The sequence below is a fragment of the Streptomyces sp. NPDC031466 genome (genome assembly GCF_055581265.1).
This window is the reverse complement of the sequence record NZ_JBVIJT010000004.1, coordinates 633961-691631: the sequence shown is the minus strand read 5'-3', so window position 1 is coordinate 691631 and position 57671 is coordinate 633961. Positions and strand designations below refer to the sequence as shown.

The 57671-nt window shown below is 71.5% G+C and carries 47 protein-coding genes and 1 pseudogene (2 of these 48 only partly in view); 27 read left to right on the top strand and 21 right to left on the bottom strand.

Annotation, left to right across the window (positions count from 1 at the left end):
- Window positions 1-611 carry the 5' portion of a TauD/TfdA family dioxygenase gene (locus ACZ5GP_RS11900; protein WP_468750711.1) on the bottom strand. Its footprint begins 370 nt before the window's first position, so the window shows 611 of its 981 coding nt (coding positions 1-611); the start codon lies at window positions 609-611; its stop codon lies off the left edge, out of view.
- A gap of 183 nt (window positions 612-794) precedes the next feature.
- On the opposite strand from ACZ5GP_RS11900, the gene ACZ5GP_RS11895 reads away from it, so the two are divergent.
- The 5 genes from ACZ5GP_RS11895 (at window position 795) to ACZ5GP_RS11875 (ending at window position 6816) form a co-directional block, all read left to right on the top strand.
- On the top strand, window positions 795-1643 hold the full coding sequence (locus tag ACZ5GP_RS11895; protein WP_468750710.1) for an alpha/beta fold hydrolase: 849 nt from the start codon (window positions 795-797) through the stop codon (window positions 1641-1643).
- On the top strand, window positions 1640-2350 hold the full coding sequence (locus tag ACZ5GP_RS11890; protein WP_468750709.1) for a tryptophan 2,3-dioxygenase family protein: 711 nt from the start codon (window positions 1640-1642) through the stop codon (window positions 2348-2350). The genes ACZ5GP_RS11895 and ACZ5GP_RS11890 overlap by 4 nt, the downstream gene beginning before the upstream one ends.
- A gap of 289 nt (window positions 2351-2639) precedes the next feature.
- On the top strand, window positions 2640-4232 hold the full coding sequence (locus ACZ5GP_RS11885) for a tryptophan halogenase family protein (RefSeq protein WP_468750708.1): 1593 nt from the start codon (window positions 2640-2642) through the stop codon (window positions 4230-4232).
- Between the two features lie 19 nt (window positions 4233-4251).
- The gene (locus ACZ5GP_RS11880; protein WP_468750707.1) at window positions 4252-5574 is read left to right on the top strand and encodes a cation:proton antiporter; all 1323 of its coding nucleotides are present in this window, start codon (window positions 4252-4254) and stop codon (window positions 5572-5574) included.
- 6 nt (window positions 5575-5580) lie between these two features.
- On the top strand, window positions 5581-6816 hold the full coding sequence (locus ACZ5GP_RS11875; RefSeq protein WP_468750706.1) for a type III PLP-dependent enzyme domain-containing protein: 1236 nt from the start codon (window positions 5581-5583) through the stop codon (window positions 6814-6816).
- Window positions 6817-6846: 30 nt separating this feature from the next.
- On the opposite strand, the gene ACZ5GP_RS11870 is transcribed toward ACZ5GP_RS11875, so the two are convergent.
- The 7 genes from ACZ5GP_RS11870 to ACZ5GP_RS11840 are packed head-to-tail and all read right to left on the bottom strand — an operon-like array spanning window position 6847 to window position 13671.
- Entirely contained in the window at window positions 6847-7308 is a 462-nt protein-coding gene (locus ACZ5GP_RS11870) for an NUDIX hydrolase (protein WP_468750705.1), read from the bottom strand.
- A 46-nt stretch (window positions 7309-7354) separates the two neighbouring features.
- Window positions 7355-8878: a class I adenylate-forming enzyme family protein gene (locus ACZ5GP_RS11865; protein WP_468750704.1), complete on the bottom strand. Its 1524-nt coding sequence runs from the start codon at window positions 8876-8878 to the stop codon at window positions 7355-7357.
- Between the two features lie 12 nt (window positions 8879-8890).
- On the bottom strand, window positions 8891-9943 hold the full coding sequence (locus ACZ5GP_RS11860) for an aminoglycoside phosphotransferase family protein (protein ID WP_468750703.1): 1053 nt from the start codon (window positions 9941-9943) through the stop codon (window positions 8891-8893).
- Entirely contained in the window at window positions 9940-11133 is a 1194-nt protein-coding gene (locus tag ACZ5GP_RS11855; protein WP_468750702.1) for a hypothetical protein, read from the bottom strand. Before ACZ5GP_RS11855 ends, ACZ5GP_RS11860 begins: the two co-directional genes overlap by 4 nt.
- Before the next feature lie 48 nt (window positions 11134-11181).
- The gene (locus ACZ5GP_RS11850; protein ID WP_468750701.1) at window positions 11182-11823 is read right to left on the bottom strand and encodes a hypothetical protein; all 642 of its coding nucleotides are present in this window, start codon (window positions 11821-11823) and stop codon (window positions 11182-11184) included.
- A 25-nt stretch (window positions 11824-11848) separates the two neighbouring features.
- Window positions 11849-12646 (bottom strand): class I SAM-dependent methyltransferase, encoded by a 798-nt coding sequence (locus tag ACZ5GP_RS11845; RefSeq protein ID WP_468750700.1) that lies wholly within the window; start codon window positions 12644-12646, stop codon window positions 11849-11851.
- A complete protein-coding gene (locus ACZ5GP_RS11840; protein ID WP_468750699.1) occupies window positions 12643-13671 on the bottom strand; it encodes a hypothetical protein in 1029 nt (342 codons plus the stop codon). Before ACZ5GP_RS11840 ends, ACZ5GP_RS11845 begins: the two co-directional genes overlap by 4 nt.
- 368 nt (window positions 13672-14039) lie before the next feature.
- On the opposite strand from ACZ5GP_RS11840, the gene ACZ5GP_RS11835 reads away from it, so the two are divergent.
- The 9 genes from ACZ5GP_RS11835 to ACZ5GP_RS11795 all read left to right on the top strand — a co-directional run bounded on the left by ACZ5GP_RS11835 (window position 14040) and on the right by ACZ5GP_RS11795 (window position 22427).
- Window positions 14040-15026, top strand: a complete 987-nt coding sequence (locus tag ACZ5GP_RS11835) for an aldo/keto reductase (protein ID WP_468750698.1) — start codon at window positions 14040-14042, stop codon at window positions 15024-15026.
- Between the two features lie 72 nt (window positions 15027-15098).
- The gene (locus tag ACZ5GP_RS11830) at window positions 15099-15869 is read left to right on the top strand and encodes an SDR family NAD(P)-dependent oxidoreductase (protein WP_468750697.1); all 771 of its coding nucleotides are present in this window, start codon (window positions 15099-15101) and stop codon (window positions 15867-15869) included.
- A 112-nt stretch (window positions 15870-15981) separates the two neighbouring features.
- Window positions 15982-17004, top strand: a complete 1023-nt coding sequence (locus ACZ5GP_RS11825) for an inositol-3-phosphate synthase (RefSeq protein ID WP_468750696.1) — start codon at window positions 15982-15984, stop codon at window positions 17002-17004.
- Between the two features lie 6 nt (window positions 17005-17010).
- The gene (locus tag ACZ5GP_RS11820) at window positions 17011-17814 is read left to right on the top strand and encodes a histidinol-phosphatase (protein ID WP_468750695.1); all 804 of its coding nucleotides are present in this window, start codon (window positions 17011-17013) and stop codon (window positions 17812-17814) included.
- Window positions 17815-17855: 41 nt separating this feature from the next.
- Window positions 17856-19073 (top strand): methionine adenosyltransferase, encoded by a 1218-nt coding sequence (locus tag ACZ5GP_RS11815; RefSeq protein WP_468750694.1) that lies wholly within the window; start codon window positions 17856-17858, stop codon window positions 19071-19073.
- The gene (locus tag ACZ5GP_RS11810) at window positions 19070-20089 is read left to right on the top strand and encodes a hypothetical protein (RefSeq protein WP_468750693.1); all 1020 of its coding nucleotides are present in this window, start codon (window positions 19070-19072) and stop codon (window positions 20087-20089) included. Before ACZ5GP_RS11815 ends, ACZ5GP_RS11810 begins: the two co-directional genes overlap by 4 nt.
- Complete coding sequence (locus ACZ5GP_RS11805) at window positions 20086-20652, top strand: AAA family ATPase (protein ID WP_468750692.1); 567 nt, start codon at window positions 20086-20088, stop codon at window positions 20650-20652. Before ACZ5GP_RS11810 ends, ACZ5GP_RS11805 begins: the two co-directional genes overlap by 4 nt.
- Window positions 20645-21922: a DegT/DnrJ/EryC1/StrS family aminotransferase gene (locus tag ACZ5GP_RS11800; protein WP_468750691.1), complete on the top strand. Its 1278-nt coding sequence runs from the start codon at window positions 20645-20647 to the stop codon at window positions 21920-21922. Before ACZ5GP_RS11805 ends, ACZ5GP_RS11800 begins: the two co-directional genes overlap by 8 nt.
- A 13-nt stretch (window positions 21923-21935) precedes the next feature.
- A complete protein-coding gene (locus ACZ5GP_RS11795) occupies window positions 21936-22427 on the top strand; it encodes an NUDIX hydrolase (RefSeq protein WP_468750690.1) in 492 nt (163 codons plus the stop codon).
- Between the two features lie 28 nt (window positions 22428-22455).
- On the opposite strand, the gene ACZ5GP_RS11790 is transcribed toward ACZ5GP_RS11795, so the two are convergent.
- Complete coding sequence (locus ACZ5GP_RS11790; protein ID WP_468750689.1) at window positions 22456-23187, bottom strand: class I SAM-dependent methyltransferase; 732 nt, start codon at window positions 23185-23187, stop codon at window positions 22456-22458.
- Window positions 23188-23426: 239 nt separating this feature from the next.
- On the opposite strand from ACZ5GP_RS11790, the gene ACZ5GP_RS11785 reads away from it, so the two are divergent.
- Complete coding sequence (locus ACZ5GP_RS11785) at window positions 23427-23672, top strand: acyl carrier protein (protein ID WP_468750688.1); 246 nt, start codon at window positions 23427-23429, stop codon at window positions 23670-23672.
- On the top strand, window positions 23576-24547 hold the full coding sequence (locus ACZ5GP_RS11780; protein ID WP_468750734.1) for an HAD family hydrolase: 972 nt from the start codon (window positions 23576-23578) through the stop codon (window positions 24545-24547). Before ACZ5GP_RS11785 ends, ACZ5GP_RS11780 begins: the two co-directional genes overlap by 97 nt.
- Here the strand turns inward: ACZ5GP_RS11780 and galE are convergent.
- Window positions 24483-25505: a UDP-glucose 4-epimerase GalE gene (gene galE / locus ACZ5GP_RS11775; protein WP_468750687.1), complete on the bottom strand. Its 1023-nt coding sequence runs from the start codon at window positions 25503-25505 to the stop codon at window positions 24483-24485. The two genes, ACZ5GP_RS11780 and galE, sit on opposite strands and share 65 nt — an antisense overlap.
- Before the next feature lie 240 nt (window positions 25506-25745).
- Here galE and ACZ5GP_RS11770 point away from each other — a divergent pair, with 240 nt between their 5' ends.
- The 7 genes from ACZ5GP_RS11770 (at window position 25746) to ACZ5GP_RS11740 (ending at window position 35807) form a co-directional block, all read left to right on the top strand.
- Complete coding sequence (locus tag ACZ5GP_RS11770) at window positions 25746-26657, top strand: phytanoyl-CoA dioxygenase family protein (protein ID WP_468750686.1); 912 nt, start codon at window positions 25746-25748, stop codon at window positions 26655-26657.
- Window positions 26657-27790, top strand: coding sequence for a nucleotidyltransferase family protein (locus ACZ5GP_RS11765; protein WP_468750685.1), 1134 nt, complete (start codon window positions 26657-26659; stop codon window positions 27788-27790). Before ACZ5GP_RS11770 ends, ACZ5GP_RS11765 begins: the two co-directional genes overlap by 1 nt.
- Window positions 27791-28039: 249 nt before the next feature.
- Window positions 28040-31669, top strand: a complete 3630-nt coding sequence (locus ACZ5GP_RS11760) for a nitrate reductase subunit alpha (protein WP_468750733.1) — start codon at window positions 28040-28042, stop codon at window positions 31667-31669.
- Between the two features lies 1 nt (window position 31670).
- Entirely contained in the window at window positions 31671-33320 is a 1650-nt protein-coding gene (narH, locus tag ACZ5GP_RS11755; protein ID WP_468750684.1) for a nitrate reductase subunit beta, read from the top strand.
- Window positions 33317-33943: a nitrate reductase molybdenum cofactor assembly chaperone gene (gene narJ, locus ACZ5GP_RS11750; RefSeq protein ID WP_468750683.1), complete on the top strand. Its 627-nt coding sequence runs from the start codon at window positions 33317-33319 to the stop codon at window positions 33941-33943. Before narH ends, narJ begins: the two co-directional genes overlap by 4 nt.
- Window positions 33940-34698: a respiratory nitrate reductase subunit gamma gene (gene narI / locus ACZ5GP_RS11745; protein ID WP_468750682.1), complete on the top strand. Its 759-nt coding sequence runs from the start codon at window positions 33940-33942 to the stop codon at window positions 34696-34698. The genes narJ and narI overlap by 4 nt, the downstream gene beginning before the upstream one ends.
- Window positions 34698-35807: a tellurite resistance/C4-dicarboxylate transporter family protein gene (locus tag ACZ5GP_RS11740; RefSeq protein WP_468750681.1), complete on the top strand. Its 1110-nt coding sequence runs from the start codon at window positions 34698-34700 to the stop codon at window positions 35805-35807. Before narI ends, ACZ5GP_RS11740 begins: the two co-directional genes overlap by 1 nt.
- Window positions 35808-35855: 48 nt before the next feature.
- On the opposite strand, the gene ACZ5GP_RS11735 is transcribed toward ACZ5GP_RS11740, so the two are convergent.
- The gene (locus ACZ5GP_RS11735; RefSeq protein WP_468750680.1) at window positions 35856-36119 is read right to left on the bottom strand and encodes a DUF6199 family natural product biosynthesis protein; all 264 of its coding nucleotides are present in this window, start codon (window positions 36117-36119) and stop codon (window positions 35856-35858) included.
- A gap of 439 nt (window positions 36120-36558) precedes the next feature.
- Between ACZ5GP_RS11735 and ACZ5GP_RS11730 the strand changes: the two genes are divergently transcribed.
- From ACZ5GP_RS11730 to htpG, 3 genes are all read left to right on the top strand, one after another.
- Entirely contained in the window at window positions 36559-36888 is a 330-nt protein-coding gene (locus ACZ5GP_RS11730) for a MerR family transcriptional regulator (RefSeq protein WP_468750679.1), read from the top strand.
- Window positions 36889-37018: 130 nt separating this feature from the next.
- Window positions 37019-37768, top strand: a complete 750-nt coding sequence (locus ACZ5GP_RS11725; protein WP_468750678.1) for an endonuclease/exonuclease/phosphatase family protein — start codon at window positions 37019-37021, stop codon at window positions 37766-37768.
- A 134-nt stretch (window positions 37769-37902) separates the two neighbouring features.
- Window positions 37903-39741, top strand: coding sequence for a molecular chaperone HtpG (gene htpG, locus ACZ5GP_RS11720; protein WP_468750677.1), 1839 nt, complete (start codon window positions 37903-37905; stop codon window positions 39739-39741).
- Between the two features lie 279 nt (window positions 39742-40020).
- Here htpG and recA read toward each other — a convergent pair whose 3' ends face one another.
- On the bottom strand, window positions 40021-41097 hold the full coding sequence (recA, locus tag ACZ5GP_RS11715; RefSeq protein ID WP_468750676.1) for a recombinase RecA: 1077 nt from the start codon (window positions 41095-41097) through the stop codon (window positions 40021-40023).
- Between the two features lie 204 nt (window positions 41098-41301).
- Window positions 41302-42579: an erythromycin esterase family protein gene (locus ACZ5GP_RS11710; protein ID WP_468750675.1), complete on the bottom strand. Its 1278-nt coding sequence runs from the start codon at window positions 42577-42579 to the stop codon at window positions 41302-41304.
- A gap of 336 nt (window positions 42580-42915) precedes the next feature.
- Here ACZ5GP_RS11710 and ACZ5GP_RS11705 point away from each other — a divergent pair, with 336 nt between their 5' ends.
- Window positions 42916-44139 (top strand): MFS transporter, encoded by a 1224-nt coding sequence (locus ACZ5GP_RS11705; protein WP_468750674.1) that lies wholly within the window; start codon window positions 42916-42918, stop codon window positions 44137-44139.
- 50 nt (window positions 44140-44189) lie between these two features.
- On the opposite strand, the gene ACZ5GP_RS11700 is transcribed toward ACZ5GP_RS11705, so the two are convergent.
- From ACZ5GP_RS11700 to ACZ5GP_RS11665, 8 genes and pseudogenes are all read right to left on the bottom strand, one after another.
- The gene (locus ACZ5GP_RS11700) at window positions 44190-45164 is read right to left on the bottom strand and encodes an aldo/keto reductase (protein ID WP_468750673.1); all 975 of its coding nucleotides are present in this window, start codon (window positions 45162-45164) and stop codon (window positions 44190-44192) included.
- A gap of 68 nt (window positions 45165-45232) precedes the next feature.
- A pseudogene (locus tag ACZ5GP_RS11695) lies at window positions 45233-51454 on the bottom strand (amino acid adenylation domain-containing protein); the annotation flags it as partial.
- Window positions 51455-51639: 185 nt separating this feature from the next.
- The gene (locus tag ACZ5GP_RS11690) at window positions 51640-52623 is read right to left on the bottom strand and encodes an amidohydrolase family protein (protein WP_468750672.1); all 984 of its coding nucleotides are present in this window, start codon (window positions 52621-52623) and stop codon (window positions 51640-51642) included.
- On the bottom strand, window positions 52620-52868 hold the full coding sequence (locus tag ACZ5GP_RS11685) for a phosphopantetheine-binding protein (RefSeq protein WP_468750671.1): 249 nt from the start codon (window positions 52866-52868) through the stop codon (window positions 52620-52622). Before ACZ5GP_RS11685 ends, ACZ5GP_RS11690 begins: the two co-directional genes overlap by 4 nt.
- Window positions 52865-53944: an amidohydrolase family protein gene (locus tag ACZ5GP_RS11680; RefSeq protein ID WP_468750670.1), complete on the bottom strand. Its 1080-nt coding sequence runs from the start codon at window positions 53942-53944 to the stop codon at window positions 52865-52867. Before ACZ5GP_RS11680 ends, ACZ5GP_RS11685 begins: the two co-directional genes overlap by 4 nt.
- The gene (locus ACZ5GP_RS11675) at window positions 53941-55455 is read right to left on the bottom strand and encodes an AMP-binding protein (RefSeq protein WP_468750732.1); all 1515 of its coding nucleotides are present in this window, start codon (window positions 55453-55455) and stop codon (window positions 53941-53943) included. The genes ACZ5GP_RS11680 and ACZ5GP_RS11675 overlap by 4 nt, the downstream gene beginning before the upstream one ends.
- Before the next feature lie 98 nt (window positions 55456-55553).
- Window positions 55554-57263, bottom strand: a complete 1710-nt coding sequence (locus tag ACZ5GP_RS11670) for an aspartate aminotransferase family protein (protein WP_468750669.1) — start codon at window positions 57261-57263, stop codon at window positions 55554-55556.
- Window positions 57235-57671: the 3' portion of a GNAT family N-acetyltransferase gene (locus ACZ5GP_RS11665; RefSeq protein WP_468750668.1), read on the bottom strand. Its footprint extends 229 nt past the window's final position; the window shows 437 of its 666 coding nt (coding positions 230-666); its start codon lies off the right edge, out of view; its stop codon occupies window positions 57235-57237. The genes ACZ5GP_RS11670 and ACZ5GP_RS11665 overlap by 29 nt, the downstream gene beginning before the upstream one ends.

Genomic DNA, 57671 nt, shown 5'->3' with positions numbered 1-57671 from the left:
CCGCCGGTGGCCGTCCACTCGTGGGCGATGTCGTGGGCCGCGCAGTACGCGCTCACGGCCGCCCGGTCATCCGTGCCGAAGGCATCGGCCAGCGCGACCCCGAGCAACGGATTGTAGTTGCGTACGAGTTGCCAGCCGTCGCGTTCGAACGGAGCCAGGAGGTCGGCCGGCAGGGCGGCGAGGACCGCGCGCGCGTCGGCGACGGACACCGTGCCGCCGTTGCCGCCCGTGGCGAGGCAGGACAGGACGAGCCACCTCGGGTAGCGGGCCGCGCTCGTCAACTCGTGGTGCATGCACATGGGTTGGTCCGGCGGCCACAGCGAGGAGGAGTACACCCCGCCCGGCAGCGCCGTGCGCGGGGCGAAGCCCTCCAGCTCCGTCATCAGCTCCGAGGTGAGGGCCCGGCTCGCCCCGGCCGCGTCGGCCGGCTCGCGCAGCCCCAGCCCCCGCACCAGGACCGCGCCCCGCTCGACCGCGACGGACCGCAGCGCGGCGGCGTGCGCGCGCAGCCACTCCGGGCCGTCCCCGGCCGCCGCCTCGACGACCGGCACCGCGTCCTCGGAAACACGTATCGACCCGTCGGCGAATCGGTCGACATCGCTGTACGGCATTCATTCGCCCTTTCGGTTTCGCGGGATCGGGAATGTGGCGAGGGCGCGCTCCCGCACCCCTTCGCAGCGCAAGGTAACAGCCACCGGGCGGAGGGGAAGTCTTTCAGTCTGGGGTAATGGTGGTTGCCCACCGGGCGGGGTTTCGGAAACTCTGCACGCAGCCCATCGGAAGCGAGGAGTGCCATGCCCGTGATCCCCGTCAACGGCATACGGCTCGCATATCGGGACGTCGGCCGCGGGTCTCCCGTACTGCTGATCATGGGGGCCGGTGCCACCGGCAGCGCCTGGCATCTGCACCAGGTCCCCGCCCTGGTCGCCGCGGGCCACCGGGTGATCACCTTCGACCACCGCGGGCTGCGGCCCGAGGACCCGGCCCCGCCGGGCTGCACCATGGCCGACCTGGTCGCCGACAGCGCCGGACTCGTCACCCGGCTGGATCTCGGGCCGTGCGCCGTGGTGGGCACCTCGCTGGGCGCGCGTGTCGCCGCCGAGCTCGCGCTCAGCCGCCCCGACCTGGTCGACACGCTCGTCCTGATGGCGGCCAGGGGCCGCAGCGACCCGCTGCACACCGCGCTCAGCCTCGCCGAGCGTGAACTGGATGACCGGGGCATCGAACTGCCGCCGCGCTACCGTGCCGTGGTCAAGGCGCTGACCGAGCTGTCCCCGCGCGGTTTCCGCGACGAACAGGCGATCACCGACTGGCTGGAGGTGTTCGAGCTGGCCCCGCCCCCCGGCCCCGCGGCGCGCGATCAGCGGCGCCTCTATCCGATGCCGGACCGCCTCGACGCCTACCGGCGCATCGACGCCCCCTGCCACGTCATCGCCTTCGCCGACGACGTCATGGCGCCGCCCGCCGCGGGCCGGGAGATCGCCGCCGCCGTGCCCGGCGCGACCTTCGAGGTCATCGAGGGCTGCGGCCACCTCGGCTACCTGGAACGGCCGGAGGCGGTCAACCAGACGCTGCTGGAATTCCTGCGGACGTCCGGGCGGACGAGGGCCGACCGATCCCTGAAGAAGGAGAACTGCCGATGAGCGGCCCCACCGCCTCCCTGCCCTACGGACAGGTGCTCAGGCTGGAAGAGCTGTTGCAGGCCGCGCGCGTGCACGACGACGACGTCGACCACGTCCTGTTCCTGGCCACGCATCAGTCGTGCGAGATCTACTTCGCCGTGATCCTGCGGCACTTGGAGGCCGTACGCGGCGCCCTCGACTCCGGTGACGGGGTGCTGGCGGTGCGCCGCGCCGCGCCGCTGCCCGTACTGGTCGCCACCCTCGTGCGTCAGTTCGACGGCTTGGCGACGCTCACCCCGGAGGCGTTCCACGCCATTCGGGACGCCCTCGGCGACGCCAGCGGCTTCCAGTCCGCCCAGTACCGCGAGATCGAATACCTGTGCGGGCTGCGGGACGCGCGCTTCCTGAACACCGCCGGCTTCACCGACGCCGATCGCAAGCGGCTGCGGGCACGCCTGGACGAGCGCTCCCTCCAAGAGGCCTACCGCGACTTCGCCGCGGACCGCCCGCGCCGGGAGCCCCTCGAACGCGTACGCGGCGCGCTGCTCGACTTCGACGAGGCCTTCGCCGTGTGGCGCTCCCGCCACGCCGCGCTCGCCGAACGGTTCCTCGGCGGTGGCACCGGGACCGCCGGGTCCGACGGCGCCTCGTACCTGTGGCGCGCCGCGCGCCGACGCCTCGTGCCCGAGGTATGGCCCGGCGAGCCGGGCGCGGTGAGCGAGACGTAGCCCGGCACGCGCCGGCGCGTGCCCGAAAGGGCTGTCCTTTTACCCGGGGAAAACCGGTGGAAGGCTCGTCCGTCAGCCGTGACTGAAATGCTTTCCGCCGCGGTGGCCGTCCCGCTAGCGTGGCCGAGGGCCCGATTTCCGAGTACGCCCGCTTTCTTCCGACGCGTCCGGTCTCCTTTACCGGACCGCGCGGCTTCTCATGGGCTCCTTCGGCGAGCCCGTGCACCGCGACACTTCTGCAGGCCGCGCGGTACCGCGGCGCAACCTCATCCCGGGGAGGGCATTTTCGATGGCGCAGCAGGGGCAGGGCGCAACCACAGGGCGAGTCGGCAAGGTCGTCGTCGTCGGCGGCGGTACCGCGGGGTGGATGACCGCCTCCTACCTCGTCGCCGCCTTCGGCGACCGCGTCGACGTCACGCTCGTCGAATCCGGGCGAGTGGGCACCATCGGCGTCGGCGAGGCGACGTTCAGCGACATCCGGCACTTCTTCGAGTTCCTCCAACTGGAGGAGAAGGACTGGATGCCGGCCTGCAACGCCACGTACAAGCTCGCGGTCCGGTTCGAGAACTGGCGGGAGCCCGGCCACCACTTCTACCACCCGTTCGAACAGCTGCGCTCCGTGGACGGCTTCCCCCTGACCGACTGGTGGCTGCGCCACCCCACCACCAACCGGTTCGACACGGACTGCTTCGTGATGGCCTCCCTGTGCGACGCCAACCGCAGCCCCCGCTACCTCGACGGCACACTGATCGACCAGGACTTCGTGGAGCGCGGCGACAAGCCGGCGGCCCGCTCCACCATCGCCGACTTCCAGGGCGCGCAGTTCCCCTACGCCTACCACTTCGAGGCCAGCCTGCTCGCCGACTACCTGCGCGGCTACGCCACCGAGCGCGGCGTGCGGCACATCGTCGACGACGTGGTCGACGTCGAGCGCGACCACCGCGGCTGGATCGAACGCCTGCGGACCCAGGAGCACGGACCCGTCGGGGGCGACCTGTTCGTGGACTGCACCGGCTTCAAGGGCCTGCTGATCAACAAAGCGCTCGGCGAGCCCTTCGAGTCCTACCAGGACTCCCTGCCCAACGACAGCGCGGTGGCGCTCCAGGTTCCCCTGGACATGGACCGTGCGCCCCTGCGCCCGTGCACCACCGCCACCGCGCAGGACGCCGGCTGGATCTGGACGATCCCGCTGCTCAGCCGCCTGGGCACCGGATACGTCTACGCCCGCGACTACCTGGACCCCGAGGAGGCCGAGCGCACGCTGCGTGAGTTCGTCGGCCCCGAGGCCGCGGACGTCCCCGCCAACCACATCCGGATGCGCATCGGCCGCACCCGGCGGTCATGGGTGAACAACTGCGTCGCCGTCGGCCTGTCCTCCGGCTTCGTGGAGCCACTGGAGTCGACCGGCATCTTCTTCATCCACCACGCCATCGAGCAGCTGGTCAAATTCTTCCCCGGCGGCGACTGGGACCCCTCCCTGCGCACGCTCTACAACAACTCGGTGGCCCACGTCATGGACGGCGTACGCGAGTTCCTCGTCCTGCACTACCGGGGCGCGAAGCGGGCGGACAACCAGTACTGGCGGGACACCAAGACCCGCGAGGTGCCCGAGGCGCTCGCCGAGCGGATGGAGCGGTGGCAGTCCAAGCTCCCCGACTCCGAGACGGTCTTCCCGTACTACCACGGGCTCCCGCCGTACTCGTACAACTGCATCCTGCTCGGCACCGGCGGCATCCCGGTGCGGCCCTCGCCCGCCCTCGACCTCGCCGACGAGAAGGCGGCGCTCCTGGAGTTCCAGGCGATCCGCGACAAGGCCCGCCGCCTGACCGCCGAACTCCCCACGCAGAACGAGTACTTCGCGGCCATGCGGACACAGGCATAGGGGAGTTGGCACCAGCGCCGTGTCCAGCAGCCGACTGACCGTCCTCTTCGTCGACCTCGCGCTGATCGTCGCCCTGGCCCAACTGGCCGGGGCCGTCGCCCGGCGCTTCGGTCAGCCGGCCGTCATCGGTGAGATCGTCGCCGGCATCCTGCTCGGGCCGACCGTACTGGACGGCCGGCTGTCCCAGCACGTCTTCCCGTTCGAGATCCGCAGCGAGCTGAGCGCCTTCGCCGACCTCGGGCTCGCCCTGTTCATGTTCAAGCTCGGCACCGAGTCCGACTGGGCCGCGGGGCGTTCGATGCGGCGGACCGCCGCGGGCATCGCGACGGCCGCGATGGTGTTCCCCTTCGCGGCGGGCACCGGGCTCGGCCTCTGGTGGAGTCCCGGCGGCCCCCCGGCGCAGGGCGTCGCACCCGTGCTGTTCATGGGGGTCGCCCTGTCGGTGACCGCGTTCCCGGTCCTGGCCCGGATCGTCGAGGACCGGGGTCTGGCCCGGGCGCCGCTCGGTCAGCTGGCCGTGGCCAGTGCCGCGCTCTGCGACGTCCTCGCCTGGGCCATGCTGGGCGTCGTCATGGTGCTGTGCGGCATCGACACCCCCTGGCGCCTGCTGTGGTTCGTCCCCTATCTGCTCGTGCTGGCCGTCGTGGCGCGGCCGGTGCTGCGCACACTCGCACGCTCCGGGCGCACCTCGCTCGACCTGTCCCTCACCTGCGTGGGCGTCCTCGCCTCCGCGGCCGCCACCGAGTGGATGGGGCTGCACTTCATCGTCGGGGCCTTCGTCTTCGGCGTCGTACGCACGCACGCCCTGCGCGGGCTGGACCACAAGCTGCGCGGGCCGGACGGCGAGCGGGAGAGGGCGCCGGGGGCACGGGCCGACGCCGACCTGCGACGAGGCCTCGGCTCCCTCGACAACCGGGTCCTGATGCCGGTGTTCTTCGTCGTTGCCGGCTGGCAGGTGGACCTGTCGCAACTGGATCCGGCCCAGCTGGTCGACCTCGTGATCCTGCTGGTCGCGGCCAGCGGCAGCAAGTTCCTCGCCGTCGCGGGCGCCGCCCGCCTGTCGGGGCTGACGCCGCGCGACTCCGCGGCGCTGGGCGCCTTGATGAACACCCGCGGGCTCACCGAACTCATCGTGCTCACCGCGGGCCGGGAGCTGGGGCTCCTCGACGACGTCGGCTACACGCTCCTGGTGACCATGGCGGTGCTGACCACGATGTCCACCGGGCCGATCCTGCGGCGCCTCCTCAAGGACGGGCCCCCGACCGGCCCCGGACCCGCGAAAGCCCCCTCTCCCGACCACCCGTCCGACCTCGCCCCTGACCGGAGCGGCACCGGAGGCTGAACACCAGTGAACTCCCCGAGCCAACTCGCGGAACGCTTCGGCACACCGCTGTACGTCTACCGGCTGGACCGCGTGCGCCGCGCCGCGCTGGACCTGCTCGACGCCCTGCCGACCGGCGCCCGCCTCTACTACTCGCTCAAGGCCAATCCCCATCCGGCCCTCGTGCGCGAGCTGAGCGGACTGGGGCTGCACCTGGAGATCAGCTCGCCCGGCGAGCTGGCCGCCGCGGAGCACGCCCGCCACCCGGCGGAGCACTGCCTCTACACCGGCCCCGGCAAGACCGCCGCCGAGGTCCGCGAGGCACTGAAGGCGGGGGTGCGCCTGTTCTCCGTGGAGTCGCCGACGGACCTGCGCCGCCTCACGGAACTGAGCGCCGAGGCCCGGACACCCGTCGACCACCTCGTCCGCCTCAACGCACAGGCCGCGGCGGTCGGCACCGGACTGCGCATGACGGGGCGCTCCTCGCAGTTCGGCACCGACCCCGACGACGCCCTCGCGGCCGGCATGTTCGACTCCCCGCCCGGGGTACGCGCCGTCGGCGCGCACCTGTTCTCCGCCACCAACATCGCCGACGAGCAGGCCCTGGTCGAGGAGTTCCGGTCGGTCCTGCGCACGGCGCTGAGCACGTTCGGGGCAGCGGGAGTCACCCCGTCGCTGATCGACCTCGGCGGCGGCTTCGCCGCGCCGTTCGCCGCCCCCGGCGAGCGCCCCGCGTACACCGGGTTGCGCGCGGTCCTGGAGGAGCTGCTCGACGGGACGCTGCCCCGCTGGCGCGCGAAAGACCCCGAGATCGCCTTCGAGTCGGGCCGCTACCTCACCGCCGACTGCGGCTCGCTGCTGACCACGGTGCTGGACGTCAAGCACAGCCGGGGCACCACCTACGTGGTCCTCGACGCGGGCGTCAACGTACTCGGCGGCATGTCCGGCATGGGACGGCTCCTGACCCCCGCGATCCGGCCCACGGTCGACACCGGCGGCGCCGGCGGGGAAAGCGGCCTCGCCGAGGTGACGTTGGTCGGGCCCCTGTGCACACCGCTCGACGTCCTCGCCCGTGCCGCGAAGATGCCCCTGCCCCGCGTCGGCGACATCCTGCGCATCGACAACACGGGCGCGTACGGCCTGTCGGCGAGTCTGACGGGCTTCCTCAGCCGTCCCCGCGCCACCGAGGTGGTCCTCGGCGCCGACGGAGCCGTGGTCGACGTGCGGGCGGCCCGCGCCACGAGTGCCCCGGGCGGCCGGTGACCCCCATCCGGTCGCCCCTGGAGCGGGGGCTCAGTGCTGGACCAGGTCGCCGACCGGTACGGGAGGCACGTGACCGGTCGCCGGAAGGTCCTCGGCGAGAGCCAGGCCGACATCGACCAGCGAGGACCGGCGCAGGCCGGCGACTTCGGCGAGCGGCGTCCAGAGCGATTCGGAGGTGTCGCCGTTCGGCTCCGGCCGCAGCCGGCCGCCGGTGAGGCGCACCCGGTAGAAGATGCCGATGTTCTGATGCGGGCCGTCACCGGGACTGTTGCGCTCGGCCGCGGGGATGACCCGCGAGTCCACGCCCAGCAGACGCTCGACCACCGCGTCGCAGCCCGTCTCCTCGGCCACTTCGCGGACCACCGCGTCGAACGGATCCTCCGCGTGCTCGACCCTGCCGCCCGGCAGCGTCCAGTTCCCCGACACATGATGGGCGAGCAGCACCCGCCCGTCCTTGATGCACACGGCGTACGCCGCCAGCCGAAAACTCATCCCCGCACCCTATCCCCGCGGCCAAGTCCGGCCCCGGAACCCTGAGTTACCCATAGATGAAAGGCTCACCCCAGCCACCGTCGCCGGCGGCCGCGAGCACCGCTTTGTCGATCTTCCCGTTCGCCGTGAGCGGCATCCGCTCCACCGGGACACAGCGATCGGGAGCCTTGGCCGCGCCCAGCCGCGCGCCGATGCCGAGCAGCACCTCCTCCGGGGCGGCGGCCCCGGTCGTCCAGACGGTGAACGTCCCGTCCGGGCCCGGCGGTACGCAGGCGGCCTGCTCGACCCCGTCGACGTCCCTGGCGGCGTTCTCCACCTCCTGGCAGCTCACCCGCCAGCCGCGCCGCTTGAAGAGGTCGTCGCGCCGCCCGTGGAAGTAGAGCCGCCCGGCCTCGTCCACCCACCCGTAGTCGCCCGTGCGCAGAGCCCTGCCCCGACCGTCCGGGGCGGCGACGAAACGCTCGCGCTGCTGCCCGGCCGCCGCGGCGCCCCAGTACCCGTCCATCACGTGCGGACCGGCGACGACGATCTCGCCGATGCCGCCGCGCGGCACCGGCTCGCCGTCGGGGCCGAGGACGAAGAGCCGCGTCCCCCGCAGCGGCCGGCCGACCGTACCCGGGAAGGCCAGGTCCTCGTCCGGCGCTGCGATCGAGATCCGCTTGCACTCGCTCATGCCGTACATGCAGATCAGGGCGGCGTCCGGGAAGGTGGCCCGGACCCGCTCGGCGTCCCGGCCGGTCAAGGCGGCGCCCGTGTTGGTCAGCAGCCGCACCGAGGTCGGGCGCCGGTCGCGTTCGCCGAGCCGCGCCAGGAGAAGGGCGAGCGTGGGCACCACCGGGACCACGGTGGCCCCCGCGGCGCGGATCGCGACCAGCTCACGCGCGGACGCCGCCCCGTGCGGATACACGACCTCGGCCCCGGCGAGCACGGCGAGAAACAATTGGTACAGGCCGTAGTCGAAGGACACCGGCACCCGGCAGTACACGACATCGTCCGGCCGGTACCCGACGCGTTCGGCGACGGCACGGGTGGCCCAGACCACCGCCCGATGAGGGCACACGATCGCCTTGGGCCGGGCGGTCGTCCCGGACGTGTACATCAGCAGAGCGGGCTCGTCAGGTGCCCCCGCCGGCCCGGTCGCCGCCGCGGCCGGCGCGTCGGTGTACGCGGGGGCGAGGACCGGTACCGAGGTGAGTCCGGCGATCTCCGCGACCCGGTCCGCCGTGGTCACGACCGCGGCCGGTGCCGCGTCGGCCAGCAGGTGGCGCAGTTGGTACGCGGAGGCCTGCTCGGCCACCGGGACGAAGATGACGCCCCGGGCCACCGCGCCGAAGAGCAGCGCCGCGAAGTCGCGGCAGCCGGGAAGCACGCACAGCAGACGCGTCCCGCGCCGCAGTCCGAGACCGTCGAGCCAGTGGGCCGCGCGGCGTGCGTTCCCGTCGAGTTCCGCGTACGACCAGGCGCCGGCCCGGTCCCGGACGGCGGGGCGGTCCCGGTGCTTGGCGGCGGCGTGCGCGAGCAGGTCGTGGACGGACCCGGCGCAGGTGAGGGCCGGCACGTCGACGGTCATGGGATCTCCAGACTAGGGGTGGTCTTCCCGGAGCGGGCCGGTGCGTTCGAGGTGCTCCGCGAGCCGGGTCACGGCCGGCCGGACGTTGTCCCGCACCGTGCGCGCCCCCTCCGCCGTCCACCCCAGGTACCACGTGAGCGTCGCCGGGCCGGTCTTCGCCATCTGCCGCAGATAGTCGAGCGTGGGGACGCAGTACAGCTCGAGGACGGGGACGAGCGCGCGCAGTTCGTCGGACCGCAGCGGGTTGGCCGCCGTGGCGCGCAGCACGAGGTCGATGCCGAGGTCGTGGTGGATCCGGAAGCTTCCCCGGCCGGTGCGGGCCAGGAAGAGCAGCGCCCGGGCCAGGTCGTAGGCGCGCGGCCGGACGTCCACGCCGTCCCAGTCGAGCAGGGAGATCAGCCTGCCCCCGTCGTCGAAGACGAGGTTGGAGCCGGCGATCTCGCCATGGGTGAGCGTCCTGGGCAGCGACCGGTACGCCGGCAGGTCCAGTGCGGCCCGCGCCCGCCGATAGGCGGCCCGGTAGGTGTCGTGCACCTCGTCCCACAGCGCCGGGGAGGCGGCCGCGGACACCAGCTCGCCCAGCTCGTCGATGGCCGACTCGTCGGCGCCGAGCCAGAACTCCATGTCCTGGATCGGGTTCGCACCGCACGGCGGCAGACCGTCGAGCGGCACCGCGTGGACGGCGGCCACCGTGTCGGCGGCCGCGCGCAGGTCCGCGGCGTCACCGTCCCTGAAGGGCCGCCCCGGCACATAGTGGCGCAGCTGCCACCGGGCGCCGTTCGCGGCGGCGGTGGGGGAGCCGTCCACCGCGCGGATCAGCGGCTCGGTGGGTACACCGCACCGCGCGGCGCGCGCGATGGCAGCGTCCTGGAAGGCCAGCCAGCGGTCCTCGACGGGCCGGCCCAGCCGTTTCAGCGTGTACCTCCCGTCGGCCGTGGCGCACCGCCAGATCTGGTTGGGGCTGTCGCGCGTCAGCCGTTCGACCGACCGCGGCCGGATGCCGTACGACGTGTCGAGTACCTGGCGTGCCTCGCTCTCCACGTCCACCTGCCAGGCGACACTCATGGGCGGGCCATCCTCTCTACGCCCGGGAGGCCTTGCGCGGCGGCGTCGATCTCGGTCAGAAGATCGGGCAGGCGGGCGTCGCAGTGCAGTGACGGGTCCCAGCGGAGCCTGACCACGGTGTGGTCCCGGAGCAGTCGCGACAGGCCCGACAGCGCGTGCCCCGCCGACTCGGGCGCCGCCTCACGGGCCAGCCACCGGGAGTGGTAGTCGGGGTCGGGGGCCAGCAGGTGCGGGCGCAGCGCGGCCGCGGCGGCCCCGGCGTCCAGGCGCTCGACGACCGGCTCGGCACACGCCGCCCGCTCCAGCACGACGAGGGTGTCGAGGCGCGTGGCGGCGGTGAACGGCGAGCCGAGGATCTCCCTGACCTCGGCGTTGCTCAGCCAGATCTTGTCCATGGGGGTCCCCGGTTCCGGCCGTTGGGCCGGGACGGTGTCCGCGCCCGTCCGGAAGGGATTGATGGCGCGCACCGGCACGCGGTCGCGCACCGCGTCGAGGATGCCGAGCGCCGCCACCGACCCGGCGCCGAGCCGCGTCGAGACCGGCAGTCCGACGGCGAGCCATCCGGCCCCGGTGGGCGCCAGGAACGTCCGGTCGGTCCCCACCAGCCGGCCGCCCCACCGGCCCAGCCACACCGCCGAGGACGTCTTGCCCGAGGACGAGGCGCCGGCCAGGAAGACCCCGCGCCCATCCGGGCGCTGGGCCGCGGCGCCGTGGAACATCAGGGCGCCGTCGGCGACGGCCGCCTCCCGGACCAGTTCCCGGATGGTGCGGCCGGCCAGCAGTCCGAGACGGGCGGTCCCCTCGGCGAGCACCGCCCAGGACCGGAAGTCCGGTGTGACCAGCGCATGAGGGTGCTTGCCGGTGTCCTGCGACACGAGCACCGTCTCACCGTCGCGGCCGGTGTGCTCCGTGTACCACTCGCCCGTGAAGGCCTGGCGGCGGCCCGTCGGGGTGCCGAGGCGCAATCCGGCGAGCAGCTCCGGGGCCGCCACGACGTGGAGATCGGCCCTCGGGTGCGGGCCGGGAACCGGGTGGCTCGGCTCGACGAGCTGGTGCTGGCTCGCGATGTGCCGGTGCACGCCGGGGTCGTCGGCCCACACCCGCAGCCTCGTGCGGTACCAATGGATGGTGAGCGGCGCGCGGGTGCCGTTCCGCGCCGCCCGGGTGGTCAGTGCCTCGTACAGACCCATGGGGTGGCCGACTTCCTTCGTAGGCGTTCGCTCGGGCTCGGGGCGGGGTCAGCTGATGCCGGCGTCGACGAGCTGGGCGCGGATGGCCTCGAAGCGCTCGACCGTCATGCGCCGCCGCGCGACATCGGCCTCCGTCTGGTCCTTCCGGCCGAGGCCGAACCACAACTTGCCGGTGTTCGGGTCCATCCGGCGCGAGACGCTCTTCTGCGCCGGGCCGCGCACCAGCAGCGAGATGGTGTTCGCCTTCGTGGTCGTCGCGTGGACCGTGTCGTGGTGGATGGTGTACGAGTCCCCGGCCCGCTCGGTGGACTGGAACCGCGGCTCGAACGCCGGCGCCACCGAGGCGTCGGAGTCCTCGATGACGTGGTACAGCACATGGTCGTAGGACCCGGTCAACAGCCGGGTCGTGAACGACCAGCGGTGATCGTGGGGCGCGGCGACCTCCATGTTCGACCACACGTGCAGCCGGATCCGGAAGCCGCGGTCCGGGGCGTCGTGCAGTACGAGCTTGTCGAACAGGCGGTTGTGCTCGCACATGTCCCACAGGCCCGGGTCGGCGCGTACCCCGTCCACCAGCTCCCGCATGGCCTTCGTGTCGGTCGAAAGAGCGGTGAGGAACTCGGAGTTCTGCTGGTGGGCCTTGCCGAGGTCGGCCCAGTCGACGCGGTAGCGCGCGAGTTCGGACAGCATTTCTTGCCCTCCTTTTTGTGGCGGCTCAGGACGTGCGGCCCTCGCTGCCGAGCGAGCAGATGAGGATCTGGGTCGTGGAGTCGGCCGCCAGGGGGCCGCCGTCGAAGTCCCCGAAGGTGCGTGCCACCCTCAGGCCTGCCCGGGCCAGGAGGCCGACGAGGTCCTCGGCGGAGTACATGCGGCTCAAGCGGGTGGCGCGCTCGGTCCTGCCGTCCTCGGCGAACGTGTACTCCATGTCGTCCGTCAGCAGCCGGGACGCGCTGTCGTACGTACGTCGTCCGCGCACCGTCACCATCTCGCCGGTCACCGGGTGGGCATAGGCGAAGCGGCTCTTCCACAGGGCGTCGGCCCGTGCGGTCTCGTGCCGCGGGGTCGCGACGTCGATCGCGAGGACGGCGTCGGGCCGCATGTGCCGCACGGCACAGGTGAAGCAGCTCAACGCGTCCTCGTCGGACAGGAGATGGCAGACGCTGCTGCACGCGATCATCACCAGGCCGAACCGCCGGTCCAGCTCGAAGCGGCGCATGTCACCGACGAGGAACGCCGGCGCCGGGGACGGCCCGCGTTTGCGAAGGGCCCGTTCGACCATGCTCGGCGCGACGTCCAGGCCGACGACGTCGACGCCGAGTTCGGCGATGGGCAGGCTCAACCGGCCCGTGCCCGCGGCCAGTTCGAGGACAGGCCCGCCGTTGGCGCGCGCCGTGTCGCACCAGAACCGGATGTCGTGCGTGTATGACGCGTAGCGCTGGTCGTAGTGCAAGCCGTCGTAATAGACGTTGTCCACGTGGCGCAACGCGCTGTCCCCGGCCGGGTGCGGGCTCACCGCGCCGCCACCGCCTCGTCGAGGATCCGTGCGAGTCGCGCGCGGTTCGCCAGGTGGGTCAGGTTCTGTCGCAGGGTGAACGCGGGGACGGCCGCCGCGACTCGGCGTGCTCGCGCGCCCAGTTCCCGGATGTCCGCCGGCTTGAACCAGGAGGTGAGCTCGTCGTCCTTCACGGGCGGGGACAGGAGGTTGGCGAGGAGCCGGTCGGCCGCTTCGTCCGGGGCGAGGCGGCGCAGCGTGGCGCTGTCGTCCGCTGCGAACGAGGGGAAGACCACGGCGCGCAGGGGAGCTTGCCGCGTGAGCCGGCCGTCGAACATCGCGCCGATCTCGTGGGGCATCAGCAACCGTGCCGCGTCGCGGTGGGCATTGGCCGGGTGGGCCGTGCGGTCCGGCAACGCGAGTCCGAGCGGCTCCAGCGTGTCGAGGCGGATCGACACCGACCGCGGCCAGCCGACGCCGGTCGGTCCTTCCGGTCCCTCGTGCAGGGAGAGGTCGTCGTTGCTGACGAAGTGGGCGCCGGCCGCGGTGGCGGCGATCACCGTGGACGTCTTCCCGCTGCGTTTGTCGCCGACCAGCGCGACGCCGTGGCCCCGCCACGCGACCATGCCGGCGTGGAGGAACAGGGCGGACGGATCGTGCTCGGCCGTGTCGAGGCGGAGCAGCGTACGGACGACGCGGACCACGTGCACCGGCGCGTAGGCCGAGCCGGTGCGGGCGGTGAGCCGCACGGTGCGGTGGCCGCCGTCGACCTCCCGCCAGACGCCGGTGTCGTCGTAGTCGCCGTAGTGCGCGGCCGTTGCCCCACGCGGGTCGTCCGCTGTCCCACGCGGGTCGTCCGTCCACTCGGTGAGGGAGACCCGCCAGCACTCGTCTCCCGGGTCGGCCGGCTCGATCGTGACGAACCCGGACAGGTATGCCTCGACGACCGGCCAGACCTCGGCCGGCACCTCGACCTCGGCCGTTCGTCCGCCGGTGCCGGTGCCGGCTCCGGCGCGGCGGGCGACGACCTTCTCCCGCGAACTCACCCGCTCTCCCTCCGTATGAAACGAATCCCGAATGCGGCATGGCGCACGGCAGTTGCGGCGCCTTTTATGGAAGAGCGGCGACCGCCGAACAAAACAAAGAAAGGAATGGTCTGTTCCGGGCAGCGTAGGATCGGCCGCAAGGGCTGTCAACAACATTTAGCCACCGCTGGATGACCCTGGATTTCGTTGCCGCTTCTGTGAACCCGCTGCTACGATCCATGATCGACCGCATCGGAACTGCCGGGTGAGTGCCATGGCACGGCATGACCCGCCGAATCCGAATTGGAAATAACGCGCCGGATTTCCGGGCGGCATTCACCTTCGGGCGACACGCATATTGAGGGGCATTCATTGGCGGCTCGGACCTGATGGAACACACCCACCTCGGACGCACCGGACTCGTCGTCGGCCGGCTCGGCCTCGGAACCATGAACTTCGGCTCGCACACCAGCGAACCGGACAGTCACACGATCATGGACGCCGCGCTCGACCTCGGCGTCAACTTCTTCGACACGGCCGACATCTACGGCCGCAAGGCCGGGCCCGGCGGTACCGAGGCACTGATCGGACGGTGGCTGGCCCGGGGCGGCGGCCGACGCGACAAGGTGGTGCTCGCCACCAAGGTGTACGGCAAGACCGGCGACCGGCCCAACGACCGGGGCCTGTCCGCCCGGCACATCATCAAGGCCTGCGACGCCTCCCTCGGCCGGCTCGGCACCGACTGGATCGACGTCTACCAGATGCACCACGTCGACCGTGCGACCCCGTGGGACGAGATCTGGGAGGCGATGGGGGCGCTCGTGGCGCAGGGCAAGGTGCGCTACGTGGGCTCCTGCAACTTCGCCGGCTGGCACCTGGCCGCCGCCCAGGCCGTCGCGCGTGAGAGGCATCTCCTCGGCCTGGTCTCCGAGCAATGCCTGTACAACCTGTTCGCCCGCTACGTGGAACTCGAGGTCGTCCCGGCGGCCTCCGCCCTCGGACTCGGCGTGCTGCCCTGGTCGCCCCTGCACGGCGGTCTGCTCTCCGGAGTGCTGCGCCGCCGGGCCGCGCGGTCCACGGTCCGCTCCACCGGCGACCGCCTCGCCGAGGACCTGCGGCACGGGGCGCGCGCGATCGCCGAGTACGAGAAGCTCTGCGCGGACCTGGGCCAGGACCCTGCCGTGGTGGCGCTGGCCTGGCTGCTCGGCCGTCCCGGCGTCACCGCGCCCATCATCGGGCCCCGCACCGCCGAACAGCTGACGGCCTCCATGGCCGCGCTCACGCTCCGGCTCGACGACGCGGCCCTGGCCCGGCTCGACGAGCTTTTCCCCCCGCCCGGAAAGGGCGGACCGGCGCCCGAGGCGTGGGCCTGGTGACCCGCGGCGAGCCCACACCGGCAGCGTGAGCTGCCGCCCTCACTCGACACCTCGACACAAGGAGACTTCGCCATGCGGGGGTTGCACGGGAAGGCCGCCGTCGTCACCGGCGGCGCCCAGGGTATCGGCCGGGCCGTCGTCGACCGGCTGGTCCACGAGGGCGTCGCGGTGACGATCGTCGACGCGCATCCGGAGTTCGGGCCCGCGGCCGCGGCCGAGGTGACGGCCGCGGGCGGCAGCGCCTGGCACGCGCTCGCCGACGTGTCCGACGAGGACCAGGTCACCGCCGCCGTCGACGGCGCGGCCCGCCGCCACGGCCGGATCGACTTCCTCGTGAACTGCGCCGCCGTGTTCATCATGCGCGGCGTGAATGCCACCGTCGAGGAGTGGCGGCGCAGCAACGACGTCAACATCATGGGCCAGGCGCTGTGCGTCAAGCACGTGGTGCCGCACATGAGCGACCGGGGCGGCGCCATCGTCAACATCGCCTCGATCTCCGGGCACATCGCGCAACCGGACTACGTGGTGTACAACGCCGCGAAAGCGGCGGTCGCCAACATGACCCGCTGCATGGCGCTGGACCTGGCGGACCGGAAAATCCGGGTCAACGCCGTCAACCCCGGAACGGTGTGGAACGCGAACAACGAACGTTTCCATCGCGACGTACTGGGAATGACGCGTGAACACGCCGAAAAGGACCCCGAGATCGGTGGTCGGCACATGCTGAAACGGGTGGCGGACCCGGCGGAGATCGCGGGTCCGATCGCATTCCTTCTTTCCGATGACGCCAGTTTCATCACCGGGGAGAATTTGATGATCGACGGCGGTTACACCGCGATGTGATCCGGTGGGCCTTTCGGCGGGCCGGGCGTTCACCCCACTTATGCGGACGGAAGGACCCATGGGCGAAATCAGAGTTGCTCTCGCGGGCATAGGATCCTGTGCTTCGAGTCTCGTGCAGACGGCCGGCCTGACCCCGCCGGACACCGGACCGATGAACGGCATCATGTACGCGCGTATCGGCGGGTACCGGGTGAACGACATGCGGTTCGTCGCGGCGTTCGACGTCGATCGCCGCAAGGTGGGCCTCGACGTGGTGAAGGCGATCACCACACCGCCGGTGGCCGCCGCGCTCCACGTCGACGTCGAACCCACGGGCGTTCTCGTGGAGCCCGGCCCGCTGCTCGACGGCGTGGGCGGCAACCTGGAGGGCGTCATCGAGCCGCACCCGGCGAGCCGTGACGTGACGGTCGACGAGGTGGCCGACCGGCTGACCGCGGTCGCGGCGGACGTCCTCGTGTGCCTCCTGCCGACCGGTGCCACCGCCGCCGTACAGGCCTACGCCCGCGCCGCGGTGCAGGCGGGCGTCGCCTTCGTCAACGCGACCCCCGAACCGGTCGCCCACGACGCCGAGATCGCGGCGGCCTTCGTCGACCACCGGGTGCCGCTCCTCGGCGACGACCTGCGCAGCCACCTGGGCGCCACGACGTTGCACACCGCGCTGATCGAACTGCTGCGCTCACGCGGCCTCGCCGTCGTCAACACCTATCAACTCAACGTCGGCGGCAACACCGACTTCCTCAACCTGTCCGACCCCCGGCGCGCGGCCGGCAAGGTGCGGACGAAGCGCAACGCCCTGAGCGCGGCCGGCATCGACGCGAGCACCGTCTCGGCCGGTCCCAACGGGTTCGTGGAGTACCTGGGCGACGAGAAGACCTGCTTCATCCGCATCGAAGCGGCGTCGGTGCTGGACTCCGACCTCGTGCTCGACGTACGCATGCAGGTCGAGGACAGCCCCAACGCGGCCGGCGTCCTGGTGAACGCGGTACGCGTCGCGAAGGTCGCCGCCGAACACGGGCACGCCGGCTGCGTCGACGACGTGTGCGCCTTCCTCTTCAAGAACCCGCCGCGGGGCGCACCGGAGTCGGAGGGCATCCGCAGGTTCCGTGACTACGTCGACCGCGTCGCCCGGGACTGATCACAGATGTTCGACCTCCACACCCACCACGACCGGTGCGGCCACGCGCGGGGGACCATGCGTGACTACGTGCGCGCCGCCATCGACGCCGGACTCCACACGCTGGGCTTCTCCGACCACACCCCCTTCTTCGCCGAGCCCGAGGACCACCACCGCCCCTGGGTCGCCATGGCGAAGAGCGAGTTCCCCCGGTATGTCGCCGAAGCCGAGGAACTGCGCGAGGAGTACGCGGACCGGATCCGCGTCCTGGTGGGCGTCGAGTCGGACTTCTTCCCCGAGCACGTCGGCCTCTACCGCCGGACGCTGCGCCGCCACGACTTCGACTACGTCATCGGGTCGGTGCACGTCATGGACGGCGTCGACCTCTTCCGTCCGGAACGCTGGCAGGACGCCACCCCGGACGACCTGAAGCGGGCGAAGGAGAAGTACTGCGACCTGGTCGGCCAGTCGGCCCGCAGCGGCCTGTTCGACGTACTCGGCCACGTCGACGCGGTGAAGGCGGCGTGCCCCGCCATGTCGTCCATCGCCACCCCCGCGACGGAACGGATGGTGCGTACCTTCGCCGAAACCGACGTGGTGGTCGAGGTGAACACCTCGGGCAGTACCAAGGAGTGCGGCGGCTGGTACCCGGACCCCGCCATCCTGGAGATGGCCGCCCACTACGGCGTCAAGCTGACGTTCGGATCCGACGCGCACGACCCCGAGCGGGTCGGCGACGAACACGAGGAAGTGCGCCGGACGCTCCGAGAACTCGGCTACCGCCACTGGTACGTCTTCGAACGGCGTCGCCGGATCGAACTCCCCCTGTAGCAACCGCTCGCTCCCAACGGACCTACCCACGGAGGAACCCGGTGACCGGGACCTTTGTCTCCATCGCTTCCGTCCCCCCTGGTGGCGGGGCGGCTCCCGACTACGAACTCGTCGAACGAAAAGGGGTCGGCCACCCGGACACGATGTGCGACGCGATCGCCGAACGCGCCTCGCGCTACTACGCCCAGTACTGCGTCGAGCACTTCGGCCGGGTCGCGCACCACTGGTTCGACAAGGTCATGCTCTTCGGCGGCGAGGCCACCATCGACTTCGGCGAGGGCGAACTGACGAAGCCCTACACCGTGCTGTACGCGGGCAAGGGCGCCCACCGCTACGCCGACCGGCCGATACCGCTCGAGGACATCCTGTTCAGGGCGGCCGCGGACACACTTACCGAGGTGACCACCGGGTTCGACCCGAAGCGCCACCTCACCGTCCAGTGCGAGGTGGTGGACCACCAGGGGTCCGGGCGCGGACACTCCCGTTACCGCCCCCAGGTCATGGACGATCTGATCGAGATCGGAGACCCCGACCTCGTGTCGAACGACTGCAACCTGCTGCACGGCTACCACCCGCTGAGCACGCTCGAAGCGATGGTGCACGGCACGGAACAGCTGATCAACGGATCCGGGTTCAAGAAGAAGAACCCCGACACCGGCTGGGACGTGAAGGTCTTCGGCAGCCGACGCGGGGACCAGTACCGCTTGATCGTCAACATGCCCTTCCTCGCGCGGCACATCGATTCGATGGAGACCTACCTCCGGCGCAAGGCCGAGTGCCGGCAGCAGGTGGCGGACCACCTGCGCGAGACCTTCGGCCTGGTGCCCGACCTGCTGTTCAACCCCACCGACCGGAACAAGCGGCCCTACCTGACCGCGCTCGGCTCGGTCGCGGACACCGGGGACGTCGGTGTCGTCGGCCGCGGCAACCGGCTGAACGGCCTCATCACGCCGATGCGGTCGATGAGCATCGAGGCCCCCGCCGGCAAGAACCCGCTCGACCACACGGGCAAGCTGTACGGCGTCCTGGCGCACCAACTGGCCAGAGAGGTGAGCGAGGCCATCGACCTGCCGGTGGATACGCACATCTTCACGTCCAAGGAGGCGCGCCTGGACCAGCCCGACGAAGTGGTGGTGGAGGCCCACGGAGAGCTGAGCGAGGACCAGCGCTCGATCGCGACCGGGATCATCACGAAGCGGCTGGCCAACATGGGCGACGTGACCCGGGAGCTGGTGTTCGACGGGATCACGATGTGGTGAACGCGCTCGCCACCACGATCGCCGCCGCCGTCCGGCGGTGCGCCGCACGGCCGTCGGCGGCGACCGAGGCCTGGATCCGCCCCTACGCGCCGGGCGGCCACGTGGACCAGCACCAGTTCCTGGTGATGCTCAAACCCGAACTGGTGCTCCCGCGCGGCGGTGACGGCTCCAGGCCGCTCGCCCGCGTGCTGGACGTCCTGGCCGACCGCGGCGTGCAGATCGGCGCGGTCCGGGTGCTGTCGAGCACGTTCGTGGCCCGGCACGCCGTCGTCGAGTCGCACTACCCGGCGCTGAACCGCGTCGCCCGCACGGGCCCGGCGGGCATGTCACCGGCCGCCGTCGAGCGCCTGGACGACACCTACCCCGGGTTCCGCGCCGGGGGCGGCCGTGTCGTGGGGGCGTTCGAGCTGCTCGGCGAGGTCCCCGACATGACGCCCTTCGCCCTGGAGCTGCTGACCCGCAACACCGAGGTCGCCAAGCTGGGCACCGGCACCTACGCGATCCGGGCGTCCGTCGACGGCGAGGACCTGGTCATCCTGAATCCGTTCCACCCCCAGCAGGTCGCCCACTTCACCGCGCCGGGCGGGGCGGTGGCGCTGCTCGAATGCTGGTCGGAGCTGGCGCTGCCGACGATCCGGCGCGACCTCGTCGGCGCCACCGACCCGAGGGACGCGCGGCCGCACTCGATCAAGGGCATCCTGCTCAGGGAGGGCCGGTCGCTCGGCCTGGACCGGGTGTCGACCCGCCGCAACGGCGTCCACGTCTCCCCGGGAGCGCCCGAGGGAATGGCCACGATCGTCCGCTACTTCTCGGCCGGCGGTTCTCCGATCCGCCCGCAGGACACCGCGTTCGGGCGGCGTCTGACGGCGGCGGGCCTTTGCGCCGACGAGGTCGAGTGGGTGGCGGGCGACCCGTATGTCGAGAGCGGGGAACACACGGGTCCGCTGTTCGAACTGACCGAGGACATGGACTGGGCGGACGCCGTGAAGTTCGTGGCCGCGCTGGACCGGAGGTGAACGCTCGCGTGGGCGTCTGGGTGGTCGGTACGCCCGCCGCGGGCAAGTCGACCCTCGCCCGACGACTGGCGGCCGCGCTGGACCTGCGCCACGTCGAACTGGACGACGCTTTCTGGGCCGAGGACTGGGTGCCCGCCGAGGCCGACACCTTCCTGGACGCGGTGGGTGCCCGGATCGACGAACCGGGATGGGTGGTCGACGGCCAGTACGGCGCCGCGGTCGAGGCGTACGCCGCCCGGGCGCACACGGTCATCTGGGTCGACACCCCGTTGCGGGTCAGCCTGCCGCGCCTGGTCCACCGGACGGTGGCCCGCGCCCGGCGCCGGGAACCCATGTGGTCGGCCGGCAACGTCGAGACCTGGTGGCACGCGATCGGCCCCGACTCGATCCTCTGGTACGCCCTCCGCGTCCACCGCGAACAGCGCCGGGAGAACGCGAAGTTGTTCCGGCGCCTGGCCCCCCTCGGTGTCCGACTGATCCGGGTCAGCCGCCCCGACGCCGACACCCTGATCCACGAGCTGCGCACGGCGGCCACCCGCAAGAAGGAGCACACGCATGAGTGACCTGGCCATCCTCGGCGGCGAGCCGGCGGTGCGCGAACCGGTCGAGATGGCATGGCCCATCGTCAGTGACACCGATGTGACCCGCGTCGCCGACGCCGCCCGCCGGGGCGAGATCTCGTACGACGCCAGCGAGGGCATGGTCGCCGAGCTGGAGGGCGCCTTCGCGGCCAGACTCGGCCGCCCCCACACGCTGGCCACCAGCTCGGGTACCGCGGCCCTGCACTCGGCGTTCTTCGGGATCGGCCTGGCACCCGGCGACGAGGTGCTCGCCCCGTCGTACACCTATCTGGCCACCGTCATGCCGATCGTCGCCTGCAACGCGACACCGGTCCTCGTCGACGCCGAACCGGACACCGGCAACATCGATCTCGACGACGCGGAGCGGCACGTCACCGCACGCACCCGCGCGATGGTGGTGACCCACCTCTCCGGGCACCCGGTCGACATGGAGCGAGCCATGCGCTTCGCGCGCCGGCACGGCCTGAAGGTGGTGGAGGACTGCTCCCAGGCGCACGGCGCGGCGACGTCCGGGGCCGAGGTCGGCACCCGGGGCGACGTCGCGGCGTTCAGCCTCCAGGGCCGCAAGATGGTCGCCGCCGGCGAAGGCGGGATCCTCGCCACATCGGACACCACCGTCTACGAACGTGCGGTCATGCTCGGCCACTTCGCGGCACGGTCCGAAACGGAGGTGACCACACCAGGGCTGATGCCCTTCGCGAAACTCGGTTACGGCCTCAACTACCGCATGCACCCGCTCGGCGCGGCGCTCGCCATCGGCCAGCTGGAGCGGCTGGACCAGCACCTCGAATGGCGCGCCGCCAACTTCCGCGCCTACGACGACATTCTCCGCGGGACGCCCGGCCTCGCCCCGGCGCCCCGACAGGACCACGTCTCCCGGCACGGCTGCTACAGCTACCAGCCGTTGTACGACCCGGCGGCCTGGGGCGGCCTGCCCCGCTCGGTGTTCATCGACGCCCTGCGGGCCGAGGGCGTACCGGCCACCGTGCCGACGTCCTCGCCCTTGCACCGGGAACCGTTCTTCAGCCGTACGGAGACCGGCATCACGACATTCCACGTCGACCCGGACCGGCGGTTGTACCGGGCCGGCGACCTGCCGCGGAGCGAGGAATACGTGCGATCCGCCTGGCGTCTGCCCGCCTTTCCGCGGCCGTTGTCGGCACAGACGCTGACCGAGCTGGCCGAGGCGTTCCGTAAAATCGCCGCCGGTGCGGAGGAGCTCCGCCGCCATACGCATGCCGCAGCGGCATGAGAGGGGAACCACCATGCGCGTACGGCCCTCGGCACGAGGCCTGGTGCTCAACGAATCGGGCGAGGTGCTGCTGTTGCGCGCCGAGGACTCGGCACCGGTGGACCCGGCCAACCCGCGGCTGCTGCACTACTGGGTGACGCCCGGGGGCGGGGTCAAGGAGGGGGAGACGGCCGAGGCGGCGCTCACCCGCGAGCTGCGCGAGGAGACCGGCCTGGTCGACGTGGAGATCGGCGGGGAGCTGTGGCTGCGCGAACTCGATCTGGACCTGCCCAAGCACGGACGGGTGCGCAGCCATGAGCGCTACTTCCTCTGCCTCACCCGCGAGACCCGGACCACCGGCCAGTTCATGACCGACAGCGAGCGTGAGGTCATCAAGGAGATCCGGTGGTGGCCGCTGGACGAGCTGGCGGCGTCGTCGGAAGTGGTGCGCCCGCCCGGATTCGTGGATCTCGTGCGCGCGGTAGTGGCCGACGGGCCTCCCGCCACGCCCCTGCGCATCGCCTGACCGGCGCGGCCGCCGGCTCCCTCCGCGCTCATCGAGCGGTGAACACGAACTCGAACATGTCGTTCATGCCACGCCTGAGGAACTGAGCGCACTGCGCGTAGTGCGCCACCTGCTTGTCCACCTCGGCCTCGCCCGCGAGCGCGAGCGCCTGCTGCCTGTTCCGGCGGAGGTTCCCGACGAAGAGTTCGAGGGTCTTCGCGTAGTGCGCGCTCAAGGACTCCGAGACAGCGACCTCGAACCCGGCGCGTTCACCGTCCTCGATGACACGCCCTTTGGGGGCGACCCGGAAGATCGGCCGTTCCGCGGTCACCGCGAGCATGACCATGACGCCGCCGGGTGGCAGAAGAGCACGGCAGTGCGGCAGGAACGCGTCCTTGTTCTCGAAGGTCTCGAACGCGTTGACGCAGATGATGCGGTCCACGGGCTCGTCGAAATCCTCCCACCGCTGCAAGCGGAAATCGACGCGCTGGGACGTGGGCCTGCCGGTCTCCCGTGCCACGGCGTACGCGTGCTGCTCACTGCTCAGCGTTATGCCGATCACCTCGGCCCGGTACTCGTCGGCCGCGGCGCGCGCGGTCGCGCCCCAGCCGCAGCCGATGTCGAGCACACGCATCGACGGCCGTATGCGGCAACTGCGCAAAATCGCCTCGGTCTTGGCCTGCTGGGCGCTCTCCAGTGACATGTCGGCAGCTGTGAAATACCCCGAGCTGTGGTGCAACCGCGTATCCATGTACAGCCGGGCGTATTCAGTACGGATCATCACGGAGTGCTTACCTCTTTCTCACCCGGGAAGGGCCAGGCGCACCGACGGCACGCGAGCCGGTCGTGGAGCGTAACAGTGGGCACAAACCCAGGGCAATGAACCCCGGGGTCATCCAGCGGAGACTGAATGTTGTTGACAGCTTTTGGGGCCGATCCTAGGGTGACGGCAAAAGGCTGGCCAGGTGTCGGCGCAGACCGGCCGTGGCCGATAAAAGTCGCGAGGCTGTGAGGACTTCCTTGGAAAGAAGCGAGATCGCCCAGAAGGTCCGGAAACACGTCGGTGCTCTGCTGAAGTCGCCCGCCGATTTCCCCGAGACCGACCTGCTCTCCGCACATGGCCTCGATTCGCTGACCAGCGTTCAGCTGACTCTGTATCTGGAAGACGAATTCGGGATTCTCTTCGAGGACGACGAACTGGGCATAGAGAATTTCGCGACCGTCGAAAGCATCGTCGGCCTCCTCGACAAGAAGGTGGAGGAATAGACGCCGCACGGCCCGAGCACCGGGACGACGATCTGCGCTACGCCGCCTTCGACCTGGACGGCACGGTGCTCGACGCGGACGGCGCGACCTCGGCGACGGTGGTGGCCGGGATATCCCGGCTACGTGATCTGGGGCTCCTTCCGATCATCGTGACCGGACGCTCGCACCCCGGATTCCTGCGTCTGTCGCTCGATCCGCTGCTCGCCCTCTTTCACCCCGAGGTACTGCTGGAGGACGGCGACATCGTCCTGGACCGGGCGGGAGGGCGCTGCCGGACGGTGGCCTCGCTGCCGTCCTCGGCGGTGGTGGACGTGACACGGACCTGCGCGGACGTCGTCGCTTCATGCGGTGGGGGCCGACTGATCGCGTCCAGTCGGCGCGCGGCGGCCGCGTACGCCGTGGCGTACCGCATCCCGCGCCGGGACATCGAGGTCGCGGCACCGACCGGAGCGGCCAGCCGCCTTGTGGTGTTCGGCGACGCGCCGCCGGACGTCCCCGGTACACGGCGACGACCGCTCAACGCCTTCGGCGCCACGGTGTTCACGGTGGTCGGCCGGGGCAAGGCGAGGGGCCTCGCCGAGCTGCTCGCCGAGCGCTTCGGCGAGCCGGATCTGACGCGGGTGGTGGCCTTCGGTGACGGCGACAACGACGCCGACCTGCTCGCCGCCAGCCGCGTCGGCATCGCCGTGCCGGGTTGCTCCGCGGCGGCCGGCGCCGCGGCCCGCGTCTGCCTGGACCGCCCTCTCGGCGCGTACCTGGCGACAGTGGACCCCCGCGAACTGGTTCCGCCGGGCGCACGCCGGCCGGACCTCAGACGGAGTGACCCGCGGGGTTGCGCCGCTGGGCCCGCCAGGCGTCCCGGCACATCGCGGTGAGATCCCGGGTGGTGGTCCAGTTCCATGCCCGGGCGACCGCGGCCGGATCGGCGACGAGGACGGCCACGTCCCCGGGGCGGCGCGCCGTGACCCGGTAGGGGATGGCCCGCCCCGACACCCGCTCGAACTCGCGCACGAGCTGCAGGACCGACGTGCCCTGCCCCGTGCCGAGATTGAAGGTGCGCATGCCGCTCGCGTCGTCAATGCGCTCCACGGCGGCGCGGTGGGCCTCCGCGACGTCCATGACGTGGATGTAGTCGCGTACGCCGGTGCCGTCGGCGGTGGGGTAGTCGCCCCCGTACACGTCGAGCCGTGCCAGCCGGCCGACCGCGACGCGGGTCAGCAGCGGCATGATGTTGTTCAACGCGCCCCGGGGCTCCTCGTTCAGCAGGCCGCTGGGGTGGGCGCCGATCGGGTTGAAGTAGCGCAGGGCCAGCACCTTCCACTCCGGCAGGCGTCGGCAGAAGTCGGTCAGCACCTGCTCGCACATGAGCTTGGAGGCGGCGTACGGATTCGTGGGGGCGACCGGATCCAGTTCTCCCAGGGGCACCTTGTCCGCGTTTCCGTAGACCGAGCAGGACGACGAGAAGACCAGGCGCCGCACGCCGTGTTCCTGCATGACCGACAGCAGGGTGATGGTCCCGCCCACATTGGTGTCGTAGTACTCGGCGGGCATGGTGACGGATTCCCCGACCGCCTTTCTCGCAGCGAAGTGGATCACTGTGTCCGGGCGATGGCGGCTGAACACCCCGGCGAGGGCGTGCCGGTCCCGTATGTCCACCTGATGGAAGGCGTCTACCGCTTTTCCAGTCACCTGCTCCACCCGTGAAAGAGCCCGCAGGGAACTGTTGGAAAGATCGTCGACCACGACCACGGAATGGTTGTGCCGCAGGAGTTCGACGCAGGTGTGGCTGCCGATGAAACCGGCTCCACCGGTCACGAGCACCGTCGCTGGCATAAGGGAACCATTTCTCTGTGACTGCACTGGTCTGCGCTGTCGTTCGCCCCTGTCGGCGGAACGTGCTTTCCCCCTACCCGACCGGCCGGGCGTAGCATGCCCGACCCGGCCCGATTCTTCCTGCGGAGTGGGACTTTAACCAGCAACTTGAAGTCGGTGCCGGTCGCGGAAAGCGCTGCTAGCCTCGGCCCGCAAGGATACGAGTCCGAACCGTTTCGACGGGAAGGCGGCGGCTCAAGAATGAGTGTGGCACCGGCGGAAGAGACCCTGGAAGCCCATGTGGAACGGTTCGCCGTCCAGGGATACACGGTGGTCCGGAACGTGTTCACCCCCGAAGAGGTTTCCGGCATGCTCGCCGCGACGGAGCGGGTGGTCGCCAAGGTCCGGGCGGATCCCTCGGCTTTCGGCGCGCCGACCGTACCCCGGTACACCCACCGGGCCGAGGGCGCCGTCGACACCTGGGGCGTCGACAACATGTTCGCGCCGAATCTCTACGAACCCGAGCTCGGCGCGGTGTTCGGCCACCGCAAGTTCATGGAGTTCAGCCATGCCGTGCTCGGTCCGCACCTGCGCTTCTGGGCCGCCCATCTGCTGTGGTCACCGCAGTTCATGCCCTATGAGCTGAACTGGCACAAGGACAACCACGAGCACGAGCACTACGAACCGAACGGTAAACCGCGTCACGTGCAGTTCAACGTCTGCCTGACCGAGGACAAGTCGTTCCGGGCGATCCCCGGCTCCCACCGCCGGCCGCTCACCGACGTCGAGCGCGAGGCCGTCTACGCCCGGAGCACCGGACCGCTGGCCGGCGAGGTCCAGGTGGAGTGCGGCGCGGGGGACGTCATCTACATGAACTACCACATGCTGCACCGGGGTTCGTGCGCGCCGGACCAGTTCCGCAGGACACTGCACATGAACGTCCAGTCCATGGACGAACCGACCGGCGGTCAGACGTCGTATTCGTACATGCGCGATCCGGGATACCTGGAGAGCATCGACCCGGCGCTCGCCGCGCTGATGCGCAACTCCATCGCGTGGGACGACAACCACCCGATCGACCGCGCCGAGGCCCGGCGGCGCATGCGCGTCTCGCACGACCTGCGCCGGTCCACCGCCGGGCCGGTGGGGGAGCACCACGGATACGGCACCTGATGGCGTCGCGGCACCCCGAGGCCCCCCTCGACCCGCTCGGCGCCCAGGACACCGCTTGGGCGGTACTCGAACTGGTCGCCGAACACCAGGGCCTTGACGCCGAGCCGGACGGCCGCGCCGCGTACCTGAACCAGCCGGACTTCGACCACGGCGAGCTGATCCAGCAGGCGATGCGCCACAACCTGCTGCCCGCCCTGGCGGACTTCCTCAACCGCCACGGCCTCCGCAAGGCGCTGCCGCACCGGCTGCGCACCCCCGTGCTGAACCACCTGCGGCTGAGCGAGCACCGGAGCCGGCTGCTCACCCGGGAGGCGGTCCGCGTCTCCGCCGGCCTCGCCCGCGCGGGAGTGCGCGCCGCCTGGACGAAGGGCGTGACGCTCCAGTCGACCCTGTACGACGACACCGCCGTGCGCCCCTTCAACGACATCGACCTGATGATCGCTCCTGACGACCGCGAACGGACGAAGGCCGTACTGATCGACCTCGGTTACACACCGGACGCCGTCTTCGACCCCGAGACCGGGAAGCTGAAGGAGATGTCCCGGCTCGACCAGCGGATGTACCGGGTGTCCCCGGACCACCTTCCGCACTTCAGACTGCTCACCGAGGACATCTGCGTGCCGCACGTCTCGGTGGACGTCGCCAACAGCCTCACCTGGCACGGCAGTACCTGGCAGGTGCCGATGCGTCAGGTGATCGAGCGGACCGTGACCGTCCCTGTCCCCGACGGTCGCACTCTGCCCGCCCTCAGCACACCCCACGCCTTCCTCTTCCTGTGCCTGCACGTCTTCCGGGAGGGCTGGCTCCAGCGGACGATCGTGACGAAGGACCTGGCGTTGTCCCAGTTCGCCGACATCCTGCGGCAGTGGCGGCGCGCGGCGCCGGACACGCGCCGCGCCATCGGGGCCGCCGTCGCGCGGTTCGGCCTGGCCGAGCCGATGGCATGGGTCTGCGCCCACACCGACGCCCTCTTCGGGACCCGCATCCTGCAGGAGCTGGGCCTGGCCGAGCAGGCCGGCCCATCGTGGCGGGCCAGTGCCCAGGGCGCCGGCGGCCAGGAGCTGACCTGGCACGGCGACATGCGCCGGCGCCTGCGCGCGACGTCCCCGCCTGCCCTGTCACCGCTGTCTTGAGCCGCCTCCCACCCGTCCCACGGCCCCGGTCGGCACGGCTTCGAGCAAAAGGTCCAACCCTTGCAAAGGGCAAGAAAAATAAGTTCTAGATACACCAAACTGGCCGAAAAGAAGTCCCGCCGACGGGCCGGCCAGGAGGAGTCTGACCCTCGTTCGTCGACAGGCGCGCGTCCGGGGTGACTGCCCGGGCACGCCGATCCACGAGGGGAGCCCGAGGGCGTGGGACGTGGCAGGGCGAAGGTGGACCAGATGGCGGCCGACGCGGCCGAGCGGCTCTTCGCGGTGGGACAGATGTTGCGGCGGGCTCCGGCCACGCCCGACGACCGGGCCGTATTCACATCGGATCAACGGGTCAACGACCAACCGTACAGGGAGCGTTGGGCGCACGACAAAGTGGTGCGCTCCACGCACGGGGTGAACTGCACGGGGTCCTGCTCCTGGCAGGTGTACGTCAAGGACGGTCTGATCACCTGGGAGACACAGGCGACCGACTACCCCTCCGCGGGACCGGACAGGCCGGACTACGAACCGCGCGGCTGTCCGCGGGGCGCGTCGTTCTCCTGGTACACGTATTCGCCGACCCGGGTGAAGTACCCGCACGCCCGAGGCGTCCTGGTGGAGATGTTCAGGGATGCAAAGCGCCGCCTCGGCGGTGACCCGGTGGCGGCATGGGCCGAGATCACCGGCGACCCGGACCTGCGCCGCCGCTACCAGTCGGCCCGGGGCAAGGGCGGCCTGGTGCGCATCGGCTGGGACGAGGCACTGGAGATCGCGGCGGCCGCGCACGTGCACACCCTCAAGGAGTTCGGGCCGGACCGGATCGCGGGCTTCTCCCCGATCCCCGCGATGTCGATGGCCTCGCACGCGGCCGGCGCCCGTTTCCACGCGCTGATCGGCGCGCCGATGCTGTCGTTCTACGACTGGTACGCCGATCTGCCGATCGCCTCGCCGCAGGTCTTCGGCGACCAGACGGACGTACCCGAGTCCGGGGACTGGTGGGACGCCGCCTATCTGATGCTCTGGGGCTCCAACGTGCCGGTCACCCGCACCCCGGACGCGCACTGGATGGCCGAGGCCCGCTACCGGGGGCAGAAGGTCGTGGTGGTCTCCCCGGACTACGCCGACGCGACGAAGTTCGCCGACGAGTGGCTGCACCCCCACCCGGGCACCGACGGGGCGCTGGCCATGGCCATGGGGCACGTCATCCTGCGGGAGTGCTTCGTCGAACGGCAGGTGCCGTACTTCACCGACTACGTCAAGCGCTTCACCGACCTGCCCTTCCTCGTGACCCTGGACGAGCGCGGGACGGACGCGCACACGCCCGGCGCGTTCGTCACCGCCCGCGACCTGGACCTGGCGCAGGACGCCGAGGCCGGCTCGCGGCGCTGGATGCCCGTCCTGTTCGACGCGGCCACCGGCCGGCCCCACGTCCCGAACGGCACCCTGGGGGACCGCTGGGCCAAGGAGAGCGAGGGCCGCTGGAACCTCGACCTCGGTGACATCGATCCGCTGCTCAGCTTCCACGGCCGCCCCGGCGCGACGCGGGCCACCGTCGTCCTGCCGCGCTTCGACACCCCGGGCGCCACACTGCGGCGCGCGGTGCCGGCCCTGCGCGTCGGCGGGCGGCTGGTCACCACCGTCTTCGACCTGATGCTGGCCCAGTACGGCGTGGGCCGCGAGGGCCTGCCCGGGCAGTGGCCCACCTCGTACGAGGACGCGTCCTGCCCCTGCACACCCGCCTGGCAGGAGGCGATCACCTCCGTGTCCGCGAGCGCCGTGGTGCGGGCGGCGCGCGAGTTCGCCCGCACCGCCGAGCGGACCAGGGGCCGCTGCATGATCGTGATGGGGGCGGGCACCAACCACTGGTTCCACTCCGACACGATCTACCGCTCGTTCCTGTCGCTGCTGCTGCTCACCGGCTGCCAGGGCGTGAACGGCGGCGGCTGGGCGCACTACGTGGGCCAGGAGAAGGTGCGCCCGTACGCGGGCTGGCAGCAGCTGGCCACGGCCGCCGACTGGACCCGCCCCGCACGGCAGATGGCCGGCACCCCGTACTGGTATCTGCACACCGACCAGTGGCGCTACGAGAAGTTCACCGCGGACGCCCTCGCCTCGCCCACCGCCCCCGGTGACCTCACGGGCCTGCACACCGCGGACCTCGTCGCCCACGCCACCCGCCACGGCTGGATGCCCTCGTACCCCACCTTCGGCGCCAACCCCCTGGAGCTGGGCGAGCGCATCCGCGCGGCCGACGCGGACCCGGCACGGTGGGTGGCCGCCGAACGCGACGCGGGGCGGCTGTCCTACGCGTGCGAGGACCCCGACGACCCCGCCAACTGGCCGCGCGTGCTCACCGTGTGGCGGGCCAACCTGATCGGTTCGTCGGCCAAGGGCAACGAGTTCTTCCTGCGCCATCTGCTCGGCGCGAGTGACAACGCGAGTGCCGCGCAGGCCCCGCCCGGGGCCCGGCCCCGCGACGTGGCCTGGCGGGACGAGGCGCCGTGCGGCAAGCTCGATCTGCTGCTCGCCCTCGACTTCCGGATGACGTCCACCACCCTCTTCGCCGACCTCGTGCTGCCCGCGGCGACCTGGTACGAGAAGCACGACCTGTCGAGCACCGACATGCACCCCTACGTGCACGCGTTCTCACCCGCGATCAACCCGCCGTGGCAGGCGCGCACCGACTTCGAGATCTTCCACGGCCTCGCCGCGGAGGTGTCCCGGCTCGCCCGGGGCCGCCTCGACACCGCCCACGACCTCGTCGCCACCGCCCTGCAGCACGACACCCCCGGCGAGGCCCCGCCGGAAGGGCCGACCGGGCCGCACTTCACCGTCGTCGAACGGGACTACACCACCCTCGGCGACCGGATCGCCGCCCTGGGGCCGCTCGCCGAGGAACAGGGCATGACGGTCAAGGGAGTCACCGTGCGCCCCGGCCCCGAGGCCCGGTGGCTGGCCGCCCGGTGCGGTACGGCCGGCCACGGCCCGGTGCGGGGGCGGCCCCTCCTCGACACCGACGTCAAACTGTGCGAGGCCATCCTGGCCCTGTCCGGGACCACCAACGGCCGCCTCGCCGCCGAGGGGTTCGAGCGGCTCGCCGAGCGGTGCGGCGCGGACACCGGCCTGGCGGAACTGGCCGCCTCGGTGGCCGAGCGCCGGGTGGAGTTCTCCGACACCCAGGCGCGCCCCGTACAGGTGGGCGCGAGCTTCGAGTGGTCGGGCAAGGAAGGCCCCGACCGCCGCTACGCGCCGTTCACGATCAACACCGAGCACTTCAAGCCCTGGCACACCCTCACCGGACGCCAGCACTTCTACCTCGACCACGCGTGGATCGCCGAGTACGGCGAACAACTGCCCCTCTACCGGCCCCCGCTGGACGTCGCGGCGCTCGGGGAGCAGCCGGGTCAGGGCGACGGCGGCCGGTCGGTGACGGTGCGCTATCTGACCCCGCACTCGAAGTGGTCGATCCACTCCGAGTACCAGGAGAACCTGCTGATGCAGACCCTGGCCCGCGGCGGCCCCGTGATCTGGATCAGCGTGCCCGACGCCGAGGAGATCGGCGTCGCGGACAACGACTGGATCGAGGCGCACAACGCCAACGGCGTGGTCGTGGCCCGCGCCGTCGTCTCGCACCGCATGCCGCCGGGCACCGTGTTCATGTACCACGTCCAGGAGCGCCTGGTGAACGTCCCGAAGTCCGAGGCCACCGGGCGGCGCGGCGGCGTCCACAACGCCCTCACCCGGCTGCTGATCAAGCCGACCCACCTCATCGGCGGCCACGCCCAGCTCTCCTTCGCCCCCAATTACTACGGCCCCACGGGCAACCAGCGCGACGCGCTCACCGTGATCCGCCGCCGTTCGCAGAACGTGGAGTACTGACATGCGCGTGATGGCACAGGTCGCGATGGTGATGAACCTCGACAAGTGCATCGGCTGCCACACCTGTTCGGTCACCTGCAAGCAGACCTGGACCAACCGGTCCGGCACCGAATACGTGTGGTTCAACAACGTCGAGACCCGCCCGGGCCAGGGGTATCCCCGCGCCTACGAGGACCAGGACAAGTGGCGGGGCGGCTGGCGGCTCAAACACGGCCGCCTGGTGCCGCGCAGCGGCGGCCGGGCCCGGCGCCTGGCCCGCCTGTTCGCCAACCCCGAACTGCCGGCACTCGCGGACTACTACGAGCCGTGGACGTACGACTACGACAACCTCATCTCCGCGCCGCTCGGCGACGACGTGCCCACCGCGCCGCCCCGGTCCCTGATCGACGGCGAACCCACCGCGGTGACCTGGGGACCCAACTGGGACGACGACCTCGGCGGCGGGCCGGGGCACCTCGCCGGCGACCCGATCCTCCAGCAGATGAACGAGCGGGTGCGGCTCGAGTACGAGCAGGCGTTCATGTTCTACCTGCCGCGGATCTGCGAGCACTGCCTGAACCCGTCCTGCGTCGCCGTGTGCCCCTCCGGCGCCCTGTACAAGCGCGTCGAGGACGGCATCGTCCTCGTCGACCAGGACCGCTGCCGCGGCTGGCGGATGTGCGTGACCGGCTGCCCGTACAAGAAGGTCTACTTCAACCACCAGACCGGCAAGGCCGAGAAGTGCACGCTGTGCTACCCCCGCATCGAGGCGGGCCAGCCCACCGTCTGCTCCGAGACGTGCGTGGGGCGGCTGCGCTACCTCGGCGTCATCCTCTACGACGCGGACAGAGTGGGCGAGGCGGCGGCCACGCCCGAGGAGAAGGACCTCTACCAGGCCCAGCTCGACTGCTTCCTCGACCCCGAGGACCCCGCCGTACGCCGCGCGGCCGAACAGGCCGGCATCCCGCACGACTGGGTGAGCGCCGCCCGGCGCTCCCCGGTGCACGCCCTGATCAGCCGCTACAAGGTGGCCCTGCCGCTGCATCCCGAGTACCGCACCATGCCCATGGTCTGGTACGTCCCACCGCTGTCCCCGGTCGTGGAGTCCCTGACCGCCACCGGGCACGACGGGGAGGACCCGGCGAAACTCTTCGCGGCGATCGACTCCCTGCGCATCCCCGTGGAGTACCTCGCCGGGCTCTTCACCGCGGGCGACCCGGCCCCGGTGGAAGCCGCGCTGTGCCGCCTGGCCGCGATGCGCTCCCACATGCGGCGCGTCAACCTCGGCGAGGCGCAGGACCCGGCCATCGCCCGCGCCGTCGGCATGGACGCCGAAGGCATCCTCGGCATGTACCGGCTCCTCGCCCTCGCCAAGTACGACGAGCGGTACGTCATCCCCACCAGCTACACCGCCCCCCTGCCGGGCGACATCGACGCCGACGCGCCGGACGCGGGGTGCGGCCTCGACGGCCCCGGCGGCCCCGGGATGTACGACGCGGACGCCTTCCACGGGCCCTTCGCGGGTGACGGCGGGGGAGCGGGCGACGGCGACGGCGGCCGGGCGCCCGAGCACGCCGGCGCCTCACTGCGCGGCCGCGTCAACCTCCTGAACTGGAACGGCCGAGGACGCCCCGAGGGCCTCTTCCCGCGCGGTGAGGGCACGGCACCGTGAGCGGCCCCGCCGTCCACCAGGCCGCCGCGCTGCTCCTCGGCTACCCCGACGCGCGCTGGCCCGAGCGGCTGGACGCCGTGACCGCGGCCCTGGAGCCACTGCCCGGCCCCGACGTCGCCCTCCTGCTGCGGTTCTGCGCCACGGTCCGCGACACGGCGCCGCTCACGCTCGCCGCCCGGTACGTCACGACGTTCGACCGCAGCCGGCGCCGCTGCCTCTACCTGACGTACTACACCGACGGCGACACCCGCAGACGCGGCACGAACCTCGCCCGCCTGAAGGCGCTCTACCGCGGCCACGGCTGGCAGCCGCCCGAGGACGAACTGCCCGACTTCCTGCCCCTGATGCTGGAGTTCGCCGCTCTCACCCCGAAGGCCGGCACCCGCCTGCTCGCCGAACACCGGCCCGGGCTGGAACTGCTGCGCCTCGCTCTGACCGACCACCACAGCCCGTACGCCGACATCGTCGAAGCCGTCTGCCACGCACTGCCCGGCCCCGGCCCGGCCACCCGGGAGGCGGCCCTGCGCCTGGCCCGCGGCGGCCCTCCCACCGAGGCGGTCGGACTCCTTCCCTTCCCCCAACGACCATCGGACGCCCCGCACGCGGAGGAGACCTCCCGGTGAACCATCTGCACACCACCCTGTGGGGCGTCCTGCCCTACCTCGCCCTCGCGGTGCTCGTCACCGGCACCGCCTGGCGCTACCACTACGACCGGTTCGGCTTCACCACCCGCTCCAGCCAGCTGCACGAGAGCCGGCTGCTGCGCGTCGGCGGGCCGCTGTTCCACTACGGAATCGTCTTCGTCGCCGCCGGGCACGTCATCGGTCTGCTCGTGCCCGAGTCGCTCACCGAGCGGGTGCGCGTCCACGAGTGGCTCTACCACGCCAACGCCCTCCTCGTCGGCGGCACCGCGGGCCTCGCCACCCTCGCCGGCCTCGCGATCCTGCTCTTCCGACGGCTCCGGGTGCCCGCCGTCCGGGCCGCGACGAGCCGCAGCGACCGGGCCGTCTACCCGGTTTTGATCTGTGTCGTCCTGGCCGGCCTGACGGCCACCGCCACGACGCTGCGGCCCCACCCCTATGACTACCGCCTCGGCGTCTCGGTATGGTTCCGCTCCCTGTTCACCCTCGACCCGGACGTGCCCGCCATGGCACACGCCCCCCTCGCCTACCAGGTCCACGCGCTGCTCGGCATGGCCCTGTTCGTCCTGTGGCCCTTCAGCCGCCTGGTCCATGCCTTCACCGTGCCGTTGGGTTACCTGGTGCGCCCCTACGTCGTCTACCGCTCCCGCGGAGCCCGTCAGGTGCCCGCCGCACACGGTCCCGGCCCCCGGCCCCCGCGGCGCCAGGCCGCGCGGAAGCCCCTCGTCCGCCGCTGATGCGGGAAGAACTGCTCGACCGGTGCCGGCGCCTGCCGCCCGCGTGCTTCGCCCCGGTGATGGCCACCGGCATCGTCTCCCGGGCCGTGGCGCAAGCGGGAGCCCCCACCGTGTCGAGCGTGCTGTTCGGCATCGCGGTGGCGTCGTACCTGGTGCTCCTGACCGGCACCGTGATCAAGGCCCGGTACCACCGCGCGACTGTGCGGGCCGAACTCCGCGACCCGCCGCGGCTGTTCGGGCACTTCACCCTGGTCGCGGCCAGTGGTGTCCTCGCCGCGCGGCTCTGCGCCGGCCCGCTCAGGTGCGCGGCCCACTTTCTCCTGTTCCTCGCGGCACTCGTGTGGCTGCTGCTGGCCCGGGCCGTCGGGCGGAGCGTCGTCCGGGCCGTCCCCGGCGCCGACGAGCGCGCCGGCGCCGGGACCGTGGCCGACCAGGAGGCGCCCGGCTCGCGCCCGGCGCCGCGGCGGGCCGACGGCAGCTGGTTCCTGGCCACCGTAGGGCTGCAAGCGCTGGGCCTCGCCCTGACCGGCCTGCACCCCGAGCACGCCGTCCTCACCCTCGCGCTCGTGCTCTGGAGCGCCGGCTCCCTTCTCTACGCGGCCACCCTCACGCTGGTCGTCCGACGCCTGCGACACCATCCGCCCTCGGCCGCGGAACTGACCCCTACTTACTGGGTCACCATGGGCGCCGCCGCCATCAGCACCCTGGCCGGCGCCCGACTCCTCGCCCGCGTCCACCTGTTGTCCGGCGCTGCCCGTTCTGCCCTGGCCGTCGCGGTCCTCGCCCTGTGGGCCTGGGCCACCCTCCTGATCCCCGTGCTCCTGGCCGCGGGTATCTGGCGTCACCTGCGCCACCGCATCCCGCTCACCTATGAGCCCGCGCTGTGGACCATCGTCTTCCCCTTGGGCATGTACGCCACGGCGACCACCGAGATCACCGCCGTCGAAGGCGGCAAGGCCTTCCCTCTCTCACCCCACCCCCTGGCGTGGCTCGCCCTCGCGGCCTGGACCGCGGTCACCGCATGCTGCCTGACGAACCGGCTCCCCACCTCGCCGGGCACCGCCCGAGGACCGGCGGCACGGCGCGGACGCCAGAACGTGATCCCGTAAGGCGTCGTATGCCACCGGGTCTGCGGGGGCCGCCGAAGCCGCGCTCGGTCAGAACTGCTCGACCAACATCCAGGCGGCGAACACCAGGACGAGCGCCCCGGTCACGCGCGCCATGGTGTACCCCTTGGCGGTGGGTTCGGTCGCGTCCGGGTCCTTCACCCAGCCCCGCTGCAGCCTCCTGTTGACCTGCCAGAGCAATTGGGGGCGTACCACCTGGATCGTCCCCATGATCAGGAAGAGGCAGAGGACGGGGATGAGGACCGGGCTGTCGCCACTGCCGGAAGCGGCCTGAGTCAACGCGTCGCGAGTCATGCCCGTTCGGATGCCCTGGGGGTGCGGCAGGAAACGACGCCCTGCCCGTGGCGGCCCCCGCCCCGACGGGACACCGAGGGACCGCAGGGACGAACGGTGGAGAATCCAACCCCTCGTACTGGAGGAAATCTATGCTCACGGGAGTAGACATCGTGCTGCGCGGGGGTTAGTGTCTTCTCCGTAGCCAAGAAGTCGAAGAGGGTCCGGCAGGTACGAACTGCCGGGCGAGCAGGTCAAGGAAGGTCCGGTGCCTCGCCTACCCCCCCCGGGCGCAGGGCAGCGGAAAACGAACGCCGGCTGAGGCAAGCCGGTGGATGGTGATGAAACTCGGGGCCCGGGTGCCAGTACGGCGCCCGGGCCCCTCGGCGCGTCCCGTGACACGTCTCCCGAGTGTCTTCCGAAACGTCTCCCGAAAGTTGTCCCGAAAGAAGAAGGTTCTATGGACCCTGCCAGTCTCCGTCCCGTCGACCATCTCGATGACGACGACTATCCGGCGTACACCATGGGCCGGGCCGCCGACATGCTCGGCGTCAAGCCCGCCTTCCTCCGCGCCCTGGGCGAGCACCGCCTGATCAGCCCACTGCGCTCCAAGGGCGGCCACCGCCGCTACTCCCGCTACCAGCTGCGCATCGCCGCCCGGGCCCGGGAGTTCGTCGATCAGGGCACCCCCATAGAGGCGGCCTGCCGCATCATCGTCCTCGAAGACCAGCTGGAGGAGGCCCGCCGCATCAACGAACAGCACCACCAGCGGCACGACAGCACCGCCTGAACACGCCCGCAGTCCTGGGGGCCGGGCGTCAGGTGGATGCGCCGCCGAGGAGGGACTCGGCGGCGGCGGTGCGGGCGTACAGGACGGGCCAGAATGAGACGTCAAGGAGAGGGCCCAGGAGAGGAACAGCGTGCGGGATCTGCCTGATGCGACGACGGAGCGAGACGGAAGCGCGGTCGTGCGCGTGCTCAGCTACAACGTCCGTTCCATGCGTGACGACGTCACCGCCCTCGCCCGGGTGATCCGGGCCTGCCGGCCCGACGTCGTCTGCGTCCAGGAGGCGCCGCGGTTCTTCCGCTGGCGCAAGGCCGCCACCCGTCTCGCGCGGACCAGCGGGCTCGTGTACGTGTCGGGCGGCGCCACCGCCTCCGGGCCGATGATTCTCTCCTCGCTCCGTGCCCACGTGGAGCGCACCGAAGACGTGCTGCTGCCCCGCACCCCGGGTCTGCATCAGCGGGGCTTCTCGACCGCCGTGCTGCGGTTCGGCCGGGCCCGCCTCGGCGTCCTGAGCTGCCACCTGAGCATCGACGACCAAGAGCGCTACGCGCAGGGGCAGCTGCTCCTGGAGCAGTTGTCCGCTCTCAAGGAGCCACACGCGGTCGTCGGCGGCGACTTCAACGACCGACCCGACGGCCGCACCTTCGGCCTGCTCGGCCAGGCCCTCCAGGACGGCTGGGCGACGAAGCCGTGGGGGCGGGAGCACACCACCAGGCTGGGCGACCCGCTGCAGCGCATCGACGCCGTCTTCGCCACACCGGGGGTGCGGGTGCTGGGGTGCGGAGTGCCGATGGGCCTTCCCGGGGTTCGCGAACAGGACCTGCGCGCGGCCACGGACCACCTGCCGGTGCTGGCCGCTGTGCGCGTCCCGGTCGCATACTGATCGCTGTTCATTCCGATCATGTCCGGCAGAGCCCGGACCCCAGGGTCCGGCCGGGGACCGGTCCATCGACCGAGCCGCAAAGGGTGACGGACAATGTTGGTGTTCACACGGACCAACCGACCAGAAGGGAAGTCATGAGTACCGAGACGCTGGAGTTTCAGGCCGAGGCGCGGCAGTTGTTGGAACTGATGGTCCACTCGATCTACTCGAACAAGGACATCTTCCTGCGCGAACTCATCTCCAACGCCTCTGACGCCCTGGACAAGCGGCGCCTGGCCGGCCTGAAGGACGACAGCCTCAAGGCGGATGACCCGCACATCGAGATCGAGGCCGACAAGGAGGCCCGCACGCTGACCGTGCGGGACAACGGCATCGGCATGACGCGCGACGAGGTCGTGGGACTGATCGGCACCATCGCCAGGTCCGGCACGGCGGAGACGCTCCGCCGGCTCCGGGAGAACAAGGAGAACAAGCAGTCGGCCGAGCTGATCGGCCAGTTCGGCGTCGGTTTCTACTCCGTGTTCATGGTCGCCGACAAGGTCACCCTGCTCACCCGCAAGGCCGGTGAACAGACGGGAGTGCGCTGGGAGTCGGACGGCGACGGCACGTACACGATCGAGACCGTCGAGGACGCGCCCGAGGGCACGTCGGTCCGCGTGCACCTGCGCCCCGCCGACGAGGAGGACGCGCTCTACGACTACACGGACGAGGCGAAGATCCGGGAGATCGTCAAGCGGTACTCGGACTTCATCTCCTTCCCCGTCCGGATGGGGGAGAGCACCCTCAATTCGATGAAGGCGCTCTGGGCCCGCCCGCGCTCCGAGGTGAGCGAGGAGGAGTACCAAGAGTTCTACCGGCACATCAGCCATGACTGGACGGACCCGCTCGACATCATCCAGATGCGGGCCGAGGGCACCTTCGAGTACGAGGCCCTGCTGTTCCTGCCGTCGCGGGCCCCGCACGACCTCTACCAGCGGGACGCCCGCCACGGCCTCCAGCTGTACGTCAAGCGCGTCTTCATCCTGGACGACAGTCGCGAACTCCTGCCCGACCACCTGCGCTTCGTCAAGGGCGTCGTGGACGCCGCCGACCTGTCGCTGAACATCTCCCGCGAGATCCTCCAGCAGGACCGGCACATCCAGCTCATCCGCCGCCGCCTGGCCAAGAAGATCCTGGCGTCCATCAAGGACCTGATGGGCAAGGACACCGACAAGTACCGCACCTTCTGGCGCGAGTTCGGGCCCGCCGTCAAGGAGGGACTCCTGGACCGGGCGGAGGACCACAAGGCGATCCTCGACATCGCCTCCTTCGCCTCCACCGCCGGCGAGGAGCCCACCACCCTGGCCGACTACCTCGCCCGGATGCCCGAGGGCCAGGACAAGATCTACTTCATGACCGGCGAGAGCCGCGCCCAGGTCGAGAACTCCCCGCACATGGAGGCGTTCCGGGCCAAGGGGTACGAGGTCCTGCTGCTCACCGACCGGGTGGACGAGATCTGGGTCGAGTCCGTCCACGACTACGAGGGCAAGGAGTTCCAGTCCATCACCCGCGGGGAGGTGGACCTGCCCTCCGAGGAGGAGCCGTCACCGGAGGAGGCCGGGCAGTACGAGGCCGTGCTGGCCTGGCTCAACGAGACGCTCGACGACGTCAAGCAGGTGCGTCTGACGACCCGGCTCACCAGCTCACCGGCGTGCCTGGTCAGCGACACCGACGGCCTCACGCCGGCCCTGGAGAAGATGTACAAGGCGATGGGGCAGGAGCTTCCGTCCGTCAAGCGCATCCTTGAGCTGAACCCGAAGCACCCGCTGGTCAGCGCGGTCAGGGCGGCACATGAGAAGCGGCCCGACGACCCGGAGCTGAAGGGGACGGCCGAGCTGCTGTACGGCACCGCGCTGCTCGCCGAGGGCGGCGACCTGGCCGACCCGGCCCGCTTCGCGGCCCTGCTGGCCGACCGCCTCAGCAAAACGGTCTGAGCCGGGTGCGGTGGGCGTGAGCCACGACGCCTGAGGCCGGCCGCCCGGCGCGTCAGGACGCCGATTGCCGCGAGCACGGACGTGCCCGCGGCAATCGGCCGAGGCCCCGCAGCGCTGCCGTCACCGGATCACCACGCACGCTGACCCGGGACCTTGGCCTCCCGCTCGCGCACGAGAAGGTGCCCGGCGAGGAGAACAGGGACGCGAGCGGATCGGGACCGTGGACCACGCCGCGACGGTGAACGTGGGCCGCCCCCGGCCGGACCGCGGCGGTGCCTGTCAGGCGGCTTTTCCCGCCGGAGCCCGTGCCACATCAGGAATCGGGACGGCGCCGGTGACCTCGGGGGCCGGGGTCTTCGCCGCTGCCCCGATTCCGAGCTTCCCGAGGATCTTCTTCTCGATCTCGTCGGCGAGGTCGGGGTTGTCCTTGAGGAAGGTGCGGGCGTTCTCCTTGCCCTGGCCGAGCTGGTCGCCCTCGTACGTGTACCAGGCGCCGGCCTTGCGGACGAAGCCGTGCTCCACGCCCATGTCGATCAGCCCGCCTTCGCGGCTGATGCCCTGGCCGTAGAGGATGTCGAACTCGGCCTGCTTGAAGGGCGGCGCGACCTTGTTCTTGACGACCTTGACGCGGGTGCGGTTGCCGATCGCGTCCGTGCCGTCCTTCAGCGTCTCGATACGGCGGATGTCCAGACGCACCGAGGCGTAGAACTTCAGCGCCCGGCCACCGGTCGTGGTCTCCGGGGAGCCGAACATCACGCCGATCTTCTCGCGGAGCTGGTTGATGAAGATCGCCGTCGTCCTCGTCTGGCTGAGCGCGCCGGCGATCTTCCGGAGCGCCTGGCTCATCAGACGGGCTTGGAGACCCATGTGCGAGTCGCCCATCTCGCCCTCGATCTCCGCGCGCGGCACCAGGGCCGCGACGGAGTCGATCACGATCAGCTCGATCGCGCCGGAACGGATCAGGATGTCGACGATCTCCAGCGCCTGTTCACCGTTGTCCGGCTGGGACAGGATGAGGTTGTCGGTGTCGACGCCGAGCTTCCTCGCGTACTCCGGATCCAGAGCGTGCTCGGCGTCGATGAACGCCACCGTGCCACCGGCCCTCTGCGCGTTCGCCACCGCGTGCAGCGTGAGGGTCGTCTTGCCGGAGGACTCCGGCCCGTACACCTCCACCACCCGGCCCCGGGGCAGACCGCCCACCCCGAGCGCCACGTCCAGCGCGGTCGATCCGGTGGGGATCACCTCGATGGCCTCGTGGGGCCGCTCGCCGAGGCGCATCACCGAGCCCCTGCCGAATTTCCGATCGATCTGCGCGAGCGCGGTGTCCAGCGCCTTTTCGTGATCGGTTCCTGCCATGAGCTGTCACCCGGTCCGATGGTGTGGCGCGCCGCACGTCGGAGGACGTGAGCGTCTGCTGCCGACAACGGACGTCTCAGAGATCCCAGAAAGCGAACATCCGATCGATTTACGTGTCCAATGAAAGGTACCAAACCCAGGCGGAGCGGCACGGGACGCGGCCGTCGCCGCGGCGCCGTCGAGGACGTTTCGGCTGCTCCGGGCTCAAGGCTTCGCCAGGGTGGTGGTGGAGGAGGTGGGGGTGCTGAGAATGGCATCGAACGCGTCGACGACCGGGGTGCGCTGGTAGACGCTCTGCATCCGGATGTGGTCGGGGCCGGTCAGTTCCGCTGCCCGGGCGGGACGGAGATCGGCGACGGCGAGTCCGAGGCCGGTGTCGGCGAAGGCCGCTTCGATGCTTCCGGGCACGGGCGGCTCCAGCGGGGTGTCGTGGATGCTGAATCCGAAGGAAGCCTCCTCGTCGCGGCGCATCTCGGCCGTTTGCCCCGTGACGCTGGTCAGGCCGAGGGCGAAGTAGCTGTCCCCGAGGGCGTTGTGCAGGTGCTGTCCCATGGGGAACCCCGTGAGGTGGCCGTCGAAGATGATCGGTGTCTTCTGGATGTGGGCGTTGTGGGCCACCAGGACGACGCGGGCCGCGCGGGGGAGCCGGTCCAGGTGCCACAGGAGTGATTCGGCCATGTAGAAGTCACGGGCGGAGGTGTCGGCGGTGAGACCCTTTCCGGCGAAGAGGGCGGCCATGGCGCGGAACGTGTAGTCGCCGTGGCAGGCGGCTTCCAGGCATCGCAGGGCGGTGTCGTAGCCGTGCTGGTCTCCGCGGGAGAGGTACAGCGGTCTCAGGGCGCGGAATCGGACGTGCAGCCGTGCCAGGAGTGCGGTGAGGGTGTCCTGCTCGGCGGTGGTCAGGCGCGCCCACGCGGGTGCTGCCGCGGCTGCGGAGTCACCGGCGAAGGAGGCGGCGATCGTGACCGCGCTCTGCACGGTGGGCAGGCTCTCCGGGTCGATCCGGCGGAGGTAGTCGGCTACGGGGGCCAGGGCGGGGAGCAACGACCCGCCGGCGGCCGGGACGTCGATCCCCGCGAAGCGGACCGGTGTCGCGGCGGAGCGGTTGTGCCGGCGGAGGAAGCGCAGGGGCTCCGGGAGCCCGATGGGGACCGACGATGCCAGCAGCGCGGAGAGGGCGTCGTCGGCTCCGTGCCCCTGGGCCCAGGCGTCGAGGGGGATGGCTTCGCTGAATCCGTACTCGAAGGCCAGGACGGTGAAGCCGCAGCGTTCGACGAGGAAGCGCAGGATGCGCCCGCGCAGCGCGGCGAACTCGTCGATGAAGTGGGAGTGCTCGCCCAGGGCGACCACGCGGACACCGTCGAGGACTGCCCGCAGCGGTTCCAGGTCGTCCAGGGGTGCGGCCGGGTCGAGGTGGCTGAGCGGGATGGCCTGGCGGTGGAGCCAGTCGGTGAAGGGAGGTCGGTCGGTCGCAGTGGGCATGCTGGTGGCTCTTCCGGGAGGTGGGTGGTGGGGACTGTCTGCGTACGGGTGGGTTGCCGCCGACGATGCCGTGCTCGGGAACGGCCTCGGCGCCGTCGGCCGTACCCCCCGCTCGTCGATACGGCATGGCACGGCATGTGCCGTATCGACAGCATGCCCGAATCGGGGAATTGGGGCCCAGCACCCCCCGGCGTTGCCGCCGCGCTCAACGAGCGCTTCACCCCCCGCAGCACGGCTTCTCGGCCAAAGTGGCCTCAAGCAGTTCACCGTTCACGGGAGTTGTGCGTATGTTCAGGCGGAGTGTGATCGACAAGCAGGCGAGCGGGAAGAGGCTGCATGGCAACGGCACCGGCGGCGCGTCGGCACAGGCTGGCGGTGCTCGCGGCCCTGATGCTGGCCGCGTTCACCTTCAACACCACGGAGAACCTGCCGATCGGGCTGCTCAAGCTCATCTCGGACGACGTGCAGGTCTCACTCTCGGCCGTGGGCTACCTGGTCACCGCCTATGGGCTGACCGTCGCCCTGGTCTCCCTGCCGCTCGCGCACGTCACCCGGTCCATGCCGCGCCGCCATGTGCTCACCGTGCTGCTGGCCGCGCTCGTCCTGTCCAGCCTGGTCTCGGCCCTGGGCTCCAGCTACTGGCTGCTGATGGCCGCCCGGCTGGTGACCGCGCTCGCCCAGGCGCTGTTCTGGGCGGTGATGGGGCCGGTGGCGGTCGGCCTGTTCGCCCCGGCCGTGCGGGGGCGGGTGATCGGGGTGCTGTCTGTGGCCGGTTCGCTGGCCCTGGTGCTGGGCGTCCCGCTCGGCACGTGGCTGGGCCAGCAGAGCGCCTGGCAGGTCCCGCTCGTCGTGCTGGCCGGCCTGGGGCTCGTCTCGCTCGTCACGATTGCCGTTCTCCTGCCGACGTCCCGTCCGGAGGAGGGGCACGCGGCCTTCGGTTCGGCGCCGGACAAGCGCCGGTTCAAGCTCGTGCTGGCGACCACCGCCCTGTCCGTCACGGGCGCGTTCGCCGGCTATACGTACCTCGTGAAGTTCCTGGGTGACGTGAGCGATTTCTCCGACACCTCCGTCAGCGCCCTGCTGATGGTCTCCGGTATCTCGGGCGTGGTCGGTGTGACGATCACGGGGCCGCTCCTGGACCGTTACCCGCGCGGCACGCTCGCCCTGCCGGTGGTCACCCAGGCGGCCGGCATGCTGGGCCTGTACGCGTTCGGCGGCGCCCAGGTCGGAGCCGTCGCGTCCCTGGTGCTGCTGGGCGGCTCACTGGGCCCGGTGTTCATGGCCACGCAGAACCAGATGCTGCGCTTCGCGCCCGGCCGTACCGAGATCGCCCTGGCGGCCAACTCCGGTGCCTACAACCTCGGGATCGCGGGCGGGGCACTGCTCGGCGGTCTCGTCCTGCCCGCCTGGGGCGTGCGGGCCACGTTCCTGGTGGGCGGGCTGCTGACCGTCGCCTCGTTCGCGATACTGCTCGCCGAGCGGATGCTGACGCCCGCGCAGGAGGGCCGTCCGACCGACTCCGGCCGGACGGTGGACAGCAGCCCCGCCGAGCACCGCTGACGGCGCGGGGCGGCGCCCCGCACCGGGCCCACGCCCCGCCACGGGCAAACTCACCAGGCGTACGCCTCAGGGGCAGGTCCGCCGGGCCCGGGGAAAAGCGCGTCGAGTTCCTTGAGCTGGCTCTTCTCCAGGGAGATCTTCAGCGCCGCGAGGCCCTGGTCGAGCTGCTCCGCCACGCGCGGGCCAAGGATCGGGGCCGTGACGCCCGGCTGGTGCAACAGCCAGGCCAGGGCCACTTGGGCGGGCGGCAGCCCCTGGTCGGCGCACCACTTCTCGTACGCCGCGATCCGCTCGTGGTGCCGCTTCAGCCGCTTGCCCGACGCGGGCTCCGCCGCGCGGCCACCGGCAGCACCGCGGCGGACCGCCCCGCCCAGCAGACCGCCCTGCAGCGGGCTGTATGGGAGCAGGCCGATGCCGTACTCGCGGCAGGCGGGCAGCACTTCCAGCTCGACGGTGCGTTCCAGGAGGTTGTAGACGGACTGCTCGCTGACCGGGCCGGGAGTGTTGTGCTGCCGGGCGTGCTCCTGGGCCCTGGTCAGGTGCCAGCCGGCGAAGTTGGAGGTGCCGATGTAGGTGACCTTTCCCTGGGCCCTCAGCAGGTCCAGTGCCTGCCAGGTCTCCTCCCACGGTGTGGTCCGGTCGACGTGGTGCACCTGGAACAGGTCGATGTGGTCGGTCCGGAGCCGGCGCAGCGAGTCCTCGCACGCCTTCCTGACGTGGAAGGCCGACAGGCGGCCGGAGTTGGGCTTGCGGCCCATCATCCCGTAGACCTTGGTGGCCAGCACGATCTGGTCGCGGCGGGCGGGGTCCTCGGCGAGCCAGTTGCCGATGATCTGCTCCGTGATCCCCTCGCCCAGCCGCGCGCCGTAGGTGTTGGCGGTGTCGAAGAGGTTCACGCCCTTGTCGAGCGCCAGGTTCATGATGGCGTGCGCCTCGGGCTCCGGGGTGTGGGGGCCGAAGTTCATGGTGCCCAGGCCGAGGCGCCCGACGACCAGCCCCGAGCGTCCCAAGTTGGCGTGCTTCATGATGCGGGTGCCTCCACGTCGTGACGGAAGCCCGGGGACCGGGCGGATCGGGTGTGTTCTCGGTGCGTCTATGCCTCTGTGCGCAGGCGCGTGGCGAGCGCGGCCACGGTGGGCGCTTCGAAGAGCGCCCGGACGCGGATGCCCGCGTCGAGGTCCGCCCGGATGCGCGCGATCAGCCGGGTGGCGAGCAGGGAGTGTCCGCCGAGGTCGAAGAAGCTGTCGTCGATGCTGACCCGGGGCACCCCGAGCACCTGCTCGAACAGATCGCACAGGGCCTTCTCGTCCGGGGTGCGCGGGGCCCGCCCCGTCCCGGTTCCCGCGGTGTCCGGTGCGGGCAGGGCACGGCGGTCGAGTTTGCCGTTCGCGTTCAGGGGGAGCCGGTCCAGCTCCACGAACGCGGCGGGGAGCATGTACGCGGGCAGGGTCCGTTCCAGGTGCGCGCGCAGTTCCGCCGGCAAGGGCGCGTCCCGCGTGCCGCGGCCGGGCACGTAGTACGCGACCAGCGTCTTGTCGCCCGGCCGGTCCTCCCGTACGACCACGGCCGCTTGGCCGACGCCGGGGTGGCCGGTCAGCGCCGCCGCCACCTCGTCCGGTTCGACGCGGAAGCCACGGATCTTGACCTGGTCGTCCGTCCGCCCGATGAACTCCAGGCAGCCGTCCCGGTGACGACGTACCAGATCACCGGTGCGGTACATCCGCTCTCCCGGGCCGCCGAAGGGATCGGCGACGAAGCGCTCCGCGGTCAGCGCGGGGCGGCCGAGGTAGCCGCGGGCCAGTCCGGCGCCCGTGATGTACAGCTCACCCACCACCCCGGGCGGTACGGGCTGGAGGTGCCCGTTCAGCACATGGAGGCGGGTGTTGTCGAGGGGGCGGCCGATGGGCGGAGCGCGGTGGCCGCAGTCCTCGCCCAGCCAGGCCGTGGCGTAGACGGTCGTCTCCGTCGGCCCGTAGACATTGGCGATCCGGGCCCCGGGAACGGCGGTCCGCACGTCCGCCACGACATGGGCGGGCAGCGCCTCGCCGCCCAGGACGACCGTCTCCGCCCGGAGGTCCACGTCGTGTTGGCCGAGGAGATGGGACACGGCCGAGGGCACACCGCTGAGCAGACTGCCCGTCCAGCGTCCCGCCGGGCGCTCCGCCACCGCGAGCACATCGCGGACGATCTCGACGGTGCCGCCGCACAGCAGGGGGCACAGGATCTCGAAGACGGAGACGTCGAAGGTCAGCGAGGTGGCGGCCAGGACGTGGGAGAGCCCCTGGCGCCCGAAGGTGTGCCGGGCCCAGAGCGCGAGGTTCACGGCGGCGGAGTGCGGGACCGCCACGCCCTTGGGGCGGCCGGTCGTCCCGGACGTGTAGAGCACGTACGCGGTGTTGCCGGGGAGCGGCGCTCGCAGCGGCCTGTCGTGGGGGAGAGGGGCGTCGGTGAGGGCGTCGTCGGCACGCAGCACCGGAACGCCGTCGGGAAGCAGGGCCGAGGTCTCGTCGGTGGCGACCGCGCAGACGGGGGCCGCGTCGGCCATGACCAGGGCGATGCGCCCCGCGGGGTGGCGCGGGTCCAGGGGAAGGTAGCCGGCGCCGGTCTTCAGGACGGCCAGTACGGCCACCACCATGTCCGCCGACCGGGGCAGGGCCAGGGCCACCAGCCGGTCGGGCCCCGCTCCGGCCGCGCTCAGCCGCCTGGCGAGCCGGTCGGCACGGGCGTCGAGCCGGGCGTAGGTGAGACGGTCGCCGCCGCAGATCACGGCCGTCGCCTCCGGGGTGCGGGCGACCTGGTCCCGGAAGAGGGCGGGCAGGGTGGTGGCGGGCCGGGGACGGTCGGTCCGGGCGTGTTCCGCCAGCAGCCTGCGGTGCTCCTCGGGGGTCAGCACGTCCAGGGCCTCGACGGGCGTGTCCGGGGCGCTCACCGCTCTGGTCAGCAGGAGGGTCAGCCGGGTGACCAGGCCGAGGGCGGTGTCCCGGTCGAACAGGTCGGTGCTGTATTCGAGGAAGCCGGTCAGCCCGTCCGGTGCGCCGTCCGCCGTCCGCCGCTCGGTGACGTTGAGCAGCAGGTCGAAGCGGGCCGCCCCCGGGTGCAGGAGTTCGCTGTCGATCTCCAGCCCGGGGGTGGTCCAGCGGGGTTCGGGGGCGTTCTGCAGCGCCAGGGAGACCTGGAAGAGCGGATGGCGGCCGATGGCACGGGCCGGGTTGAGGTCCTCGACGAGGTACTCGAAGGGCACGTCCTGGTGCGCGTACGCGCCCAACGCGGTGTCGCGGGTGCGGTGGAGCAGCTCCCGGAAGCTCGGGGAGCCGGAGGTGTCCGTGCGCAGCACGAGGGTGTTGACGAAGAATCCGACGGACCGCTCCAGGGCCTGGTCGGTGCGTCCGGCGACGGGGGAGCCGATGGGGATGTCGTGTCCCGCGCCCAGCCGGGTCAGCAGGGCGGCCAGGGCGGCCTGCAGCGCCATGAAGAGGCTGGTGCCGCTGTGGTGGGCCTGCTCGGCCAGCGCGCGGTGCAGTTCCGCGCCCCAGACGACCGGCACCGTCGCGCCCCGGTACGTGGGGTCCGCGGGGCGCGGGCGGTCCGTGGGGAGGTCCAGCTCCGCGGGCAGCGCGCCCAGCTCCCGCCGCCAGTAAGCCAGTTGGCGGGCCAGTCGGCCGGCCGGGTCACCGGGGTCGCCGAGCAGGTCGCGCTGCCACAGCGTGTAGTCGGCGTACTGCACGGGCGGCCCGGACCGACCGTCGGCCCGGCTGCCGGCCGCATGGGCGTCCTCGGTCCGCACGTCGGCGGTGTGCGCCTCGTAGGCCGCCATCAGATCCTCGGCCAACGGCGCGAAGGACCAGCCGTCGCAGGCGATGTGGTGGATCACGAGCAGCAGCGCGTGCCGGCCCCGGCCCAGGGAGAAGAGGTGGGCGCGCAGCGGAATGTCACCCGCGAGGTCGAAGGGCCGTTCGATCGCCTCGTCGAGGGCGGCGGTCAGCGCGTCGTCGGTGACGCGCCGCACGGGCAGGGCCGCGCGGGTGTTCGCCGGGTCGAGGATCCGCTGACAGGGCTCGCCGTCCTGGTCGGGGAAGACCGTGCGCAGGACTTCGTGGCGGCCGAGCAGGTCCTGGAGGGCCGCGTGGAGCGCGCCGGTGTCCAGTTCGCCGGTCAGCCGGATCAGCCAGGGCACGTGGTAGGCGCGGCTGGGTCCTTCCAGGTGGTGCAGGAACCACAGGCGGCGCTGGGCGAAGGACAGCGGCAGCGTGTCGGGCCGGTCGGCCGGCCGCAGCGCGGGACGGGTGTCGGTGTCGAACCCGCGGTCCTGGATCCGTTCGGCCAGCCGGGCGACGGTGGGGCTGTCGAAGAGTGCGCGGACGGGGAGTTCGGTGCCCCGCGCGGCACGAACCCGGGCCGCGAGGCGGGTGGCCAGCAGGGAATGCCCGCCGAGCGCGAAGAAGTCGTCGTCGACACCGATGTCCGCGACGCCGAGGATCTCGCCGAAGAGGTCGCACAGCTCGCGTTCGAGGTCCGTGCGCGGGGGACGGCCGGAGCCGGCCTCGACGGCGGGGGCGGGCAGCGCCGCCCGGTCGAGCTTGCCGTTGACCGTCAGGGGCAGCCGCTCCAGGAGCACGATCGCCGTCGGCACCATGTAGTCGGGCAGCTTGTCGCGCAGGTACGCGCGCAGCGCGGCGGTCAGCCGTGTGCCGTGGCGGGCCGCCGCCGGACGGGTGGCGTACGCGGCCGGAGCGCCCAGCTCCGCGGCGGGCTCGTACGCCTGCAAGGTGGTGCCGGCGCGGGAGAAGAGGACATCGACGGCGTCCACGTCCGTCGGCGACGGCGCGACCGCCACCCGGTAGCCGAGCCGCGCACCGAGTGCGTACAGCTCGTCGGGCTCGATTCCGTGCGGTGCGGCCGACAGGAGGTCCAGTGCCTCGGCCGGGGTCGCTCCCTCGTCGAGGGCCCGGACGGCGGCGGCCTCCCGGGTCGTCCGCCGGTTGGGGATCGCGGACATCCGCAGGTGCGCGGGACGGTGCTCGCGCAGGTACGCGGCGAGGGTGGCGAGGGTGTCCTCCGCGCCGGTCCAGAGCAACAGGTGGGGCGCGTCGTGCGGGCCGGGTGCGTGCGGTGCCGTCGTCTTGTGCAGCACGGCGTCGTAGCGGAAGCGGGTCATCTCGTTGTGGTGACGGCCGCGGCGCACCTGGATGTCGACCGTGCCGACCGACGGCTGCCGCCGGGCGAAGGCGTGGAAGTAGTCGGGCGCCAGGAGCAGTTCCTCCTCCAGCGCCAGGGCCCGTTCCACGGCCCGGCGCAGCCCGGCCGCGTCGCCGCCCGCAGCCGAGCGATGCAGTTCCACGGCGGTGGAGAAGCAGCGCAGGGAGCGCGCGTCGCGGACGTCGCCGACGAACAGGGCCCCGCCGGGCGTGAGCAGCGCGAGGGCCTGCGTCAGTACGTCGTGGAGGTAGCCGGGGTCCGGGAAGTACTGCAGGACGGAGTTGAGGACGACGACGTCGAAGTGACCGGCGGGCAGCTCGCCGATGGTGTCGGCCGCCCGGCAGCTCAGCCGGACCCGCGGGGCCAGCGCGGGCCGCGCCGCCACCTCGCGGCGCAGCAGGTCCACGGCCTGCCGGGAGACGTCCGTGCCCCAGTACTCCTGGCAGTCGGGAGCCAGCCGCGACAGGAGCAGGCCGGTGCCGACGCCTATCTCCAGGACGCGGCCGGGGTGCAGGGCGCGAATGCGGCGGACGGTCTCCTCGCGCCATTCGCGCATGTGCGGGACGGGCAGGGGCGCGCCGTCGAGGTAGCTGTCGTGCCAGCCGGAGAAGTCCTCGCCGAAGGCGGGGGCGGGGGTCTCGGCGGAGGGCGTGCGCGCGTACTGGGAGTCGAACACCTTCGCCCAGTCGCCGACCTGCTCGGCGGCCGTGCCGTCGGCTGCCTCGCCGGCCCCGGGGACGGCGACGGCGTAGGCGGTCAGGCGTGGGTCGCCGGGGCGGTCCTCGCGGACGACGACGGCCGCCTGGCTCACGGCGGGATGGGTGGTGAGGACCGACTCGATCTCGCCCGGCTCGATGCGGAAGCCACGGATCTTGACCTGCTGGTCCGCGCGGCCGAGGAACTCCAGCGCGCCCCGGGCGTTCCGGCGCGCCAGGTCGCCGCTGCGGTACATGCGGCCGCCCGGCGGCCCGAAGGGGTCGGCGACGAAGCGTCCCGCGGTGAGTCCCGGCCGGTTCAGGTAGCAGCGTGCGACGCCCGGTCCGGTGATGTACAGCTCGCCGGGGACACCGGCCGGCACGGGGCGCAGGGCCTCGTCGAGGACGTGGGCCGACAGGTCCGCGAGCGGGGCGCCGATCCTGCCGGCGGGCCGGCCGAGGGTGTCTTCCCGGGTGAGCGCCGTGTAGGTGACGTGGACGGTGGTCTCGGTGATCCCGTACATGTTGACCAGAACCGGCGCGTCGTCGGCGTGGCGCTCGTACCAGGGGCCCAGCTTCCCGAAGTCGAGCGGTTCGCCGCCGAACACGACCGCGCGCAGGGTGAGCCGGTCGCCTTGCGCGGGCCGGTCCCGGTCGGCCTGGATCAGGGGGTAGAAGGCCGACGGGGTCTGGCTGAGGATCGTGACGCGTTCCTCGGCGAGCAGGGTGAGGAAGCGGTCGGGCGTGCGGCTGATGTCGTACGGGACGACGACCAGCCTTCCGCCGTGCAGGAGGGCGCCCCACATCTCCCACACCGACACGTCGAAGGCGTAGGAGTGGAAGAGGCTCCACACGTCCTGTTCGGTGAAGTGGAAGTGGGGCGCGCTGTGGGTGAAGAGGCGGACCACGTTCCGGTGGCTGACCACGACACCCTTGGGCCGGCCCGTGGACCCCGACGTGTAGATGACGTACGCGGCCGTGTCCGGGCCCAGGGGCGCGGTGCGGTCCGCGTCGGTCGGGGGCCTCGGGTCCTGTTCCGCCAGCTCCGCGGCGGTCCCCGGGGCGGACAGCACCAGCCGGGGCGTCTCGGCGCGCAGGTCGAGAGGGTCCTGGCTGAGCAGGAGCAGGGGGCGGGCGTCCGCCAGGATGCCCTCCAGCCGCTCTGCCGGGTGGTGCAGGTCCAGCGGGAGGTAGGCGGCGCCGGACTTGAGGACCGCGAGAACGGCCACGACGAGGTCGATCGAGCGCGGCAGGGCCAGGGCGACGAGCTGTTCGGGTCCCGCGCCGCGCCGGATCAGGACGCGCGCCAGCCGGTTGGCGCGTGCGTCGAGTGCGGCGTAGTCGAGACTGTCGTCGCCGTGGTTGACGGCCGTGCGCCGGGGATGGCGCAGCGCCTGGGCCTCGAAGAGATCTGTCAGGGCCGTGCCGCCGGCCGCGGGCCGCTGGCACGCCGGTGCCTTTTCCGATCCGGTGAATGCCATTGCTCAGTACCTCACTTGTTCGGCCGGCGGATCCCGCCGCGGGTCTGTTCCGGGTCTCTGTCCGGGGCTCCGGACCAGGTACGGCGGCCGGTGCGGTCCGGAGCGCGGCGGGCGGGGCCGTCGGGTCGTCAGCCGGTGACCCCGGCGGCCCCGTTCCGCGGTGCGGCCGCCGGGTGGCCGGTGGGGCGGCTGCCGGGCGCGAGGACGCGCAGCAGGTTCTCGGACAGGAGGAGTCGTCGGTCGGTGCGGGAGACCCCGGAGAAGACGGTCGGCCCGTGCAGGATCTCGTCGGTCAGGCGTTTCAGCCCGCCGCCCATGCGGCCGAGCGGCCAGTCCGTGCCAAAGATGATCTTGTGGTTGATGCCTGCCCGGAAGAGCCGGTTGAGATGCTCCGGCCAGTTCGGGAGGTTCGGGGAACTGGCGAACCCGCCGATGTCCAGGTACACGTTGGGGCGGTACGCCGCGAGGTAGCCGCCGGTGTCCACATGGGTCAGCCCCGCGTGTCCCAGCACGAAGTCGACCCGGGGGAAGTCGCGGGCCGCCGCGTCGATTCTGATGGGGTCGGCGGGCTCGTAGTCCAGGCTCGCCGCCGTGGGTCCGGTGTGCACGAACACCGGCAGTGACAGGGCTGCGCAGATCTCGTAGTACGGATAGAGATCCGGGTCGGAGGGCGAGTACCCGCAGGGCGGGTACAGCTTCACCCCGTCCAGGGCGTACTCGTCCACCATCTGCGCGAAGGCCCGCACCCCCTCGGGGCCGCGCCGCGGATCGACCCCGATGTAGACCCAGAAGCGATCCGGGTGGCGCAGCCGGATCTCGTGGTGGAGCCGGGCCGCCTCGGCAGGCGGCACGGTTCCGGGCATGCGCAGGCTGAAGTCCGGTACCAGCAGCACCGCCCGGTCGATCCCGGCGGCGTCCATCTCGGCGACGAGACCGTCGGCCAGGTGGTCCTGATGCTGGTCGGCGTAGCCGCGGGCGATGCGGGCGACCGAGGGGGCCGGGCCCCTCGCGGCGAGCTTGCTGCGGACGTTGCCCGCGACGTCCTCGACGAACGCCCGGGGGATGAAACGCGTGGATGCCACATGGCAGTGGCCGTCGTAGACGGTGGTCATCCGACGCAGTGCCGGACGATGCCCCGGATGGTGACGCCGTCGCTGTGGTCGAAGGTGGCGAAGTCGAAGGTCGTGTCGGTCTGCTCCTCCAGGTGGGCGATCAGACCGACCACCGCCATGGAGTCGAGCAGACCGGTGTGGCTGAGGTTGGTGTCCGCGTCGACGACGGTCTGCGTCTCCCCGGCGTTCCAGTCCTCCACCCATGTGATCAGCGACTTCTCCAGTTCCGCGCTGTCTGGCTTCATGTCTGGCCACTCCTGTGCGTCGTCGCGCCGTCGTCTGGTCGTGGTGGTGTGCGGTGCGGCTCTCCGGACGTGCTTCCCGCGGGCTTCCTGCGGCCGGTCAGGCGCAGGCTGTTGCCGCCCATCAGCAGCCGCCGTTCGGCCTCCCGCAGTCCGGCGACGGCGGGGGAGCCCTGGGCGAACGCGCCGACCAGGCCGCTGAGCGACTCGGAAAGGCGGTACGAGGGCCAGCAGGTACCGAAGAGGATCTTGTGGCAGATGCCCGTGCGGAACAGCCGGTTCAGGTGCGCCTGCCAGCCGTCCGCGGCCAGCACCGAGTGGAACTGGCTGATGTCCAGGTGCACGTTGGGCCGGTGGGCGCACAGATAGGTCGCCTCGTCGACGTGGGTGACCCCGCCGTGCCCCAGGATGAAGTCGACCTGGGGGAAGTCGCGGGCCGCCCGGTCCACCAGGAGGGGACTGCCGTACGAGAAGTCCAGGGGACCCCAGCCCGGACCCGTGTGCGTGAGGACCGGCAGGCCATAGTGGGCGCAGATCTCGAAGTACGGATCCAGCCGCGGATCACTGGGCGAGTAGCCGCACAGCGGGTACAGCTTCAGCCCGGCGAAGCCGTACTCCGTCACGCACCGTTCGAAGAGATCGACGCCGTCCTGCCCCGCTCGCGGGTCCACGCCCCAGAAGACGTGGAAGCGGCCCGGGTGGCGGCGGGCGACCCGGTCGTGCCAGGCCGCCAGTTCGGGACGGGGCAGCCGGCACCGCGCCACCTCGGAGAAGTCCGGGACGACCAGGAACGCCTGGTCGACGTCCGCCTCGTCCATCTCGGCGACCAGCTTGTCGCCCTCGTCGTCCTGGTGGAGGGCGAGTACGTGGTCCAGGGTGCGCGTGAGTCGCGTCCGGTGGCCGTACGCGGCGAGCCGGTGGTGGACGTTGGCGGCCTGGTACTCCAAGAAGGCGCGCGGGATGGCCAGTTCGCTGCCGAGCTGCACCTGCGCGTCGACGACGAGGAGTCGGCCGGAGCCGTCGGCCCGCCTACCGTCGCCGACGGCTCCGGCCGCAGCAGGCCCGGCCGGCTCGCTCACCGGCCCCCCTCGTCCACTGCCGCGTCCGCTGCCGAGGCGGCGGAGATCGTGGCGGCGAAGTGCTCCGCCGCACGGGCCCTGCTCAGCTTGAGGTTGCCGGTCATGAAGGCGGGGTCGGACCGCAGCGGCCGCTCGGAGAAGATCATCGACATCACGCGCTGGTGGGGCGGGAGCGAGCCGTTGACCTCCTCGACCCGCTTGCGGAGCTGTACGCGCAGGTCGGCGTCCGCGGGGTCGGTCGGGGTGATGATCGCGCCGAGCCTGGCCGACTGCGAGGTCGGCACCACGATGATCTCGCTGAGGCCCTCGACGGCGGCGAACGCGCTCTCGATCTCGGCGGGGTGCACCTTGCGCCCGCTGCCGAGCACGATGACGTCCTTCTTGCGGCCGATCAGGGTGAGGTACCCGTCCTCGTCCAGCCGCCCGTAGTCACCGGTCAGGATGGAGCCGTCGGGGCGGAAGCAGTCCTCGGGCGCGCCGTCCTCGGTCTCGAAGTAGCCCTGGCTCAGCGGCGCCGGGCGCTTGATGACCACTTCCCCGTCCTCCAGGAAGATCACCGCTTCCGGGTCGATCAGCTTGCCGACGGAGCCGAGGCGGTAGGCGTCCTGGGTGTTCCAGGCGACCATGCCGGTCTCCGTCAGCCCGTACGCCTCAAGGAGGCATACCCCCTGCTTCCAGTACCCTTCGAGGGTTTCGCGCCGGATCGGCGCCATTCCCGTGATCAGGAAGCGGATGCGCCCGCCGAGGAAGTCGCCCAGGCCGGTACCCGCGCCGCTCGACGCGCTGAGCTGCAGCGCGGTGTCGTAGAAGACGGGCGGGCCGATCAGGAAGGTCGGCTGCTCCTTGCGCAGGGCCTGGAAGACGCGCTGGTAGGGGGCGAGCACCAGGTCCGCCCCGAGCCACAGACAGCAGTAGACCGACAACCGCTGCTGGTAGTTGGAGAGCGGCAGGAAGATCAGATGCCGGTCGGCGGCGGTCATCCGGTAGCCGTCGATGAAGCGGTTGATGACGTACTCGGTGCCGCTCGCGGTGATGCGAAGTCCCTTGAGCCGGCCCGACGTGCCCGAGGAGTAGACCAGGCTGTGCACGTCCGCGTGGTCGTACACCTCGGCACTCGGCGGCACCACGTTCTCCCCGGGGACGCCGTCCGGCCGGATCACGGTGGGTGCCGCGAGCGGTACGGAGTCGTCCGCGATGAGCAGAGCCAGGCGGTGCCGGGCGACGAACTCCGCGGGGTCGGTCACCTCCGTGGAGTCCGGGAACGCTTTGAGCAGGGCGCCGGTGGCCAATGCCGCGAGGTCCCAGGCCAGCCAGTCGATGCTGTTGCCCGCCTTGATCCCGATGAGGTGGCCCCGCCGTACGCCCGCGGCGGTCAACTGCCCGGCGCGCGCGGCCGCCAGGGCGTGCAGGTCGCTCTGCGCCATCTCCCGGCGGGTGCCGGAGACGTCGATCTCCACCACGCGGGCGTCCTCGTGGCCTCCGTACCGGTCGGTGAGGCCGTGCAGGGTCATGCTCACTTCGGGTTCGCCTTTCGTTGCCGCTGTTACCGCTGTTGCCGTCTCGTCGTGCGGGGCGTCGGCGGGGCGGTCCGCTCGGGACCGCGCGCGGGTCACACGGTCTCCCGCAGGGGACCGAGCGCGGACCGCAGAGCCGCGACGCACTCGGTCAGCGCCCGGCCGGCCAGGAAGCCGATGCGGCCGCCGAGCAGTTCCTCGTACGAGCCGCTGTCGGTGTCCCAGGTGACGCTCAGGTGCAGGACGCTGCCGCCGTCGGCGGCGGGCGTGACCGTCGCCTCGCGGCAGAGGGTGCGCCACAGCCAGCCGGCCTCGGCGCTCAACCGGACCCCCTGCGGGGTGACCTCCGCACGGTCGGCCCAGACAACGGTGTCCGCCCCGAGCCGTCCGGCGAACTCCGCCTCGTACCCCGTCGACCCCTCTCTGGTGGCGGCGAAGGGATCCACGATGCGGGGCCGGGCATGCACGAGCTCCAGCACCTCGTGGGCCGGGTGCGGCAGCGACACGGTGCGGGTGAGCGGGGACAGTTCGGTGCCGGAACCGTCGGCACGCCCCTCGTCGACCGCACGCAGATGCGCGTCGGCCTCCGCGAGCAGGGTGTCGAGGACCGACAGGCAGTGGTCGAGTTCGTCCAGGCCGATGACCATGGGGGGCTGGACCCGCAGCACCTTCGCGTTGTACAGCGAGTACGTGGACGTAATGCCCTCTTCCAGCAGTCGCCCGAGGACGAGACCGGCCAGGGCCTGGTCGTGGAATTCCAGACCGTGCATCATGCCCACCCCGCGGTGCGCGGCGAGCACGCCGGGGTGCCGCTTTGCGGCCGCGGCCAGCCGGTGCCCGATCGTCAGCGCCCTCTCCCGCACCCCGTCGAGGAAGAGGGGGTCCGAGGCGATGGCGACGCTCTCCAGGCCGACCCGGCACGACAGCGGGTTGCCGCCCAGGCTCGATCCGAAGGTCGAGGGCAGTTCCCGCAGGACCTTCCACACCTCCTCGGTGCCCAGCACCGCCGAGACGGGCAGCACACCGCCACCGAACGCCTTGCCCACGCACACCACGTCGGGGACGATGCCGGACTGCTCGTAGGCGAAGAAGGTCCCGCACCGTCCGAAGGCCGTCTGCATCTCGTCCAGGACGAGGAGGGCCCCCGCCTCGGTGCACAGCCTGCGCACCTCTTGCAGGTAGCCGGGTGGCGGTACGATCACCCCGGCCTCCGCCTGCACGGGTTCCAGCAGCACCGCGCCGACCGAGTCGTCGAGCGCGGCGGCCAGCTCGGCCGTGTCACCGAAGGCCACCTGTCGGAAGTGCTCCATGAACGGGGCCAGGTGCGCGCGGTGTTCGGGGCGGTTGGAGGCACTGAGGGTGGCGAAGGTCTTGCCGTGGAAGCAGCCGCGGGCGCTGATGACACCGGGGCGGCCGGTCGCGGCACGGGCCAGTTTCAGCGCGTTGTCGATCGTCTCCCCGCCGCCGTTGGCCAGGTACGAATAAGGCAGCCGCTGCCCGGTGAGCTGCGCGAGCCGCTCGGAGAGCCGTATCTGCACGTCCTCGAACATGATCTTGGTGCTGTTGAGCACCCCGGTGTCGAGCTGTTCCCGCACGGCCGCGACGATCCGCGGATGGGAGTAGCCGAAGGACTGGTTGCCGTACTGGTCGAACATCGCGAGGAACGACCGTCCCTCGTCGTCGCTGACGCGGCTCCCCGCACCCCGGTCCTGGACCTTGCAGCCCATGACGAACGCCATCTTGGCGTAGGTGGGGTGGTTGTGCGCCGCCTTCAGTTCAGCCAGCCGCTGGCGTCGAGTGCGCATACACGGCCCCCTTCGGATCGGCGGACGCGTAGCTGTCGTAGTCGCCGAAGAAGTACTGCAGCACCCGGTTGCCGCGGTGTACGTCGTCGCGCGCCGCCTGCGCGGCGGCGGCCACGTCCAGGGCCGCCACCAGGCTGAGCGGCGCGCCCTGGAAGCGTTCGTCCGTGTACGGCTCGCCGAGCGCCACGAAGCCGATGTCCCGGTAGAAGCTGCGCAGGCCGCCCGAGTCGTCGACGAAGAAGTCGCCGATGATGTGCGTCGCCCCGTGCGTACGGACGGCGTGGACCAGCGCCCGGCGCATGAGCGCCATGCCGATCTCCCGGTGCCGGAGCTCTGGCAGGGTCATCAGGTGGCCGAACTCCACCAGCCGGTTCCCCGGCCGCAGCGAGGACAGGTCGACGGTGTCGT

Excerpts from the sequence above, each read along its gene's own strand:
- ACZ5GP_RS11895 (WP_468750710.1), top strand. The coding sequence starts at position 795 with ATGCCCGTGATCCCCGTCAACGGCATACGGCTCGCATATCGGGACGTC.
- ACZ5GP_RS11890 (WP_468750709.1), top strand. The coding sequence starts at position 1,640 with ATGAGCGGCCCCACCGCCTCCCTGCCCTACGGACAGGTGCTCAGGCTG.
- ACZ5GP_RS11885 (WP_468750708.1), top strand. The coding sequence starts at position 2,640 with ATGGCGCAGCAGGGGCAGGGCGCAACCACAGGGCGAGTCGGCAAGGTC.
- ACZ5GP_RS11870 (WP_468750705.1), bottom strand. The coding sequence starts at position 7,308 with ATGAGTTTTCGGCTGGCGGCGTACGCCGTGTGCATCAAGGACGGGCGG.
- ACZ5GP_RS11865 (WP_468750704.1), bottom strand. The coding sequence starts at position 8,878 with ATGACCGTCGACGTGCCGGCCCTCACCTGCGCCGGGTCCGTCCACGAC.
- ACZ5GP_RS11860 (WP_468750703.1), bottom strand. The coding sequence starts at position 9,943 with ATGAGTGTCGCCTGGCAGGTGGACGTGGAGAGCGAGGCACGCCAGGTA.
- ACZ5GP_RS11855 (WP_468750702.1), bottom strand. The coding sequence starts at position 11,133 with ATGGGTCTGTACGAGGCACTGACCACCCGGGCGGCGCGGAACGGCACC.
- ACZ5GP_RS11850 (WP_468750701.1), bottom strand. The coding sequence starts at position 11,823 with ATGCTGTCCGAACTCGCGCGCTACCGCGTCGACTGGGCCGACCTCGGC.
- ACZ5GP_RS11835 (WP_468750698.1), top strand. The coding sequence starts at position 14,040 with ATGGAACACACCCACCTCGGACGCACCGGACTCGTCGTCGGCCGGCTC.
- ACZ5GP_RS11830 (WP_468750697.1), top strand. The coding sequence starts at position 15,099 with ATGCGGGGGTTGCACGGGAAGGCCGCCGTCGTCACCGGCGGCGCCCAG.
- ACZ5GP_RS11820 (WP_468750695.1), top strand. The coding sequence starts at position 17,011 with ATGTTCGACCTCCACACCCACCACGACCGGTGCGGCCACGCGCGGGGG.
- ACZ5GP_RS11800 (WP_468750691.1), top strand. The coding sequence starts at position 20,645 with ATGAGTGACCTGGCCATCCTCGGCGGCGAGCCGGCGGTGCGCGAACCG.
- ACZ5GP_RS11795 (WP_468750690.1), top strand. The coding sequence starts at position 21,936 with ATGCGCGTACGGCCCTCGGCACGAGGCCTGGTGCTCAACGAATCGGGC.
- ACZ5GP_RS11790 (WP_468750689.1), bottom strand. The coding sequence starts at position 23,187 with ATGATCCGTACTGAATACGCCCGGCTGTACATGGATACGCGGTTGCAC.
- galE (WP_468750687.1), bottom strand. The coding sequence starts at position 25,505 with ATGCCAGCGACGGTGCTCGTGACCGGTGGAGCCGGTTTCATCGGCAGC.
- ACZ5GP_RS11770 (WP_468750686.1), top strand. The coding sequence starts at position 25,746 with ATGAGTGTGGCACCGGCGGAAGAGACCCTGGAAGCCCATGTGGAACGG.
- ACZ5GP_RS11765 (WP_468750685.1), top strand. The coding sequence starts at position 26,657 with ATGGCGTCGCGGCACCCCGAGGCCCCCCTCGACCCGCTCGGCGCCCAG.
- ACZ5GP_RS11760 (WP_468750733.1), top strand. The coding sequence starts at position 28,040 with ATGGCGGCCGACGCGGCCGAGCGGCTCTTCGCGGTGGGACAGATGTTG.
- narH (WP_468750684.1), top strand. The coding sequence starts at position 31,671 with ATGCGCGTGATGGCACAGGTCGCGATGGTGATGAACCTCGACAAGTGC.
- ACZ5GP_RS11740 (WP_468750681.1), top strand. The coding sequence starts at position 34,698 with ATGCGGGAAGAACTGCTCGACCGGTGCCGGCGCCTGCCGCCCGCGTGC.
- ACZ5GP_RS11735 (WP_468750680.1), bottom strand. The coding sequence starts at position 36,119 with ATGACTCGCGACGCGTTGACTCAGGCCGCTTCCGGCAGTGGCGACAGC.
- ACZ5GP_RS11730 (WP_468750679.1), top strand. The coding sequence starts at position 36,559 with ATGGACCCTGCCAGTCTCCGTCCCGTCGACCATCTCGATGACGACGAC.
- htpG (WP_468750677.1), top strand. The coding sequence starts at position 37,903 with ATGAGTACCGAGACGCTGGAGTTTCAGGCCGAGGCGCGGCAGTTGTTG.
- recA (WP_468750676.1), bottom strand. The coding sequence starts at position 41,097 with ATGGCAGGAACCGATCACGAAAAGGCGCTGGACACCGCGCTCGCGCAG.
- ACZ5GP_RS11710 (WP_468750675.1), bottom strand. The coding sequence starts at position 42,579 with ATGCCCACTGCGACCGACCGACCTCCCTTCACCGACTGGCTCCACCGC.
- ACZ5GP_RS11705 (WP_468750674.1), top strand. The coding sequence starts at position 42,916 with ATGGCAACGGCACCGGCGGCGCGTCGGCACAGGCTGGCGGTGCTCGCG.
- ACZ5GP_RS11700 (WP_468750673.1), bottom strand. The coding sequence starts at position 45,164 with ATGAAGCACGCCAACTTGGGACGCTCGGGGCTGGTCGTCGGGCGCCTC.
- ACZ5GP_RS11690 (WP_468750672.1), bottom strand. The coding sequence starts at position 52,623 with ATGACCACCGTCTACGACGGCCACTGCCATGTGGCATCCACGCGTTTC.
- ACZ5GP_RS11685 (WP_468750671.1), bottom strand. The coding sequence starts at position 52,868 with ATGAAGCCAGACAGCGCGGAACTGGAGAAGTCGCTGATCACATGGGTG.
- ACZ5GP_RS11675 (WP_468750732.1), bottom strand. The coding sequence starts at position 55,455 with ATGACCCTGCACGGCCTCACCGACCGGTACGGAGGCCACGAGGACGCC.
- ACZ5GP_RS11670 (WP_468750669.1), bottom strand. The coding sequence starts at position 57,263 with ATGCGCACTCGACGCCAGCGGCTGGCTGAACTGAAGGCGGCGCACAAC.